We start from the raw sequence: 47,433 nt of genomic DNA on the forward strand, positions 1-47,433 counted from the left end.
CAGCCGCGCACCAAGCTCAATTTCGGGCTCGACTGGGATTCGGGCATCTTCGGCTTCACCGCGCGCACCAACCGCTTTGGCGAGGTCCTGATCCCGGGCGCGGACGAGGCGCGCGACCAGACGCTCGGCAAGCAGTGGGTCACCGATCTGGAACTGCGGGCCAAGGTCATGGAGCGGCTCGAGTTCGCGGTCGGCGCGAACAACGTGTTCGACAGCTATCCCGATCGGGTGCGTTACGGCCTCGTCGACGGGCAGAACTACGGCCAGAACGGGTACTTCATTCCCTTCAGCCAGTTCTCTCCGTCCGGCTTCAACGGCCGATTCGTTTATGGGCGGGTAAGCCTGGACTTCTGATCCCAACCTGAAGCGAACAAGAAACCCCGCCGGTGCGCGCGCCGGCGGGGTTTTTCGTTTGGGCAGGGCCCGCGCAGGCGGACGATCAGAAATCGAGTTGAGCGCGCATCCCCAGCGCATCGACCGAATAGTCGCGGTCGCCGCCCGCCGCAGGAAGCGCGGCGTCGCTGTAGACCATGTGGCCATAGTTGAGCAGGAAACGGGTGTAGTCAGTCGGGGTCCACACCAGCCCCAGCTCGTAGCCGTTCTGGCGGCCGCCGACGATCCCGGCATCGATCAGGTCGAGATAGTCATAGCGCAGGTTGACCTGCAACGCGCCGAAGCCGCCCTTGCCGAGCGGGCTATTCGGCTTCACCCGGTCGAACGCGCCCCCCTTGTACCCCCGCGTGTCGCCGGGGGTGAGGAACATGCCTGCCTCCACGTAGCCCCCGAAGAAGGTCGGGTCCACCAGCGCGCCGGGACGGTTGACCTGCTGCCAGTGTCCCTCCGCCGCGCCGTGGAAGGGCCCGCGGATGTAGGCGGCCTCCAGGCCGTATCCCAGTTCGCTCACCGCGCCGATATTGCCGGTGTCGATGAAACGCACGTCAGAGGTGTGGATGAACGGCCGCACGCGATAGCGCACGCTGGCAGCGGAATCGTTGAGATCGTGGTAGTGCGCAGATGCCCCGAGGTGGAGCTGCCCCGCGCCCAGCTTCGGGGCGAACACCGCCCGCCCATCGACGGACATCGAGTTGTTCTCGTCGTTGTTGAGGTCGGCGACGTTGTCGGTGAACACCCCGCCCTGCAGCAGGACGTCGCCCTTCGAATAGGCGGCGCTGGCGCCCAGACGGCGCTCGAACCCGAACGCGGTGTTCATTGCGGCACGCTCGGTGAAGCTGGGAAACAGGTCGCTGGTCATCTCCTCCAGCCCCCAGAACGGTTTGTGCTGGCCCACCGTGAGGCCGACCTCCTTGGAGGCCTGGTAAGTCAGGAACAGGTCGGTGACTTCCACCGAACTCCCCGCCACGTCGATCTCGGCGCGGTAGCCGAAGCCGCCCGGAATCTTGCCGTCGAAGCCGATATAGGCGCGGCGCAGCTCGCTGCCGAAGCCCAGGCTGGCGTCGTTTATCCCGCGGGGGCTGCTGACCGTCCCCGCGTCGAACTGCATGCGTCCGCGCGGCTTGAAGCTCCAGCCGCTCTCGGAGCTCCACTCGGGCGCCCCCTTCCAGGCGACCTGGGCCGCAGGCGGGGCCGCTGCCGCCGCGGTGGCGCTCGCGGCCGAGGCAGTGGCGGCATTCGCGGCGACCGTCGCTTCCTGGGCCTGGGCCCTCGCTGCGGCGAGCTGTGTTTCCAGCGTGTCGATCCGGCTGCTCATCGCCGCCATCTGCGCGCGCATCGCCGCGAGTTCCTGCGCCACCGACGCATCCTGCGCGCTTACCGGAACGGTCCAGCCGATCGCCATCGCGAGCGCGGCGGCGGAAAGCGAAAGTCGGGTGGTGGTCACGGTCCTTTTTCCCCATCGAGGTTGTGCAATTGCGACGTATCTATAGCTGCTGTGTGACAGGCTTGTGACGACATGGATCAACGGCCGCACCATCGAAGCTTGCCGCCAAATGGTTGCAACTGTAACGGCGCGCTCGAAGGAGATCGGCGATGCGCATCGGCTGCCCCAGGGAAATCAAGAACCACGAGTACCGCGTCGGCCTGACGCCCGAAAGCGTGCGCGAACTGGTCACCCACGGCCACGAGGTATGGGTGGAAAGCGGCGCCGGCCTCGGCATCGGCGCAGACGACAGCCAGTACCGCCAGGCGGGCGCGGTTATCAAGGACGGGCCCGAACCGATCTTCGCCGAGTGCGAAATGATCGTGAAGGTCAAGGAACCGCAGGCGGTCGAGCGCGCGCGCCTGCGGGAAGGCCAGGTCCTTTACACCTACCTGCATCTCGCCCCCGATCCGGAGCAGACCGCCGACCTGGTGAAGTCCGGTGTTACCGCGATCGCGTACGAGACGGTGACCGGCCCGGGCAATTCGCTCCCGCTGCTCAAGCCGATGAGTCAGGTCGCCGGACGCATGAGCATCCAGGCCGGTGCTACCGCGCTTGAAAAGGCGCACGGCGGGCGCGGGGTGCTGCTGGGCGGTGTGCCCGGCGTGCTCCCAGGCCGGGTCATGGTTATCGGCGGCGGCGTAGTCGGTTTCAATGCGGCGCAGATGGCAGTCGGCCTCGGCGCCGACGTGACGATTCTCGACCGCGATCCCGAAGTCCTCGAACGTCTCGGCACCCATTTCGAGAGCCGCGCCAAGACTCGCTTCTCCAACCGCGCCAACATCGAACAGATGCTGTGCGAGGCCGAACTCGTGATCGGTGCGGTGCTGATCCCGGGCGCGGCGGCGCCCAAGCTGGTCACGCGTGACATGCTCAAGTGCATGAAGCCGGGCGCGGTGCTGGTTGACGTAGCGATCGACCAGGGCGGCTGCTTCGAAACCAGCCACCCAACGACCCACGCCGATCCGACTTACGTGGTCGACGGCATCGTCCATTATTGCGTCGCCAACATGCCCGGCGCGGTGGCTCGGACCAGCACGTATGCGCTCAACAACGTGACCCTGCCGCATGCGCTGCGCATCGCCGACCTCGGCTGGCGCGATGCCCTGCGCGAAAATCCGCATCTCGCGGAGGGGCTGAACGTCCACGCCGGGCGGGTCACCTACCGGGCGGTCGCGGACGAACTTGGCTACCCTTACGCGACGGTGGCCGAGGTGCTCGCCGGATCCTGAACCGTCAGTCGGGTTTCCACCCGATCTCGGCGAACTTTGCCGAGCGGGGAACGTCGGTGACCGCCTCGTTGATGGTCACCGTTTCCCCAGGGGCGAGCGTGGGCTTGGGTGGGGCGATTTCCCAGCTGTAGACGATCCGGTCACGCGCATCGCGCAGGACGATCAGGACCGACGGGATCGCGTGCGTCTCGCGGCCCACGTTCTTGATCGTCCCGCTTGCGCCGAAGAACTCCGTCCCGTTGGGCAGCGTGCGCCGTTCCTGCTGGTCCTTGGGGAAATCCAGCACGAGATCAGGTTGCCCCAGCGCGAAAGTCGGCCGGCTGACCGGCACCCAGTCGGGCAGACCCCAGTAGCTGACCGCGCCTACGGTGCCGAGCGCCAGCACCGCGAACGATACAGCCGCGGCAGTCCATACTCGAGCCATGTTGCGCCGCGGGCGAAAAGGCGGCGCGTAGTCGAACTGGGAGACTTCCTCGCCGTAATCGGCCTCTTCGGGCTCAGGTGCCGGAGCGGTTTCGACCATCACGGGGGCGGAGGAAACGGTTTCTTCGCGCACCGGGTCGGGGGCGCGCGGGGGCTCGGCCGCGCTCTCCGGCTCGCCCGGTCCGGTTCTGCGCTGCACGGCAGGGGCCGGAGCCCTAGCGGGCCTCGCTTGGGGCGGCGGAGGCTGGTGCGCCGTGCCAGGCGCTGCGGGGGCAGCCGGCTGTGCCGGTGCAGGTTCGACCGGCGGCCGTCGCTGCGGCTGGCTGGCTTGTGGCGCGTCCGCGGTTTCCAGCGGCGGCCCTTCCTGGAACCAGCTGTGGCGGCATTTGGCGCAACGCACCGTCCGCCCCTCCGCGCCAACGGCGCTGTCCGGCACGACATAGCGGGTCGCACACGCGGGGCAGGATATTATCATCGTTAATGAATCTGGCCCAACCAAAGGTTGCGCACAAGAGTCGCAACCGGTCCGCGATGCCGCAGACGGCTTTTTTCCACATGGAAGCCTCGCTATAGACCCCCTGCTGATGCTGTTCTTGCGCTTTTCCTGCTGCCGACCGGGCGAAACGCGATGAACGCTGACAGCGCGGAAGTCGTCACGTTCGACAATGTCGGGCTGCGTTACGGCACCGACCGCGAAATCCTGAGCGACATTTCCTTCACCTTGCACCCCGGGGGCTTCTATTTTCTCACCGGCGCGAGCGGGGCGGGGAAGACCTCGATGCTCAAGCTGCTCTATCTGGCGCAGCGCCCCTCGCGCGGGGCTATCCGGATGTTCGGGACCGACGTCATCACTTTGCCGCGCGACAGGCTCCCGCCTTTCCGGCGCCGGCTGGGGGTCGTGTTCCAGGACTTCCGCCTCGTCCCCCACCTGTCCGCCTACGACAACGTCGCCCTCCCGCTGCGGGTGTCGGGCGTGCGGGAGAGCGAGCTGCGCAAACCGGTCGCCGACATGCTCGAATGGGTGGGGCTTTCCCACCGGGCGGAGGCGCGGCCGGCGACGTTGTCTGGCGGCGAGCAGCAGCGCGTCGCCATCGCGCGGGCGGTGATTGGCCGGCCGGACATGCTGGTGGCGGACGAGCCGACCGGCAACGTCGATCCCGACATGGCGCTGAAACTGTTGCGGCTGTTCGAGGCGCTCAACCGGCTGGGCACGACCGTCGTCGTGGCCACTCACGACGTTCACCTGCTCCGCAAGGTGCCCGATTCACTTATCATGCGGATCGACAAGGGACGCCTGAGCGATCCCACGGGTGCGTTGCGGTTTCCGCCCCGACGCGACCAACGGGCGCAGGTGGAGTTATGAAGCGGCCGCCGGTCCTGGCCCGCGCCGTAGGGCGCAGCCTTGCGCCCTTCGCCGGCGACAGGGCAGCCGCGCTGGTGCCGCACGCGCGCCTGGCCGGGCCCATGCCGTGGGTCATTGCGATCATGGTCGCGCTTACTGTCATCGCGGGGGCGGGCGGGCTGGCGTTGAGCAACCTGGCGGGAACCGCGCGCAGCGAATTGTCCGGTGCCGCGACCGTACAGATCGTCGAGCCACTGGTGAGCGAGCGCGACCGGCAGACCCGCGCCGCTGAGCGCGTGCTGTCAGGTCTTCCGGACGTAGCCGGCCTGCGGGTCGTGCCCAAGGAGGAACTCGACGCCTTGCTCGACCCGTGGCTCGGTGGTGGCGAGGAGCAGGCGGTGCCGGTTCCTGCCCTGATCGACATCGAGCTGCGCGGCCCGGCGACCTCGGCACGGCTGGCTGCGCTTCGGCGCGCCGTTGCGCCCGTCGCCCCGGCGGCGCGGATCGATGCGCAATCTACATGGCTCGGCCCGGTGTTCGCGGCGATCGCCTCGCTCCAGTGGCTGGCAGTCGCGCTGGTGGTGCTGCTGGCGCTGACCAGCGCAGCCGCCGTGTGGCTGGCAGCGCGCAGCGCGTTGGGGACAAATCGCGATACCATCGAGATCGTCCATCTCCTCGGGGGAAGCGACGCGCAGATCGCGCGCATTTTCCAGCGCTCGGTGGGATTCGATGCGACGGCTGGCGGCCTGGTCGGTCTTGCCCTCGGGGCGGCGGCGGTGCTGGTGCTGGGCCGGCAGTTCGCGGCATTGGGATCGGGCATGATCGCGGGCGGCGGGCTTGCTCCAACCGACTGGCTGCTGATCGCGGCCATTCCCCTTGCCGGAGTGGTGATTGCCATCGTGACGGCCCGCTTGACCGTGCTCGGAACGTTGAGGAGGATGTTGTGATTGCGCGGTTGGCCGGGGCCGTCGCCCTGCTCTACGCCCTCGGTTTCCTGTGGTTTGCCGCCGCTCTGCCGCTACCGGCGGGGGGGCAGCCGACCGACGTCATCGTCGTGCTGACAGGGGGAGCCGGGCGGATCGACCGCGGGCTTGCCCTGCTCGCCAAGGGCAAGGCGCGCGCCCTGTTGGTCACCGGGGTCGATCCGGAGGTCAAGCCGCGCGAGTTCGCCGCCGAGTACCGGGTGCCGGGCAAGACGATGGACTGCTGCGTGACGCTCGGGTTCGCCGCGGTGGATACGCGCGGCAACGCCGCGGAGACGGCCAGCTGGATTGCCGCAAATCGCTACCGCTCGTTGCGCCTGGTAACCACCGACTGGCACATGCGGCGTGCGGCCGGCGAGCTTGCCTCCGCCCTGCCGCCCGGCGTGACGATCGTGCGGGATGCCGTCCCGTCGCGTCCGCGGCTCGGAATCCTCTTCCTCGAATACAACAAGCTCTTGGCGAGCACTCTCGCGCGGCTGTGGCCGCAGGGGAAGTGACGGTGGCCGTCCTGCGCAGCCTGCTGTTCTATCCCGTGTTCTATCTCGGCTCGCTGCTTTACACAGCCGCGTCGCTGCTGGCGCTGCCGTTCAGCGTGCCCCTGTTCCGCCGCATCGTGCGCGGTTGGGCCCGGTACCAGCGCTTCTGCCTGCGCTGGATCGTCGGCATCCGCATCCGGGTAGAAGGAGGTGGTCCGGTAGCGGGCCCGGTGCTCTACGCGGTCAAGCACGAAAGCTTTTTCGAGGCGATCGACATGCCGGCGATGTTCGACTTGCCGGTGGTTTTCGCCAAGGAGGAGCTGTTCCGGATACCGCTGTGGGGCGCGGCGGCGCGGGCCTACGGCATCGTGCCGGTGGAGCGGGACCAGGGCGCGCGCGCGCTGCGTTCGATGATCGCATCGGCGAGGGCCTATTCGGAAACCGGGCGACCGCTGGTGATCTTTCCCGAAGGCACCCGCGTCCCGCACCGTCACAGTCCGCCCCTGCAGGCCGGGTTCGCCGGTCTTTACAAGCTGCTGGGCTTGCCCGTGGTTCCGGTGGCGGTGAACAGCGGGCCGCTCTACCACCGCCGCTGGAAGCGCAGCGGCGTGGTTACTTACCGGTTTGGCGAGCCGGTCCCGCCGGGACTGCCGCGCGAGGAGGCCGAAGCGCGCGTCCTCGCGGCGATGAACGCGCTGAACCGGTAGCGATCGCGCGCTAGCTTTCGTGATCGCCGCGGCCGAAATCAGGCCGCGCATCGTCCTGCCCCTGCTCGACGATCGAGCGCCTGATGTCGCGCGTACGGGTGAACAGGTCGAACAGCATTTTTCCGTCGCCGTTGCGGATCGCGCGCTGGAGCGCGGTCAGGTCTTCAGTGAAGCGACCAAGCATCTCGAGAACCGCCTCGCGATTGGTAAGGAACACGTCGCGCCACATCGTCGGGTCGCTCGCCGCGATGCGGGTGAAGTCGCGGAAGCCACCCGCCGAATACTTGATCACCTCGCCGCGGGTGACGTCCTCGAGGTCGGACGCGGTACCGACGATGGTGTAGGCGATGAGGTGCGGGATGTGGCTGGTGACCGCGAGGACAAGGTCGTGATGCGCGGCATCCATGATCTCGATATTCGCGCCCAGCGCGCGCCAGAACCGAGAGAGCCGCTCGACAGCCTGCGGGTCCGTGCCCGCGGCCGGCGTGAGGATGCACCAGCGGTGCCGGAACAGGTGCGCGAAGCCCGCGTCCGGGCCGCTGCGCTCGGTTCCCGCGACGGGATGGGCGGGGATGACCGTCGCCTGCGGCAGCGCGCGGCGCAGCGCCTCGCCGACCGCGGCCTTGGACGAGCCGACGTCGCTGACGATCGTGCCAGCGCGCAGAGCGCCCGAAATCTGGGCGCCTGCTTGCTCCATCGCGCCCACGGGGACGCAGAAGATGACCAGTTCGGCGTCGGCGACCGCTTTGGCGGGTGAATCGAATACTTCGTCCACGAGGCCGCGCTCGCGCGCACGCTGGCGCACATCGGGGTCGGCGTCGTAGCCGCTGGTCCGGCAATCGGGCAGGTTCTCCGCCACCGCGAGTCCCACGGATCCGCCGAGCAGGCCGAGCCCGATGATCGTGACGCGCGAGAAACTCATGCGGCAGACTGCGCGGCCTGGGCGGCCCGGGCAATCGCCGCGGCCACCGCGTCCATGTCCTCCGGCAGCCCGATGGTGATCCGCAGAGCGTTCGGCAGGCCCTGGCCCGGCAGGTGGCGCACCGCATATCCGGCTTGCCCGATCGCCGCCATCGCCGCCTCTGCGGTGAGGTCGCCGGTGAAGGTGACCAGCAGGAAGTTGGCCTCGCTCGGCACCGCGCGAATGCCGTGGTTGCCGAGCGCCGCGAGTGCGTCGGCGAAGCGCGCACGCTCGTCCCGGTTGGCGATGCGCGAGCGCTCGATCCATTCGTCATCGCCCAGCGCGGCCAGCGCCGCGACCTGTCCGTGATTGGTGACGTTGAACGGTCCGCGGATGCGGTTCAGCTCGCCTATCAGGTGCGCGGCGCCGGTGGCCCACCCGATTCGCTCTCCCGCGAGGCCGTGGATCTTGGAGAAGGTGCGCGTCACCAGCACATTTTCATGGCTTGCCGCGAGCGCGAGTCCGCCGTCGTCGTCCTCCGGCGCGAGGTACTCGGCATAGGCCTGGTCGAGCACGAACAGCACATCGCCCGGAAGCCCCGCGTGGAGGCGGTCGACCTCGCTGCGCGGCAGGAACGTGCCCGTCGGATTGTTCGGGTTGGCGAGGAATACCACCCGGGTGCGCGGCGTCACCGCGGCCAGAAGCGCATCGACGTCGCACGCATAGTCGCTAACCGCCGCCTCGACGGGCGTAGCCCCGCAGCGGCGCGCGGCGATGTCGTACACGGCGAAACTGAAGCGCGGGAACAGGATCTCGTCCCCCGGCCCGGCATAGGCCTGTGCCGCCAGGTTCAGCAGCTCGTCGGAACCGGTGCCGCAGACGATCCGGCCCGGATCGATGTCATGCTTCTTCCCGAGTGCCGTACGCAGCGCCGTGCTGTCGGGATCGGGATAACGGCTGGGAAGCTGGGCCGACCCCATGGCCTCGAATACCGCGGGCGAAGTGCCGAGCGGATTCTCGTTGGCCGACAGCTTCACGAGCGGCTTGCCGCCCGCGCCGCTCGACTTGCCCGGAGTGTAGGCATGGATGCCCTCGATCCAGGGCTTGGGCACAGGGCGCGTGTTCATCGCCAGCGCGCATAGCGGGCCGCCGCCGCCAAGCGAACAAAATCCTCCTTGCCGTCCCCGCGAGCAGACTTGTTGACAGTGCGCCGCCGTTGCCGCCAAGCGCCGGTCATGGCCACCGCCGCCGCCCGCACCTTCGCGCTTTCCGCGCCGCTGCCGCTGGACAACGGGCAATCGCTCGACGGCGTGATCGTCGCTTACGAAACTTACGGCGAACTCGCGCCCGGAAAGGACAACGCGGTACTCGTCTGCCATGCGCTGACCGGTGACCAGTACGTGGCCAGCACGCAGCCGCTTACCGGAAAGCCCGGTTGGTGGGAGCGGATGATCGGCCCGGACAAACCGATCGACACGAACCGGTTCCATGTCATCTGCGCCAATGTCATCGGCGGTTGCATGGGCTCCACCGGCCCGGCCAGCCCCGCGCCGGACGGCAAGCCCTACGCCATGCGCTTCCCGGTCATCACCATCCGCGACATGGTTCGCGCCGAGGTCGCGCTGCTTGACGGGCTGGGCATCGAGCGGCTCCATGCGGTCGTCGGCGGGTCGATGGGCGGGATGCAGGCGCTCAGCCTCGCTGCCAATTTCCCGGCCCGCGCGGAGCGGGTGCTGGCGATCGCCACCACCGCCCGCCACTCGGCACAGAACATCGCCTTTCACGAAGTCGGCCGCCAGGCGGTAATGGCCGATCCGGACTGGCAGGGCGGCGACTACTACGGGTCGGGCCACTCGCCCGACAAGGGGCTGTCGGTCGCGCGCATGGCCGCGCACATCACCTACCTGTCCGAAACCGGCCTGACCGAAAAGTTCGGACGGAACCTGCAGGACCGCGATGCCAAGAGCTTCGGCTTCGACGCCGACTTCCAGGTCGAAAGCTACCTGCGCTACCAGGGAAGCGGCTTTACCCGGCGGTTCGATGCCAACAGCTATCTCTACATCACCCGGGCGATGGACTATTTCGACATCGCCGAGGAGCATGGGGGCAAGCTGGCCGATGCATTCGCCGGCACGCCCGCCCGGTTCTGCCTCGTCAGCTTCGATTCCGACTGGCTCTATCCCACCGCGGAAAGCCGGCACGTGGTTCACGCGCTCAATGCCGCCGGTGCGCCGGTCAGCTTCGTCGAGCTGTCAGCTCCTTTCGGCCATGACAGCTTCCTGCTCGACGTCCCCGCGCTCGACCGGGTGGTGAAAGGCTTCCTTGCGTGAGCGGATTGCGACCCGACCTCGCGGTGATCGCGGCGAACGTGCGGCCCGGCACGCGGGTGCTCGACATCGGTTGCGGCGACGGGGAGCTGATGGAGGTGCTGCAAAACGAGCGCGAGTGCGACGCGCGAGGGATGGAGATCGATCCGGTGCTCGTCGAACGCGCGGTCGCACGCGGATTGTCGGTGGTGCAGGGCGATGCAGACCGCGATCTCGCCGACTATCCCGACAAGACGTTCGATTATGCGATCCTGAGCCAGACATTGCAGACCGCCGCGCGGCCTGACCGGATGCTCGACGAACTGCTGCGCGTGGGGCGAAAGGCGTTCGTGAGCTTTCCCAACTTCGCCCACTGGCGGATGCGCGCGCAGCTTGCCTTCACGGGCCGGATGCCGGTGACGCGGCATCTCCCGGTTAGCTGGTTCGAGACGCAGAACATCCATCATGTAACGGTAACGGACTTCCGTGACCTGGTGGCCGCGCGCGGGGTGAAGGTCGAGCGGGAATGGTTCTTCTCCGGCGCGCAGCCGGTCGGTCCCGCGCTGGCCAATCTGCGCGCCGAATACGCGGTGTTCGAGTTGAGCCGGTAAGGCCCCGCGGGATTCCCGGGATGCCCTCCCGCTTCACCTCGGCAGGTAATCGTCTATGGCGCCCAGCATGACAGTTACCCGCTTCGCGCCGTCGCCCACCGGCAATCTCCATGTCGGCAATATCCGAATGGCGATCCACAACTGGCTGCTGGCGAGGAAGGATGGCGGGCGCTTCGTGCTGCGCATCGACGATACCGACGCGACGCGCAGCCGCGAGGAATATGTCGAGGGTATCCGGGCCGATCTGGCGTGGCTCGGACTGGAGCCGGATGCCGAGGAGCGCCAGTCGGCGCGGCAGGCGAATTACGAGGCTGCCTTCGACCGGCTTAAGCGGGCGGGGCGGGTGTACCCCTGCTACGAGACGGCGCAGGAACTCGATCTCAAGCGCAAGGTGCTGCTCGGGCGGGGTCTGCCCCCCATTTACGATCGCGCGGCACTGGCGCTGGGCGAAGCCGATCATGCGCGGTTCGCGGACGAAGGGATCGCTCCGCACTGGCGGTTCAAGCTGGACCACGACGAGCCGATCGAGTGGGAGGATGGCATCCGCGGGCGCCAGCATTTCGAGCCCTCGCAGTTGTCGGACCCGGTCGTCCGCCGCGCCGACGGATCGTGGCTCTACATGCTGCCGAGCGCGATCGACGACGGCGAGATGGGCGTGACCGACGTGTTGCGCGGCGAAGACCACGTCAGCAATACCGCCGCGCAAGTGCAGATGTTCACCGCGCTGGGATACGCTCCGCCGCGTTTCGCACACGAGGCTTTGCTGGTGGGCAGCGAGGGCAAGCTCTCAAAGCGACTCGGAGCCCTGGGCTGCGCCGCCCTGCGCGAGCGCGGCATGGAGCCGCAGACACTGGTCGCTTTCCTCGCGCGGCTTGGCACTTCACTGCCGGTTGAAGCTATTGTCGAGCGTGACGAATTGATCGCTTCCTTCGATCTGGCGACCTTCGGACGCGCGCCCGCGCGCTTTGACGAAGCCGAACTTGAACGGCTCAACCATGCGGTAGTGCACCAACTGGAGTACGCCGAAGTGGCAGGCCGCATACCCGAGGGCATGGACGAGCGCGCGTGGCTGGCGATCCGACCCAACCTGCAAACCGTGGCGGATGCGCGCGGCTGGTGGCGGGTGATCACCGGCCCGGTCGCCCTTCCGGCGCTGAGCGAAGAGGACCGCGCATTCGTCGCGCAGGCTGAAGAAACCCTGGTGTGGAGCGAGGATCCCTGGCGCGTCCTGACCAGTGCTCTGAAAGAAGCGACCGGGCGCAAGGGCCGGGCGCTGTTCATGCCGCTGCGGCAGGCGCTGACCGGCCTTGAACACGGACCTGACATGCACGCGCTCCTGCCCCTCATAGGCGAGGACGAGGCTCGGGCGCGGCTGCGGCTGGCCTCGCAACAGCCCATCCGGACCTAGTCAGCGCCCTTCCAGCCCGCCGCAGCCACGGTCTGCCGTAATGAAATAGCGTTTAACGGAAACAATTTAGCGGTCGTCCGTTGCCTCTTCTCAATCAGAGAAAAGGGTCGCCCACGATGCTTCGCAATCTTGCCATGATCACTGCCGCCGCCACCTTGACTGTCGCTCCGGTGGCAGCCCAGGCCGCTTCTCCAGCCCGTGCCTCGGCTCCTGCGGCCGGTGAATCGGATCTCCGCAGCGGAGACGCCTGGCGTGCCCTGATCATCGTCCTGATCGGCGCGATCGGGATGGGCTTCCTGCTGCTGACCGACAACGACGACGCGCCGGTCAGCCCGTAAGTCTTACGCCTGGTGGCGGGACAGTTCGTTGCCTGACAGCGTCACCACGTGCAGCAGGTTGGTGCTGCCGGGGGTTCCGAAAGGAACTCCCGCCAAGGCGATCAGCTTGCTGCCGGCGGTGCCGAAGCCATGACGCAGCGCCATCCGCTTGCCCTTGGCGATCATCTCTTCGAAGCTGCCGATGTCGCGTGTGGTCACCGCATGCGCGCCCCATAGCAGCCCCATCCTGCGGGCAGTCTTCGTCGAGGGAGTCAGCACCAGCATCGGCACGCTCGGCCGCTCGCGCGCCACGCGGCGGGCGGTGCTGCCGGAACCGGTAAACACCACGATGGCGTTGATTGCCACCGTGTCGGCGATCGTCATGCAGGCATGGCTGAGCGCATCGGCAGTCGTGCGGTCGGGCGGAGTATCGAGAAAGCGCACGCGCGAAAGATAGGCCTCGTCGCGCTCCACCTGCGCAGCGATGCGGTCCATGATCGCGACCGCTTCCTCGGGCCATTCGCCCGCCGCCGTTTCCGCGCTGAGCATCACGGCGTCGGCGCCGTCATAGACCGCGTTGGCGACGTCGGACACTTCGGCGCGGGTCGGCGTCGGGCTCTCGATCATCGATTCAAGCATCTGGGTCGCGACGATCACGGGCTTTCCAGCCGTTCGCGCCAGGTTGACGATGCGCTTCTGCAGCGGCGGCACTTCTTCGGGATCGAGCTCGACGCCAAGGTCGCCGCGGGCGACCATGATCCCGTCGGACAGCTCGATGATTTCCTCCAGCCTGCGAATGGCGGACGGCTTCTCGATCTTGGCGCACAGCGCGCCATGGCCGCCCATCAGCTTGCGGGCTTCGGCAAGATCTTCCGGCCGTTGGACGAACGACAGGCCGATCCAGTCGCACCCCTGCTCGATCGCGAAGGCCAGGTCCCGCCGGTCCTTCTCCGTGAGTGCGGGAATCGGCACCTCGGCATCAGGCACATTGACCCCCTTTCGGTCGGAGATCACCCCGCCGACCTCCGCGGAACATAGCACGCTGTCCGCTTCGGCTTTGATCACCTGCAGGCGGATCTTGCCGTCGTTGATCAACAAGCGCTGGCCCTTGTGCAGGATGCCGAACAGTTCGGGATGCGGCAGCTCGACCCGCGTCTCGTCGCCGGGCTCGGGATTGCGGTCGAGGGTGAAGTGCCCCGAATGCCGGATCACCGCCTGGCCGCCTTTGAACGTGCCGACGCGCAGCTTGGGGCCCTGCAGATCCGCAAGGATGGCGATGGGCCGCCCGGCGCTTTTCTCGAGCTCGCGAATCGCCTTGATGGTCGCGGCATGGCCCGCATGATCGCCGTGGCTCATGTTCACACGGAAGGCATCCGCGCCGGCGCGCAGGAGCTTGCCGAGCATTTCTGGCGATTTGCTGGCCGGGCCGACGGTGGCGAGGACCTTGACCTTGCGCTTGCGCGGTTCGAGCTTCTGCATGGCGCGGGCCTATGGCAGGGCTCCTGCTCAACACAAGACAGGTTGCGAACGAAATGGACATGAAATCCGACGATCCGCTCGATGCGCTGCCCGATGCGCAGGCCGCCGCCGCGTTCCGCCGGTTGGTGCGCCACCTGCGGCATCGCAGCGACGCGCAGAACATCGACCTGATGGGCCTGGCGGGCTTCTGCCGTAATTGCCTCGCCGACTGGATCATCGGGGCCGGCTTCGAAGGCGACAAGGCGGCTGCGCGCGAGCTTATCCATGGCTTGCCGGCCGCCGAATGGAAGGCGCGCCACCAAAGCGAGGCGACGCCCGAACAGCTCGCACGGATGGAGGCAAGTCTCGCGCGCAATGCGCCGGACTGAGAAGTTTTCCACCCGCCCGCGCGCGGCTCTTCAAAGCTCCTCCCGCGCTGGCTATCGACCCGCCGACTGATTCTCACATCACTGGAGCTTTGAAGAAAATGGCCGATGCCACCGACGACCGCCTGCGCCTGCTGATCGAGCGCATCGAGCGCCTCGAAGAGGAAAAGAAGGGCATCGCCGACGACATCCGCGACGTCTACGCGGAGGCCAAGGCAGTCGGCTACGACGCCAAGATCATGCGCCAGGTCGTCCGCCTCAGGAAGATGAAGCCAGACGACCGCGCCGAGATGGAAACAATTCTCGAAGTCTACAAGAACGCGCTCGGGCTGGGCTGAACTCCCAGGCGCGGCAGGCGGAGGAACGTCTGCCGCGCTTCGCTCATTGCATCCTCGAACCCCCATTCGAGGAACTTCGTCGCATGAGCAGCCAGACCGCCGAACCCGAAACCGTCGACAAGGCTTTCGTCGAGGAAACGGGCGAGCAGCCCCGCATGCCGGGGCACGAATCGCAGATGGACGACAAGCCGGACTGGGAGCCTCGCTATCCCGGTTCCGGCCGGCTGAAGGGCAAGGTCGCCATCGTGACCGGCGGCGATTCGGGGATCGGGCGGGCGACCGCCATCCTCTTCGCCCGCGAAGGCGCCAAGGTCGCGATTGCCTACCTCGAGGAAGACGACGACGCGCAATTTGTCGCCGACCAGATCGAGAAGGAAGGCAGCGAGGCACTCCTACACCGCGGCGACCTGGGTGATCCCGAGGTCGGCAAGGCGCTGGTCCGGAAGGTCATCGACAAATGGGGCCGGCTCGACGTGCTGGTCAACAACGCGGGCGAGCAGCATCCGGACGAGGATATCCGCGACATTACCGCCGAGCAGCTCCAGCGGACCTTCCAGACCAACATCTTCTCGATGTTCTATCTCGTGCAGGCGGCCCGGCCGCACCTCAAGAAAGGCGCCGCGATCGTCAACTGCACCAGCATCACGATGTACAAGGGCGCGCCGATCCTGCTCGATTACAGCGCGACCAAGGGTGCGATCACCGCGTTCACGCGCTCGCTGAGCGAGAATCTCGTCAAGGAGGGCATCCGCGTTAACGCGGTGGCCCCGGGGCCGATCTGGACCCCGCTCAATCCCTTCGGCGGACAGCCGCCGGAAAAGATGAAGGACTTTGGCAAGGACACCCCGATGGGCCGCCCGGGCCAGCCCAACGAAGTCGCGCCTGCGTTTCTGTTCCTCGCCTGCGAGGATTCAAGCTACATGTCGGGGCAGGTCCTGCACCCGAACGGGGGCTCGGTGGTGAACGGCTAGGACGCCGCCGCCAGCATCAGGCCGACAAAGGCGGCGTTGTGCAGGATGTGCAGCGCCGCACCGGTCGCCAGCCCGCGGTTCACCCGGAGGTAGCCGAGGATCAGCGCGAGCATGAACTGGGGCAGCACGAGCGGCAGCATCGCTGCCGATCCACCGCCGAAATTGGTGAGGTGGACGGCGGCGAACAGCGCGGCCCCGCCGTAGTAGAACCAGCGAAAGCGTCGCTGGAACCATCCCCATGCGTCGCGGTGGCGCAGGACGAACAGCGCGAGAACGGCCAGAGCGATCCCCGCGGTGAATCCGGCGAGCTTGAGCGCCGGAGACGGGACAAGTGCCAGCGCCAGGCCTCCCGCCAACAACGCGAGCACGGCAAGGACATGCCCCGGCCGGCCTGACAGCCAGCCGCGAAACAGCGTCTCTTCGGCGATTGGCGCCCCGACGACGATGAAGCCCACCAGCAGCGGCGTGAGCTTCAGTTCTTCGAGCATGTGTTCGGGCATCTTCATGCCGAGCGATGTCGCCAGGCCGATGCTGCCCAACACCAGCGCCATCAAGGCCATGTCGAGTGCGAACAGCGGCGGTAGCGCACGCGCGGAGGCCCGAAGCGAAAGATCGGCCCGATCGGGCAGCGCGGGATGGCGCAGGAATGCGAAAAACGCCCGCCATTGCCCGGGTATCCGGGCCACAAGCGTGTTGCCGGTCGCTTCCGGCGGAAGGCCGGCTCTTGTCGGTTGCCCGCTCATGCGGCTAATGCGCCCCGTTCCCAAAAATTCACTCGGCAAGAACGGACTTATGGCAGGCCATTCCAAGTTCAAAAATATTATGCACCGCAAGGGCGCGCAGGACAAGAAGCGCTCGGCGCAGTTCTCCAAGCTCAGCCGCGAGATCACCGTCGCGGCCAAGATGGGCGCGCCGGATCCGGACATGAACCCGCGCCTGCGGCTGGCGGTCAACAACGCCAAGGCGCTGTCGATGCCCAAGGACAACATCGCGCGTGCGATCGAGAAGGCGGCAGCGGCCGGCGGCGAAGACTACGAGGAAGTGCGCTACGAGGGCTATGGCCCGGGCGGCGTCGCGCTCATCGTCGAGGCACTAACGGACAACCGCAACCGCACCGCGACCAACGTGCGCACTGCATTCGCCAAGAACGGCGGCAACCTCGGCGCGACCGGGGCGGTCAGCCACGGATTCGAACGCAAGGGGCTGATCGAGTACCCGGCCAGCGCGGGCGACGAGGAGAAGGTCCTCGAAGCGGCGATCGAAGCGGGCGCGGACGATGTCGAGAGCGGTGAGGAAGGCCACACCGTCTGGACCGACATGGAAGCCCTGCACGAAGTGGCCAGCGCGCTCGAGAAAGTCCTGGGCGAGCCGGAATCGGTGAAGCTGGCGTGGAAGCCCAACCTCACCGTCGAAGTGCCCGAAGGCGATGCGGCCACGCTGATGAAGCTGGTCGATGCGCTGGAAGACGACGACGACGTGCAGACGGTGTGGGGCAACTACACAGTCTCCGACGAGGTGATGGAGAAGATCGGCTGATGTGGGCGCTCGTCGCCCGGGCGCTGCTCGCCGGGGCGATGATCGCGGCCATTTCGGAGATCGGGCGACGGCTGCCCGCCACCGCGGCGATCGTCGCCTCCCTGCCGCTCGTCTCGGTGCTCGGGATGATATTCCTTTGGCACCAGAAGCCCGATGCGGAGAACATGGCGATCCATGCGCAGGCGACGTTCTGGTACGTCCTGCCGAGCCTGCCGATGTTCCTCGTTATCCCCTGGATGCTGCGCGCGGGCGTGAACTTCTGGCTGGCGCTCGCCGCCGGATGCGTGCTGACCGTGCTCCTCTACCTCGCGATGATGCAACTGGGGCCGAGGCTGGGACTCAGGCTCTGAGCGCGGCCAGAATCATCCTGGGCCTCGACCCTTCCTTGTCCTGCACCGGGTGGGGCGTTGTCCGAAGCGAAGGCTCGCGCATCACTCACGTCGCCAATGGACAGGTGCCGACCGACGCGAGAGCCCCGATGGCCGAACGGCTCCATCACCTGCACGACGCCATCGCGGCGCTGATCGGGACCTATGCGCCCGACCGGGTGGGCATCGAAGAAGTGTTCGTGAACAAGAATCCGCAGTCGACGCTCAAGCTAGCGCAGGCGCGCGGCGCGGTGCTGGCGGCTTGCGGACGGGCCGGGGTGCCGGTGCGCGAACACGCCGCGCGGCTGGTCAAGAAGGCGGTCGTGGGCACGGGCGCCGCGGAGAAGACGCAGGTTCAGGCCATGCTCAAGGTCCTGCTCCCGGGCGCGCAGATTGCCGGGGCGGATGCCGCCGACGCGCTGGCGGTGGCGATCGCCGACGCCCATCTGCCGGGGTGATTTTCCTACCTCGGAAGCCTCTGCTAGACCGCTGGTGATGACCGTTCGCCCGCCTCTCTTTCGGCCTTTCGCATCAGCCAGCGCGCCGGGTGGATTCCTTGTTCAGGACAGTGGTCCATGTGGTCCACGCGCACTCACGCTGCGGTGAACTGATGTTCCTCGTCGTCTTCCGCAACCGCAAGCGAGCCGACATGGACGCGGCTGCCTATGCCATCGATGCCGACGAGATGGCGACGATGGCAGCGCGGCAACCGGGTTACCGCGCGTTCAAGTCCTATACCGCCGACGATGGCGAAGTTGTTGCCATCAGCGAATGGGACGACGAAGCCTCGGCTCGCGCCTGGGGCAGGCTTGCCGAGCACCGCGCCGTCCAGCACAAGGGGCGGGAGCACTATTACGCCGAATACATGCTGTTCGCCTGCGCCCAGCCGCGGGTGCACCGCTTCACCGGACAGGAACCATGACGATCCATTTCTACGGCATCACCAACTGCGACACGGTCAAGAAGGCGCGCGCCTGGCTCGATGCGCGGGGGCACGGCTACACCTTTCACGATTTCAAGAAGCAGGGCGTGGACCAGGACCGCGTGCGCAGCTGGGTCGAAGCGGTGGGCTGGGAAAAGCTGGTCAACACGCGGGGCACTACTTTCCGCCAGCTCGAGCCGGCGCAGAAGGAGCGGCTGGACGCAGAACGGGCGATCCGGCTGATGGTCGCCAAGCCGACCGTGATCAAACGGCCGGTGGTCGAATGCGGCAAGGGAGTCATCGTGGGCTTCGACGAGGCTGAATGGCTCGACCGGATCGGCTGAGGTTCAGCCGACACTCGCCATTGCCTCGTCCATGCGACTTCTTGCCCTCCTTGCCGCCCTCGTGTTCGCCGTGCCTGCTCACGCGCAGCTGATCATCGCCCATCGCGGCGCCAGCGGCGAGCGGCCCGAGCACACGCTGGCCGCCTACGAACGCGCGATCGACGCGGGCGCGGATTTCATCGAGCCGGACCTCGTGGTGACGAAAGACCTCGTGCTGGTCGCGCGGCACGAGAACGAATTGTCGGATACCACCGATGTCTCCACGCGCTCCGAATTCGCAGACCGTCGCCGGTCGAAGGAAATCGACGGCGAACTGGTGAACGGATGGTTCGCGGAGGACTTTACCCTTGCCGAGTTGCGCACGCTGCGGGCGAAAGAGCGGCTACCCGCCATCCGCCCGGGCAATGCGCGCTACGACGGTCTCTATCAGGTGCCGACCCTGGCCGAGATCCTTGCGCTGGTCCGCGCCAAGCAGGCCGAAAGCGGGCGTACGATCGGACTCTATCCCGAGCTCAAGCATCCGACTTTCCTGCTGGGCGAGGGCATCGACACCGTCGATCTGCTGGTGACCGCGCTGAAGAAGGAAGGGCTCGACAAGGTGGATTCGGCGATCTTCATCCAGTGCTTCGAGGTGACTCCGCTCCAGCGGCTCGGCAAGCTGACCGAAGCGCGGCTGGTCCAGCTCGTCTCGCCCGACGGCGGGCCGGCTGACGAACCGGGCGTGACATATGCCGAGATGCTGACCCCCAGCGGGCTTGCCGGAATCGCCCGCTATGCCGACGCGGTCGGCCCGGATATTCGGCAGGTGGTCGGGGCAGACGGCAAGGCGACCGGCCTTGTCGAGCAGGCGCACGCCGCCGGCCTCAAGGTGCATGGCTGGACCGTGCGCAAGGAGAACGCGTTTCTTCCCGCGGCCTTCAAAAAGGGCAGCGATCCGGCCGCGACCGGCGAATATGCCGCGGCGTGGGGCCTACTCGCGGCGACCGGGATCGACGGCCTGTTCACCGACGACCCGGCGCTTGCCGCCGGCCTCAGGCGCTCGGCACGGCCGTGACGAGGTAGTTGAGCGAAAGGTCGCTCGACAGGTGGACGCCCCTGGTCGGCGTGAAGGCGATGCCAGTCGGTTCGCTCATGGCCAGTCCCGCCTCGGCCAGCAGGAGGCGCAGTTCTTCGGGAGTGATGAAATCGTTCCAGTCGTGCGTTCCGCGCGGTATCAGCCCCGTTGCCTCGGCCGCGCCGACCATCAGCAGGCGCGAGCGGGAGGTGCGATTGGGAGTCGACATGACCAGCAGACCGCCCGGTGCGATCCGCGCTGCGAGCGCGGCGACAAAGGCGCCCTTGTCGGCAACGTGCTCGATCACTTCCATCGAGGTGACGAGGTCGAATTGCCCGACGTCGAGGTGACCGAGTTCACCCGCCATGTAGCGGATGTCGAGCCCGCTGCCCGCCGCATGATCCCGCGCCGCGGCGATGTTCTCGGCCGCGGCATCGACGCCGGTCACCTCGGCACCCAGGCGGGCGAGCGGCTCGCACAGCAGGCCCGCGCCGCAGCCGACGTCGAGGGCGGTCTTTCCGGCGAGCGGGCGCACGCTGTCGTGGTCGCCCGACCAGTGGCGATCGACCGCGCTGCGAAGGAAGGCAAGCCGCACCGGATTGAGCCGGTGGAGCATGGCGGACGAGCCCTTTGGATCCCACCAGTCCGCGGCAAGCTTGCCGAAGTGCGCGGCTTCGCGGGGGCGGATCGTTGGCTCGGCCAAAGATATCGTATCGGCGGCGTGTGTTGCATCGGCCATGCCGCACCCGTAACAGCGCGGCCTTAACGCATCCAGCGGGAGTCGTGCACACTTGGCGCGCATCGTGATGAAATTCGGCGGCACCTCGATGGCGGGGACCGAGCGCATCCGCCGGGTGGCGAACATCGTCCGCAAACAGGCGGCGGGCGGAAACGAGGTGGCGGTAGTGGTTTCCGCGATGGCGGGGGAGACCGACCGGCTGGTCAACTTCTGCCGCGAGGCGAACCCGCTCTACGATCCGGCCGAATACGACGTCGTCGTCGCGAGCGGCGAGCAGGTGACCAGCGGCCTCCTCGCGCTCACTCTCCAGGCATTGGGTTGCAGGGCGCGCTCATGGCTCGGGTGGCAGCTTCCGGTCCGCACGATCGAGGCGCACGCCAAGGCGCGGATCGAGGATATCGAGAGCGATGCTCTCCTCGCCAGCATGGCAGCGGGCGAGATCGCGGTGATCCCCGGCTTCCAGGGAGTGGGGCACGATGGACGCATCACCACGCTGGGGCGCGGCGGATCGGACACTTCGGCAGTCGCGGTGGCGGCGGCGATCGGGGCGGACCGGTGCGACATCTACACCGACGTCGACGGGGTCTATACCACCGATCCGCGGATCGTCGCCAAGGCTCGCAAGCTGAAGGCGGTGACGTACGAGGAGATGCTCGAACTCGCCAGCGTGGGCGCCAAGGTCTTGCAGACCCGTTCCGTCGGGTTGGCGATGAAGGAGGGCGTGAGGGTGCAGGTCCTCTCCAGCTTCATCGGCGACGATGCGGTGCCCGCCGACGACCTGCCCGGCACGATGATCGTGTCGGAGGAGGAAATGAACAGCCTAGTGGAGAAGGGCGAAATGGAACGCCAGCACGTCACCGGCATCGCGCACGACAAGAACGAGGCCAAGATCATTCTCACCCGCGTGCCCGACAAGCCGGGCGCGGTGGCGCACATTTTCGAACCGCTCGCCGCCGCTTCGATCAACGTCGACATGATCATCCAGAACGTCGGCCGCGACAAGGGCGAGACGGACGTGACCTTCACCGTTCCGCAGTCGGACCTGCCGCGTGCGCAGGCGCTTCTCGAGGACCGGCGGGGCGACATCGGCTACAACCGGATCATTACCGACAGCAAGATCGCCAAGATCAGCGTCGTCGGCGTCGGAATGAAGAGCCACGCGGGCGTCGCGGCGACGATGTTCAAGGCGCTGGCCGACCGCGGGATCAACATCCAGGCGATCTCGACGTCGGAGATCAAGGTCAGCGTGATGATCGACGAGGACGAGACCGAGCTCGCCGTGCGTGTGTTGCATACCGCGTACGGCCTGGACTCCGCCGACGAGGGTTGAGCGGCCGGCGATGGGCCACACAGCAAGGATCCTGCTGCTCGGTTCGGGCGAGCTGGGGCGTGAGTTCGTCATCTCGGCAAAGCGTCTCGGCGCCTGCGTCATTGCATGCGACAGCTATGACGGGGCACCGGCCATGCAGATGGCCGACGCGCGCGAGGTGTTCCCGATGCTTGACGGTGCCGCATTGCGTGCGGTGGTGGAAAGGCATCGGCCGGACTTCATCGTGCCCGAGGTCGAGGCGATCCGCACCGAGGTGCTGGTGGAGCTCGAGGGGGAGGGCTTCAACGTCGTGCCCTCGGCTCGCGCGGCGCAGTTGACGATGAACCGCGATGCGATCCGCGACCTTGCCGCCGGCTCGCTGGGGCTGGCGACTTCGCGCTACCGCTATGCCGAAAACCTCGCCGAAGTGCAGGAGGCAGCGGAATTCACGGGATTTCCCTGCGTGATCAAGCCGGTCATGTCTTCGAGCGGGAAGGGCCAGTCCACCGTTCACGATGCCGCGGGGCTCGAGGCGGCGTGGAACTATGCCGTCGCCGGGATGCGCGGAGACCGTGCGCGGGTAATCGTCGAGGCTTTCGTGGCATTCGACTACGAGATCACGCTGCTCACTGTGCGCCACGCGGGCGGGGTGAGCTTCTGTCCGCCGATCGGGCATACGCAGGAGCGCGGCGACTACCGTGAAAGCTGGCAGCCCGCGCCGATGTCGTCCGCCGCGCTTGCCTCGGCGCAGGAAATGGCGCGCGCGGTGGTGGACGATCTCGGCGGCCATGGCATCTTCGGCGTCGAGTTCTTCGTGACGGGGGACGAGGTTATCTTCTCCGAGCTTTCGCCGCGTCCCCACGATACGGGCATGGTCACCTTGGCGAGCCAGAACCTGTCCGAATTCGACCTCCACGCCCGGGCCATCCTTGGCTTGCCGATCCCGGCATCGATCCGCGCCCGCCCGGCCGCTTCCGCGGTGATCCTCGCGGACCGCGACGGCACGAAGCTGTCATACAGCGGTCTTGCCGAAGCGCTGGCGGAGGAGGGCAGCGACCTGCGCATCTTCGCCAAGCCGACGAGCCGCCCTTACCGGCGGATGGGCGTGGCGCTCGCGACCGCGGGAGACATCGACGAAGCGCGCCGCAAGGCGCGCGGCGCCGCTTCGCGCATCGCGGTCCTCTACGGCGAATAACGGATATCCTGACTCCGCGTGCGAAGCGATCTTCGCACCGCAAACGCCTGGGTGTATGAGGTCATCGGGGACCTCATACAGGGCAAGGAGGAATGGGGATGAAATTGCGCTTCCTGGCGGGTGCCGCCGTAATCGCATGCTCGGCCGGTGCGGTCATGATCGCCGCACCGGCGGTGTCGCAGGGCGCTTCGGGGCCGATCGCGCGTTATACCGTCGATGCATCGACCACCTCCGGTCTCGGAGCCATGGGTGCAGGCGGCGGATTCGGCGCGGCGATGGGCATGCTCCGCGGTGGCGGAGGCCAGGTAGCCCACGAACTGCTGCTGCGACTCGGATCGAGCCGAACGGCGACAGGCGCGCCCAAGGCTGACCATTTCGTGCCGCAGGGAACCGGGCTTGCGCCCTCGGTGCCGCTCGTCACGCCAGAGCGCGCGCGGAGCGAGCCGTATACCCCCGGCACGATGCCGCAGGGCCAGATGCCGCGCGGTCGGCTGCTGCTCTACTGGGGTTGCGGCGAGCACGCGCCGAAAGGCCAGCCGGTGGTGATCGATTTCGCCAAGATGGCCAAGGGACAGGTGCCCCCAGGCCTGTTCGCGCAAGGGGTGAACCTGCCCGACGACTGGGAGGTCTTGGCTTCCAACAGCACGACCTACGGCGAGTGGCCGAACGCGCGCGATAGCAGGTCGGTACCCGCGCGGTCGTCTCTGCTCGGACCTCACAAGGTGGTGAGCACGTATGCCCCGCAGATCGATTTCACCCTGGCCGACGATTTCATGCCGGCACTCCAGCCGCGCTCGGCGAACCTGCCGAGCGGAGCGGTGCGGCTCGACTGGAATGCATTGCCCAGGGCGACCGGATATTACGCCTGGCTGATGGGCGCGAAGAGCGGCGGCGGGCAGGATGCCGACATGGTGTGGTGGAGTTCGTCGTCCACCCAGCAGTTCGGCGGCGCGCTGGCAGGCTGGCTGTCGCCGGCGGCGGTGGCCAAGCTCGTGTCCGCGGGCACGGTCATGCCCTCGACGCAGATTTCCTGCACTGTCCCTGCCGAGGTGAAGCAGGCGGCCGGTGAAGTCGCGATGACGCAGCTCTACGGCTACGGCCCGCAAGCGGATTTCGCTTATCCGCCCCGTCCGGCCAACGCCAAGGCGGCATGGAAGCCGGACTGGATCGCGCGCGTGCGCTTCCGCTCGAACAGCACCATCATGCTCGGGATGCCGGGAATGGACGGCATGGGGCAAGCCGACGGGGCTGATTCCTCTTCGGCGCCTCCGCCTTCCGGCAAGCCGAAGTGCAAGAAGGGCCTGGCGGGTATCGCCCAGCGCGCGGCGGGGTTGTGCGAGTAGCGCGGCGCCCGTAAGCGCGGCGCCCGATGAGCCAGTATCCCAAGACGAGCGCGCTGATGGCGCGCGGCACCGAATTCCTCGGCAGCGAGTACGCGATCCTGTGCGGCGCGATGAGCTGGGTGTCCGAGCGCAACCTCGTGTCGGCGATCAGCAACGCCGGCAGCTTCGGCGTGATCGCCTGCGGGGCTATGACGCCCGAACTGCTGGACGCCGAGATCGCCGCGACGAAGGCGCTTACCGACAAACCTTTCGGCGTGAACCTCATCACGATGCACCCGCAGCTGTTCGACCTGATCGAGGTTTGCGGGCGGCACGGCGTCGGCCACGTGGTGCTCGCGGGCGGCATCCCGCCAAAGGGCAGCGTCGAGGCGATCAAGGCGTTCGGCGCCAAGGTGATCGTCTTCGCACCCACCCTTGCGCTCGCGAAAAAGTTGCTGCGCAGCGGCGGCGACGCGCTGGTGATCGAAGGGTCGGAGGCTGGCGGCCATATCGGCCCGGTCTCAACCAGCGTGTTGGCTCAGGAAATGCTCCCCGAACTGGCCGAGGACTATCTCGTCTTCGTCGCCGGCGGCATCGGCCGGGGCGAAGCGATCGCCGGCTACCTCGAGATGGGCGCCGTGGGTGTGCAGCTCGGCACCCGTTTCGCCTGTGCGACCGAGAGCATCGCGCACCCCGATTTCAAGAAGGCGTTCTTCCGCGCCGGCGCGCGCGACGCAGTGGCGTCGGTCCAGGTCGATCCGCGCCTGCCGGTTATTCCGGTCCGCGCGCTCAAGAACAAGGGCACCGAGCTGTTCACCGCCAAGCAGCGCGAAGTGGCTGGCCTGCTCGACAGCGAGGCGGTCGAGATGGCCGAAGCGCAGCTCCAGATCGAACATTACTGGGCGGGCGCGCTGCGCCGCGCGGTGATCGACGGCGATATCGAGAACGGCAGCCTGATGGCCGGCCAGTCGGTCGGCATGGTGAAGCGCGAAGAGCCCGTTGCCGATATCATCGCCGAACTGATGGCCGAGTGTGAGAGCGCGCTTTCCCGCCGCTGATGCGGCGCGAGTTGCATATTAGGAAACATGTAGGCGGTTCTGCGTTCATCGGGTGTCCTCCACTCGATTGACAGGTTGCCCATGTCCGCACCGATTGTCCCGAAGGCGACGCTGCACGGCGTCCCCATCCATGCGATGCTCGTTCCGTTTCCGATCGTCTGCTTTGTCGCGGCGCTGCTGACCGACATTGCCTACGCCAACTCGGCGAACATCCAGTGGACCAACTTCTCGCAGTGGCTGCTGGCGTTCGGCACCCTGTTCGCGGGGATCGCGGCGGTGTTCGGGATGATCGATTTCTTCTTTGGCACCCGCGGCCGCGACCGCCCGACGATCGGCTGGATCCACATGATTGCCAACCTCGTGCTGTTCGTAGTCGCCCTGTTCAACAACTTCGTACACGCCCGCGATGGCTGGACCTCGGTCGTGCCAACCGGCCTGACCCTGTCGATAATCACGGTGTTGCTCTTGCTGGTGAGCGGTCATCTTGGTGGGCGGTTGGCTTACCAGCACGTGGCAACGGGAGACCGTCGATGAACCCGCGTCTGCTCTTCGCCGCCGTCGGCCTTGCCGCCCTCGCGCTTGGCGGCTGCTCGAAGGAGATCATCGATCCAGAGCGTCAGATCGGTGCCGATCCGTACTTGCCCGAAGCCGAACAATTCCTTCTGCCGCCTATGGGCATCGCCAACATCGTCGGTTGGAAGGACGGACAGACCCCGACCGTCCCGGCCGGGTTCACCATCACTCCTTTCGCGACGGACCTCGCAGGCCCGCGCAGGGTGTTGGGGCTGCCGAACGGCGACGTGCTGGTGGTGGAATCGGGGGGTCCCGGCCTTGAAGGGATTACCCGCCCCAAGGACATAATCTACGGCATGGTTCTGGGCGCGTCGCACGCCGACAAGCCCCCGGCGAACGACCTCATCCTGCTGCGCGACACCGATGGCGATGGCAAGGCTGACCAGAAGACGGTCCTGGCCGCGAACCTGGATTCACCCTTCGGTATCGTGGTCCACGACGGCTACCTTTATGTCGCGGAGACCGGCGATATCCTTCGGTGGGACTTCACGCCGGGCCAAACGAAGCTCGGCAAGCCGGTCCGGCTGACGAGTCTCCCCAAGGGCACGATCGATCATCACTGGACCAAGGATCTCGCCATCAGCCCGGACGGCAGCCGGCTGTACGCGGGCGTCGGCTCCAATTCGAACATCGTCGAGAACGGCCTCGAGGCAGAGGAGGGGCGCGCCGCGATCTGGGAAATCCACCCGGAAGACGGCGCCAAGCGCCTCTACGCCACGGGCCTGCGCAATCCCAACGGGTTGACCTTCAATCCTGCCAGCGGCGAATTGTGGACCGTCGTCAACGAGCGGGACGAACTCGGCAACGATCTGGTGCCGGATTACATGACCCATGTTCAGGCCGGCGCGCATTACGGCTGGCCATGGAGCTACTACGGCCAGCACGTCGACAAGCGGGTGAAGCCGGAAAATCCCACGATGGTGAAGAAGGCGATACGGCCCGACTATGCCCTGTCATCGCACGTCGCGCCGTTGGGACTGGTGTTCGAGAACGGCTCTTCCTTCCCCGCCCAGTACAAGGGCGGCGCGTTCATCGGCGAGCACGGCAGCTGGGACCGTGAGAAGCCCAACGGCTACCAGGTCGCCTTCGTTCCGTTCTCCGGCGGTCGCCCCAGCGGAAAGGCGCAGGTGTTCGTCGGCGGATTCACCGACAAGGATTTCACCGTGCGCGGCCGTCCGGTGGGCGTCGGCTTCGATGCCAGCGGAGCGCTGCTGATTGCCGATGACGGCGGAAACGTGGTCTGGCGGGTTGCTCCCAAGGCGGCGCCCGGCGCCTCGCGGCCCGCGGGCACGACCGCCAGCGGGGCCTGAGACGCTAGAGCGCGGCGACCAGCAGCCATATTCCCACGGCCACGAACAGGGCCGCGGCGGCGTAGCGTACGGCCTTGAGCGAGACGCGCTGGACCAGCGCATCGCCCAACAGGACGGCCGGGACGTTGGCGACCATCATGCCAAGCGTCGTTCCCGCCGCTACTGCCGCGACATCGTGGTACTGTGCGCCCAATGCCACGGTAGCGAGCTGGGTCTTGTCGCCCATCTCCACGATGAAGAACGCCACCAGCGTGGTGAGGAATGCGCCCCGCGCACTGACCGCGGGCGCTTCGTCCTCGTCGAACTTGTCGGGGATGAGCGTCCACAGCCCCATGGCGATGAAGCTTGCGGCGACGATCAGTCGGAAGATCTGCCCCGCGAAGAATTCGGCTGCGAGACTACCGGCCCAGGCGGCAAGCGCGTGGTTCAGGATCGTCGCGAAGAAGATGCCGGCAATGATCGGTAGCGGACGCCGAAAGCGGGTGGCCAGCACGATCGCCAGCAGCATCGTCTTGTCGCCGATCTCGGCAAACGCGACGAGCGCGGCCGAGGTAAACAAGGCTTCGAACATGGTGTGAATTCCAGGCCGGGCGGGTCGGACGCACAACAGCACCGCAGCCCACCCGCCCGGCTGGCGGGGGCGCGGTGCCATTGGTCTTGCCCGGATGAACGCCGGCCCGACGACCGTGCTCCTTCCCCCTGCCGCCATGACCTCTCGGCCAAGCATGTTGACGGCAGGGACGGGGACCGCGCGCGGCCCCCAGGGCTACTCCCCAGATGACCGCGCGCCACTAGCTCGGGCGGCGCGCGGCGTCCAGTGCGGCCCGTCTCAGGTCAGGCGAAGGCGTCCTTCTTGACCGTGATCACCTGCGGGTAGGTGAATTCCTTCAGTCCTTCGGTGCCGTACTCTGCGCCGAAGCCCGATTGCTTGTGGCCGCCGAAGGGGGCGAAGGGCGACAGGTGGAGGTATTCGTTGACCCACACGGTGCCCGTCTCGAGCTGCTCGGCGACTTCGACGCCCTTGGCCGGGTCGCCGGTCCACACCGCGCCGGCAAGTCCGTAGTCGGAATTGTTGGCCCGCTCGATCACTTCCTCGGTGGTCGAGAACTTCATCAGCGGCATGACCGGGCCGAACTGCTCCTCGGCGACGATACGCGCGTCCTCGGGCGGATTGTCGAGGATCGTGATCGGCACGTAGTAACCGGTGCCCGAGGGATCGACGTCGCCTCCGGTGAGGAACTTGTAGCCCTTGTCCTTGGCGTCCTGGATCAGTTCGCAGACGCGCTCGTACTGCTTCTTGTTCTGGATCGGGCCGACGCCGGTGCCCTGCTGGGCGCCGTCGCCGACGGTGACGTTCTTCGCGTAGTCTGCGATCGCCTGGCTGAGTTCGTCGTAGATGTCCTCGTGGATGTAGATCCGCTTGGCCGCGACGCAGATCTGGCCCGCGTTCGAGAAGCTCGACCAGAACAGCTGTTCTGCGACCTTCGACACGTCGGCATCGGGCAGGACGATCGAGGCGTCGTTGCCGCCCAGTTCCAGGGTGATGCGCTTCAGGTCCTTCGAGGCGCCCTCCATGATCTTCTTGCCGGTCGCGGTCGAGCCGGTGAAGGTGATCTTGTCGATATCCGGATGTTCGGTGATGAGCGGACCAAGGCTGTCCTCACCGGTGATGATGTTCACCGTGCCGGCAGGCACCACGTCCTTGATCAGTTCGGCGATGCGCAGCGTGGTCAGCGGGGTGAACGGCGAGGGCTTCAAAACGATGGTGCAGCCCGACAGCAGCGCGGGGACGATCTTCTGGATCGCCATCATCACGGGGAAGTTCCACGGCACGATGCCCCCGACCACGCCGACCGGCACGCGGCGCGTGCGGCTGAGGCGCTGCTCGCTGTCCTCGTTGATCACCTCGTCGAGGTTCAGCGTCGCCTGCGCGGCGGCCATGCCGGCGGCGCCGTAGATCTCCATCTGTGCCTGCGCATGCGGCTTGCCCTGCTCGGTGGTGAGCAGGCGGTAGAGCTCCTCGGCGTTGTCCTTGATCGCGGCGGCGATGCCGTTGATGACCTTCCGACGTTCCTCGACCGAGGTTTTCTTCCAGGTCTTGAAAGCGCGCCGGGCGGCGGCGACGGCGCGGTCCAGTTCTTCCTTGCCGCACGCGGGGACAGTGGCGATCACCTGTTCGTTGGCGGGGTTGATCACCTCCATCGTGCGGTCTGTGGTGACGAGTTCGCCGTCAATGAGGTTGGGGTAAGTCTCGGGCATCGGGCTCTCCATTGTTCGAATCGAATCGGTCTTTGGCAGCAACCTACCATGCCGCCCGCTCGCGCGAACGCGCTTTGCGCTCGGGCGGGCAAAAGGCGCGCTACTTGCGCTTGGGCGAGTTGCCTTCCAGCTTCGCGTCCTCGTTGGCGCGCTTGATCAGGTACTGGCGGATAGCCTCGGCATCTTCGGGCCGCAGCGCCTTGGCGAAGCTGACCATGCCGTTGTGCGACAGGGCCCCTTCGATCACCACCGACTTGATCGTATCGGGGTAACCGAGCGCCGCCGAGTGCCTCAGGTCCGGCACGAGCGCGCCGGCGATGGCCGCGTCGCCGTGGCACACCGAACAGTAGCGGGCATACAGATCGCTGCCCTTCGCCACTTGCGCCTCGGTTCCGGTGAAGGGTGGCGGATCGAGAACCTGCTCGGCCATCGGCGGTGGCGCAGGCAGCTTGCCGGTTGCCCCCAGCTTGAACACCAGCAGGCGACTGATGTTGCGCACCGGGCCCGACTTGTCCGCGACGATGCCGGTGGCCAGGTCGTACACCCCGCCCCAGCCGGCCAGCACGGCGACGTATTGTTCGCCGTTGATCGAGTAGGTCATCGGCGCGGCGATCACGCCCGTCTGCGTCGGGAACGACCACAGCTTGGCGCCGGTGTCCGCCCGGTAGGCGACGAACTCGCTCGCCGCGTTGCCCTGGAAGACGAGGTTGCCGGCTGTCGCCAGGGTGCCGCCGTTCCACGGACCCTTGTGCTCGACCACCCAGGCCTTGGCCTGCTTGACCGGGTCCCACGCGAGCAGCGCACCCGTGGTCGCCGCCTTGGCCGCGGCGCGCGCCGCCTTGTCCGCGGGCATGGCGGTCTTGCCGCTGTCGAGGCCGATCTGGAAGCCGATGTCGCTTTCCTTCCAGCCCTTCTGGGCAAGATAGGCCGCCGCCACCTGGTTGGTCGGAATGTAGACCAGCCCGGTTTTCGTGCTCATGCTCATCGGCTGCCACGAATGCGCGCCCATCGCGCTCGGCAGGGAAATGAACGGCTTTCCGGTCTTCTCGTAGCGGGCTTCCGGATTGATCGTCGGCTTGCCGGTCACCGGATCGATCCCGGTGGTCCAGTTCTGTGTCGCGAACGGCTTGGCGTTCAGGAACTTGCCCGTCTTGGCATCGAGGACGTAGAAATAGCCGTTCTTGGGTGCATGCATCGCCACGTGGCGCTGCTGACCGTCTATCTCCAGGTCCGCGAGCATGATCTGGGCGTCGCTGTCGAAGTCCCAGCGGTCTTCGGGCGTTTCCTGGAAGTGCCAGCGGTACTGGCCGGTGTCGGCATCGACCGCGACGATCGACGCGGTGTAGAGTGCATCCCCCGTGCCGCGGTCGATCGCGTCGGGGTTCCACGGCTCGGCGTTGCCGGTGCCGAACAGGACGAGGTTGGTCTGCGGATCGTAGACGATCGAATCCCAGACGGTGCCGCCGCCGCCCAGTTTCCACCACTCGCCGCCCCAGGTCTTCGCCGCGGCTTCCATCGCCTTGGCGTTGACGCCGTCCTTGTCGAACCCGTCGGCCGGGTTTCCGGGCACGGTGTTGAAGCGCCACACCTCGTTGCCCGTCTTCCAGTCATACGCCGCGATATAGCCGCGTGCCTTGTATTCCGATCCGCCGCTGCCGAGGAGGATAAGGCCCTTGGCCGCGCGGGGCGCGCCGGTGATGGTGTAGTTTTCCTGGTCGGGCACCGCGAGCTTCGACCAGGCGACCGTGCCGTCCTTCTGATTGAGAGCCACGAGCCGCCCGTCGAGCGTGCCGAGGTAGACCTTGTCGCCGTAAAGCGCGACGCCGCGGTTGACGGCGTCGCAACAGGCACGGACAAGTGTCTCGCGCGGGACCTTGGGGTCATACGACCACTTGAGCTGTCCGGTCGCCGCGTCATACGCATAGAGCTTGCTCCAGGCGCTGGTGACGTAGAGCACCCCGTCGTGCATCAACGGAGTGGCTTCCTGTCCGCGCGCTGTGTCCAGATCTGCGAACCAGGCGAGGCCCAGCTTGCCGACCGACTTGTCATCGACCTGGGTAAGCGGGGAGAAGCGCTGCTCGGCGTAATCGCGGCCGTATGTCAGCCATTCGCCGGCGTCAGCCGCGGCGATCATCGCGTCGGTCACCCCCTCGGTCGGCGGCGCGACATGGGTACGATCCGGCGCGTCCTTGTGCCCGACGTTGCAGCCGGCCAGCGCCAGCGCGGCAGCCGCGATCATTGCAAACCGCATATCCTCTCCTCCCGGGCGCCGGTTTGTCCGGGCGATCCTCGAGAGCCGTTCTTGCCAGCGCCCGCAGCGCTAGACCAGTCCTCTTTTGCGACCCGTCTGAGTGGACGTTGCGCGAACCCGTGGTAGTCTGATGCGAAACGAGAAAACCAGGAGAGCGACGATGTGCGATGAGACCGATGCCGGCGAATTTGCGCGAAGGGGAATGAGCCGGCGGGAGTTTGCCGCCAACGGCACGCTCGCAGGACTCGCGGCATGCACCCCGGTCGACCGGGTCGGCGTGGGCGCATCGACCCTCACCGAGGGGATGGTCCAGGTCCCCACCTCCGACGGGACGATGGACGCCTTCTTCGTCCATCCCGCCAAGCCTGCGCCCGCAGTTATCCTGTGGCCCGACATCGCGGGCCTGCGCGACGTGAAGAAGGCGATGGCCCGGCGGCTGGCGGGCGAGGGCTACGCAGTGCTCGTTGCGAACCCCTATTACCGCGACGTCCCCGCGCCGCAGTTCGCGGACTTTGCGGATTTCATGAAGTCGAACGGGTTCCAGAAGGTCACTCCGTGGCGCAACCGGGCGACCCCGCAGGCGATCATGCGCGACGGCAAGGCGATGGTGACGTGGCTTGACGGACAGCGTGCAGTCGACCGGGGCCGCGGGATCGGCAACCAGGGGTACTGCATGGGCGGCTCGTATACCGTCTACACCGCCGCCTCCGCGCCTGAGCGGGTCAAGGCAGCGGCAAGCTTCCATGGCGGGGGGCTCGTCACCGACAAGGCCGATAGCCCGCACCGGGTGCTGCAGAAGGGCACCAGCTACCTGTTCGCGATCGGTCAGAACGACGACGCCAAGCAGCCGGAGGCGAAGGACGAGCTCCGCAAGGCAGCCGACACCGTCGGCGCGCCGGCCGAGATCGAGGTCTATCCCGCCGACCACGGCTGGTGCGTGCCCGACAGCCCGGTTTACGACGCCGCGCAGGCCGAGCGGGCCTGGGGACGCTTGCTCGAACTGTACGCCGGCGCTATCTAGCTGGCGAAGTCCTCGGTATCGACGGTCGCCTGCGCGGCCGGCGAATAGCGCGGCCCGCTTACGGTCGACTGGTTGATCAACGCCCCCGCGCTTGCGAGCAGGTCCGGCGCGACGTTCAGCGACAGCGTGGCGAAGTTTTCTTCCAGGTGCGCGATGCTGGTGGTGCCGGGGATGACGTGGACGTGGGGACCCTGGGCGAGCAGCCACGCGAGCGCGAGCTGGGCCGGGGCAATGCCCGCCTGCGCCGCCAGCGCATCGAACCGGTCGATCAACGCCAGATTCCTGGGCCAGTTGTCGGCATCGAACCGCGGCATCGTGCGCCGCAGGTCCTTCTCGGCAAGAGTGGCGGGATCGCGCAGCTCGCCGCCCAGTGCTCCGCGCGCGACCGGCGAAAAGGCAACAAAGGCGATGCCCAGCTCGCGCGTGGTCTCGAGCACGGCGATTTCGGGATTGCGGGTCCACAGGGAATATTCGGCCTGCACCGCCGCCATCGGGTGCACGGCGTGCGCCTCGCGAATGTGCGCCGCGCCCCATTCCGACACGCCGTAGGCACCGATCTTGCCTGCCTCGATGGCCCGAGAAAGCGCTCCCACCATGTCGGCTATCGGGACCTTTGGATCGAACCGGTGCATGTAGAACAGGTCGATCCGGTCGGACTTGAGCCGTGCAAGGCTTTCATCGAGCGAGGCGAGCATGGCCTCCGGCCGGCAGTCGATCCCTCGCGCCGGCCCGTGGACAACGATCCCGGTCTTGCTGGCGAGGAGGAAATCGCCGCGGCGATCCATGATCGCCTCGCCCAGCAGCGTCTCGTTGGCGCCCAGGCCATAGACGTTGGCGGTGTCGAAGTGATCGTAGCCCAGCTCCAGCGCTCGTTCGAGGAGCGCCACCTTCTGCTCGTGCGGCGGCGGGTCGCCGTAGGCCCACGACAGGTTCATGCAGCCCAGCCCTATGGGCAAGACCATGCGGCCGGCGAGTTCGCGCTTTTCCATCGGCGCCGCATCTAACCGTTCGCCCGGCGCCGCGCCAGCGCGGGGGATGGGGCGTCCGTTCCGCGAAAGGGCTGTCCTACACGGACCCGGTATGCTCCAGGCGTTTCGATGAACGGCAAGACTCTCCCGAAATCGCCACGAACGGAAGGTGACAACTTCGACGCGCCCAGGGAGCCTCCCACCGAGGGAAGAACGGGTCCGCGAAGAGTTTTGAAAAAGGGGTACTTAGGCGGTCCACAGCGGCCGGTTTCGCTTGCGGGCGGCCCGGCGAACGCTACGATATACGCAGTTTGAGGAGGGAAAATTGGGCCTTGCATTGATCCTGATAGTCGCGGTGCTGGTCATATTTCTGCTGACCGGCGTGCGCGTCGTGCGGCAGGGCTACGTCTATACGATCGAGCGGTTCGGCAAGTTCACCAAGTCGGCCGAACCGGGACTGCACATCATCACCCCCTTCGTCGACCGGGTCGGCCAGAAGGTGAACATGATGGAGCAGGTGCTCGATATTCCGGGGCAGGAGATCATCACCCGCGACAATGCCATGGTCGGGGTCGACGCGGTGGTGTTCTTCCAGGTGCTCGACGCTGGCAAGGCCGCCTACGAAGTGCACAACCTCTACGGCGCGATCATGGCGATCACGACGACCAACCTGCGCACCGTGATGGGTTCGATGGACCTCGACGAGACGCTTTCGAAGCGCGACGAGATCAACGCACGCCTGCTGGGTGTAGTCGATCACGCGACCTCTCCGTGGGGGGTCAAGATCACCCGCGTCGAGATCAAGGACATCCGCCCGCCGATCGATATTTCGGAAGCGATGGCGCGGCAGATGAAGGCCGAGCGATTGAAGCGCGCGGAGATCCTGGAGGCGGAGGGCGAGCGGGCGAGCCGGATCCTGCGCGCGGAGGGCGAGAAGCAGAGCGCGATCCTCTCGGCCGAGGGCAAGAAGGAAGCGGCATTCCGCGATGCCGAGGCCCGCGAGCGTGCGGCGGAGGCCGAGGCGCAGGCGACCCGCGCCGTTTCCGATGCGATCGCGCAGTCTGGCAACCAGGCGATCAACTACTTCATCGCCCAGGAATATACCAAGGCGGTCGGCAAGTTCGCGACCAGCCCCAATGCCAAGACGATCCTGTTCCCGGTCGAGGCGACCCAGCTCATCGGTTCGCTCGGCGGGATCGGCGAGCTCGTCAGGGATATCGCGAAGCCGGGCGAAGCAACGACGCTTTCCTCGCCCGGTGCCTCGGGCGTGCAGTTGCCGCGTGAACGCCAGCGCGCCGCGGTGCCGCGGACGGGCAACGAGGAAGGGTGATGGACTGGCTGACCGATCTCGACGCTGCCTGGGCGTGGGTGGCCCTTGGACTTGCGTTGGCAGCGTTCGAAATGGTCGTGCCCGGCGTGTACCTGATCTGGCTGGCGGTCGCCGCTTTGATTACGGGAGCCTTGGCCTTCGTGTTCGACGTGGGCCTGCCGTTGCAGGTTGTCGAATTCGTCTTCCTCTCACTGATCGCGGTATACACCGCGCGCCGGATGGTGACCGACAAGCCGATCGAGAGCAGCGATCCCATGCTCAACAACCGGATGGCGCGCCTCGTCGGGCAGACGGGCACGGTGGCCGTCCCGATCGAGCATGGCGAGGGGCGCGTAAACCAGGGCGACAGCCAGTGGCCCGCGCGCGGGCCCGAGCTTCCAGCGGGCGCACGGGTGCGGATCATCGGGTTCGATGGCGGCACCCTCGTCGTGGAGCCGCTGACCTTGCTTGCGGACGAGGGAACCGTGCCGCCGGCGCAAGCCTAGCCGGCGACCGTTTCGTTGAAACGGCCATACCGCCGGTAGCGGGTCATCCAGCGGTCGAGAAACAGGCTCAGCGGACGGGGCGCGATCCCAAGTTCCGCCATTCCGGGGTACTCGCCGGAGGGCTTGTTGCCGGCCTTGAGCAGCGTCCACTGGTCACCGTTCATCGGCGTGCCAGGCAGCGCGGCGAACAGCGCCGACAGCGCATCGGGCACAGGCAGGAACACCCGCTTGCGGTTCTGGCTCGCCGCAATCTGGCGGTTCAACTGCAGCATCGTGACCGTCTCGGGGCCGGCGATCTCGTAAATCTTTCCTGCGTGCGAAGCGGGGTCCGCCAGGGAGTTCGCTACTGCCTCTGCCGCGTCATCGACGAACAGCGGTTGAAGCTGAGCCCGGGGCGCGAAGACGGGGAGAACCGGCAGCGCGGAGATCAGGCCCGCGAACATCTGCACGAACCGGTCGTCCTCGCCAAAAAGAACACCGGGCCGCAAGATGGTCGCCCGGGGAAAGGCCGACCTGACAACTTCCTCGCTCTCCGCTTTCGCGCGCGCGTAGGCAGCCGGTGAATCACGGTCTGCCCCGATGGCGCTGACGTGAACCATCGCGGTGCAGCCGCTTGCCGCCGCCTCGGCGATGTTCTGCGCGCTCCCGCAGATCGTGTGCATGACGTCGCCCGCGAAAGTCCCCACAAGGTTGACGACCGCGTCGGCTCCGGCAAGCGCGGCATCGACGCTCTCGCGCCGGGTGGCGTCGCAGGGAATGAACTGGATTTGCCCCAGCTGCGCGAGCGGCTTGAGGCGGTACGCACGCTTCGGATGCCGGCTGGCGATCCGCACCCTCGCGCCCCGCGTCAGCAGCGCCTGCGCGACGTGATCGCCCAGGAAGCCGCTGCCGCCGACGATCGTCACCAGAGTGCCGTGAAGAGGATCGTGTCGTGCCATGCTGCAATCATCCAGGGTTGTTCTTGAGGCGCCCTGCCGCAATCGCAAATGCGCCGCAACCCGGTTGGCATAACAACCAGCGTTGACAACCGCAGGCACGCCCAGCTATCGGCCCGCCCCTACCCGGGAGCCAGCCACGCAGGCCGGCAAACCCACCGTGTGCCCAGATGGCGGAATTGGTAGACGCACCAGCTTCAGGTGCTGGCGCTCGCAAGGGCGTGGAGGTTCGAGTCCTCTTCTGGGCACCATTTGTTCTTCTGGCTGAGTCCAGGAACGTCCAGCAAGCAGCTGGTTTTTCAGCAAAATTTCGATGAGACTCGCCGAATGGAATCCGGGACAATCCGGGAACATCCGGCACGAGACCAACACATTTGTTGGTGCTTTTGTTGGTGCTGACCGGCCCGGGAAAGCTGGGACCAACACTATGCTGACTCACATCCAGATCACTTCCGCTAAACCAACGGGGAAGGCCTTCAACCTTGCAGATTCGCAAGGCCTCTACCTCACCATCAAGCCCAACGGGTCGAAGCTGTGGCGCTTCAACTACCGCTACCTGGACAAGCAGAAGACGCTTCATCTCGGGCCTTGGCCCGATGTGGGCCTGGCCGACGCTCGCTCGCGGCGCGACGAGGCACGCAAGCAACTCGCGGCCGGGCTCGACCCGGCATACGAAAAGAAGCGTGCCCGCATCACCGCCAAGATTGCGGCGGCAAACACCTTCAAGGAGGTGGCCGAGGAATGGGTTGCGAAGTGTAAGCGCGAAGGCCGCGCGCCGGTCACGCTGGAGAAGATCCGCTGGCTGCTCGGCATGGCCTATCCGATGATCGGCAGCCTGCCGATCGCGAAGATCACGCCGCAGGAGGCGCTGGCGGTGCTGCGCAAGGTCGAAGCGACCGGACGCTACGAAAGCGCGAGGCGGATGCGCAGCGTGCTCAGCCGGGTGTTTCGCTACGGCATCGCGACGGCGCGCGCCGATCGAGACGTCGCCTCGGACCTGCGCGGAGCGCTCACCACGCCGAAAGTGACGCACCTTGCAGCGATCACCACTCCGAAAGAAGCCGGGGCGTTGCTGCGGGCCATCGACGATTATACCGGCCACGAGATCACGGCGATTGCGCTGCGCCTTTCGCCGCACCTGTTCGTCCGCCCCGGCGAACTGCGCCAAGCGGAGTGGAGCGAGATCGACGCGCGCGCCGCCATCTGGTCGCTGTCGGCGGAAAAGATGAAGATGCGCCGGCCGCACCGGGTGCCGCTCTCCCGACAGGTGCTGGCGATGCTCGAGGAGCTGCACGCGCTGACGGGACATGGGCGGTTCCTCTTCCCGTCGTTCCGCTCGTCGCGCCAGTGCATGTCCGAGAACACCGTCAACGCGGCGCTCCGCCGGCTCGGCTACAGCCAGGAGGAGATGACCGCGCACGGCTTCCGGGCGATGGCCGCGACGTTGCTCAACGAGATGGGCATCTGGAATCCCGATGCGATCGAAAAGCAGCTCGCTCACCTCGATACGTCCATGGTTCGTCGGACCTATACGCGTGGAGAATATTGGGACGAGCGGGTGCGCATGATGCAGCACTGGTCCGACTATCTCGACCAGCTGCGGGCTGGTGCGAAGATCCTCCGGCCGGACTTCGGGAAGAATAGGGACAAGGGCGCATAGGCGCTGCCATTACCCGGATGTCGGATAGCTTCCCATGGCCGTGCTAGCACCTTTGGCATTTAGCGAAAGATGTGATAAAACCTCTGCTATTATGAAATCTAGCAAAGGAAATATCACGCCTCTTCCGGACGCTTCCCAGCGAACGCGCGCGCTCGAACTGCTCGAAGCGCGAGGCCTCATGCGCTTCAAGGATTTCACCGCGGAAGGCATTGCTCCGGAGACGCTTGCGCGGCTCGTGCGGGCGCAAGACGTCGAGCGACCGGCTCGGGGCCTCTACCAGCTCCCCGACGTTGCCGCCGGCGCGGCACATGTGCTGGCGGAGGCTTCGGCGCTCGTTCCGAAGGGAATCGTCTGTCTGACGTCCGCTCTGCAATATCACGGTATCACGCTCCAGATGCCGTCAGCCGTCTGGATGGCGATCGACCGGACGGCCTGGCGGCCAAGGACCGACTATCCGCCGATCCGGTTCGTTCGATTCAGCGGACACGCCCTCACGGATTCGATCGAGCAGCACCGGATTGAAGGCATCGACGTGCGGATTACGGCGCCGGCGCGGACAATTGTCGACTGTTTCCGCTATCGCAACAAGGTTGGAATCGACGTGGCGATGGAAGGGCTGCGAGAGGGACTGCGCAGCCGAAAGGCAACGCCCGACCAGCTTTGGGACTACGCGAGGACGACTCGGAGTTGGTCGGTCATCAGGCCCTATCTCGAAGCAACGGTGGCGAGCCATGACGCGTGAGGCGGGGAAAAACGCTGGTCAATCTCTAGCGTGCATCCCGTTCAGCCTCGATTGTAGCGCGGCAATACTCTCGATCACGGCGTCGAAATCTGGCGGCGCGCCGAAGATCATGGTGCTCATTGCCGAGTAATCGCGTCGCAGGTCGTCAAACATGGCTCCTTCGGGGCAGAGCGCAAAATTGGGTGCGACCGCAGATGCGAGATCGAAATCGGGCCTGTTGAAGAACATGCGGGCATGCGCGACGCAGTCGGCGCCCATTTCGGGATTGGCGAGCGCCTTCTCGCCGACCTCGGAGGTCATGAGCATGTGGATGTCGTAATAGTGGCGGGATACACGGTGGCCGCCGCCGCGCAGTTCGCCGCGAATGTCGAACCAGCTGCGCAAGCCGTGCAGGATCACCACCTTGTCCCAGAAGGTCCGCTCGGCATCGACGATCGTCACGTTCGGCACGGCAAGGTCGAGGTCGGGGGCATCCTCGTCGACGTAGGGCCGGATGGAATGGGCTGAGTTGGGGTCGAGCGCAGATTTGGCGCCGGATTCGATCTTCACCGCCTTGTCTATGTAGCCATCGGCGGGCGTGGCCGTCGGATAGTAGACCAGCAGCGTCTGGCTATCCCCGTCATGCGGCACGATACGGAGCCGGTCGGCGGGCAGGCCGGTGCGCTCGGCCGTCGCGGCCGCGATCGCTGACAGCTGCTCCAGCAGCGGGCCATTGATGTAGACTTCGCATGCTGCCTTGATGGCATCGAGTGCCGCCTCGCGCTTTTTGCGGCTGAGCGCCTGGAGCTCCCCGATGCTCGCGGCTTCGCCGAGATCGTCGCGAAATACCGTGACGTCGATGTCCTCGGAGAAGCGTCGGATCAGACCGAAGCCCTTAGACAGCGAAGTACCGCCTTTGAACAGCAGCCTCGGGCCTTCGGGAAGGCCATTGAATAGTGCGTCTAGCGTCCAGCAGACCCAGAAGTCCTTCTCGACGTTTTGCGGTGTCGTACCGAGGCGCAGCGCGGTCGCTGTGAAGAGACCCGACCGCGTGTCCTCATTCGCGGACAGGATCGCATCGTAATTGGAATTCATGCAGCTTCGGACTCGGCGGCCAGGAGAGCTCTCAGATAATCCTGCATCCACGCCGGCAACGCCGACATGCCGTCGCGCAGGTCTTCGCGCAAGCACTTACCTTCGGGCTCCCGCGAGAGCATCTGGCGGAGCTTGCGACGGATCGCCTGGCCCTCTTCCGGGTCGGCCGTGGTATCGCGCAGCCAGTGGAGCGCCTGGACGATCCGCATCGCCGGGCGGCCTGCCCAAAAGAGCTTGCTGGCGGCTGTGGGTCGGAAACTGATGTCGAGATTGCCGAGACGGACCGGCTTCAATCGAGAGTCGGTGTGGACGATGATCTTGGCGGGCACGGCATTGGTCAGTCCGAGATCGTTGGCGGCGGTCATGCCGTCAACCAAGACCCGGATCTGGTCTCGGCGGGCGATCGCTTCGACCACTTGGCGGGGATCCGGGGGATTGGGCGCCTTGGTGAGGCTGTTGAAGTCGGGCTTGTCGTAGAGACCCCGGTCGATCCGGCGCAGCGTGTCGGCGGCGACAAGACGTTGGAGAACCTTGTCGATCGCATCGCGCGTGCCGAGGTCGAGGAAGTCTGCCGGCGTCCAAACAGTGCGTGGTGCGGCACCGCCGATCCGCTCAAGGACACAGTTCTTCAGGTCTACCGAGTCGGTCATGTCCGAAATTTGTATATGTTTTTCGGACAAAAAGCAAGTTGCACTGTCCGAAATTTGTAGCCATTTTTCGGACCACGACAGCGTGAGGTCGTTACGCCGCACGATTTCGAAACAGTTCCAGGCCTTCCGCCAGATCCTGGCCCGACACCGGCTTGGCGATCGTGGCAAGCGTCAGAGACGGGTATTCGGCGGCAAGCGTGGCCTGGCCGGTCACGAAGATACTCGGGACGCCGCGCTCCTTCAGCCATGCGGCCGCCGCCGGCCCCGTGCGTCCATCGGTGAGGTCGATGTCCACCAGCGCTCCGTCGATCTCGAACGAATCGAACTCCTCCTTCAACTCGGTGAAGCTGCACAGAGAGCCGACAAAGACATGGCCGAGCTCTTCGATCAACGCTTCGACATGAAACGCGATCAATTGGTTGTCTTCGAGATAAAGGATGCGAAGCGGCGGCGAGTGCGAATTCATTGCTCGAAAATCGTCTTGAGGCGTCCAAGTTTCAGCGGATTCGAAAAAATGGTCCGGTGATAGTGCAGCGCAGCCCCTGCGGGTCGAACACGATCTCGGGTGGAGCGCCGAACAGGCCGCGTATGGCGGAACGAATATAGCGTGTGCCGTAGCCGGGCGCCGACGGCTCGACGACCGGCGGACCGCCGCTCTCTACCCATCTGATCGTCAGCATGGGTTCGCTGTCCGACGATAGCTCCCACTCAACCCGCACCCGTCCTTCGGGGCAGGACAGTGCGCCGTACTTGAGGGCGTTGGTGGCGAGCTCGTGCAGGCACAGTGCGAGCGTGGTTCCGGCGTTGTGGCGTATCTCGATGGCCGGCCCGTGGGCGGTCACGCGGTCCTTGCCGGCAATCCGATAGGGCCTGAAGGTGCGCTCGACGACCTTGGCGAAATCGATGGTTTCGCTGCCGGCTTCGAAGACGGCGGAGTGGACGTTCGACAGCGCCATGAGCCGTCCGGAGAAATCTTCGACGAATTGGTCGAGCGAGGTGGTGTTCCGGCGCGTCATGTCGAACATCGCCCGGACGCTGGCGAGGATATTCTTCACCCGGTGGTTGAGCTCGTGGCGGAGTTCGACCTCGCGCTCGATATGGTCCCTCACGTCTCTCTGGCGGAAGCGGGACAGGAGCGCCGATTGCACGCCGCTGAGCAGCTCCAGCGTTGCTACGGGCCGCTGGTAGAAGATCTGGCGCGACCTCGGCCACGCGGCGCTCAACTCCGAACGGATGCGAGCGTGCGGCGCGGCGCGGTCGAGAAGGACGATGATCGGCATCTCGGCCCAAGCCGGTTGGTCCGCAAGATGCCGGGCAATAACCTCCAGTGCGGCCGGATCGAGCGCCTCGTGCGTGACGACCAGCATGCCCGGCCCTTCGGCAAGCCGGGTCGCCAATTCCTTGGAATCGGCAGCCTGCCTGACGGTGACGTCGTGCTCGACGAGCAGCGTTCTCAGATAGTCGGCGTCTCGGCGATACGGCGCAAGGACCAGCACCCAGTCGAGCGTGCGGTCGCTTCCCGGCATCGCCTCACGCTTCGGGGAGCGGATTGTAGGGGATCACGCTGACGCCGGAGCTTTCGATGAAGAGCTCGCGCACGTCGAGGTCGTGCGGCCCATGCCGCTTTTTCACCACCGTGATGTTGCGGCGCAGCCGGCCTTCGTGCTCGACGATGCGCAGCAGCAGCACCGTATCGCCGAGGAAGCTCACGTCGACGTCGATGCCGACGTCCTGGCCGAGCAGGCCGTGCTGCGCGACGATCAGGATCGTGAGCACGCCGGCGCGGGCCAGATACTTGAGCAGCGACTGGATGTCGCGCACCGCCTTTTCGCGATGGGGCAGCGAATTGATGTAGCCGGTGAAGCTGTCGATCACCACCACGCGGACCTTCTCGCCGGTTACCGCCTGCTCGACGATCTGGCCGAACTCGCCGGGCGATATCTCGTTCGGGTTGAAGTCGCGAATGATCAGCTGGCCGTCCTCGTAGAACTGGCGCAGCTGCATGCCGAGGCCCTCGGAACGCCGGAAGAAGGTCTCGAGCCGCTCTTCAAACAGGAACAGGGCGACGCTCTCGCCGCGCTGGAGCGCCGCGGTTGCGTAGAGCGAGGCCATGGTGGACTTGCCGGTGCCCGACTGGCCGATGACCAGCGTCGTCGTCCCGGATTCCTGGCCGCCGCCGAACATCTCGTCGAGGGCATCGACGCCGGACTTGATAAGCTGCGGCTTGACCGTCTCGGCAGCGGTGCCCGGAACGACCCGGGGGAACACGACGACGCCCTCGCCTTCGCGGATGGCCATGTCGTGATAGCCGTCCACCACGGGCACGCCGCGCATCTTGCTCACCTCGATGCGGCGGCGGACCGGGCCATATTCGTCGATCGACTTGTTGAGGCAGATGACGCCGTGCGCCACGCCTTCAACTTCCTCGCCGGCATGCTGGGCGTCGCGGACCTGCGTATCGAGCAGGAGCGCGACGACATTGCGCTTGGCGAGGAAGGCCTTGAACGCGATCAGTTCGCGGCGGAAGCGCGGCGTGTCGCCGGTGATCAGGCGGATTTCGAGAAGCGAGTCGTAGACCAGGCGGCTCGGCTTGTGCTCCTTAATCGCGTCTTCGATCGCCTTGCGCGTCTCGTCGAGACGCAGCTCGGCGGTCTGGAAAATGGTCTGGTCGGCGGCGCTGTTGACCGCGTCCGACGCGGACAATTCCTCGACGCGGATTCCGTCCAGTGTCCAGCCGTGGGAGACGGCGATCGCTTCGAGCTCGGCCCTGGTTTGCGAGAGACTGACATAGATGCAGCGCTCGCCGGCGGCCACGCCGGCACGCAGGAACTGGAGTGCCGCGGTCGTCTTGCCCGACCCCGGCGCGCCTTGAATGATGTAGAGGTTGGAGGCCGGCAATCCGCCGCGCAGGATTTCATCGAGTCCTTCGATGCCCGAGTTCACTATCGCCTGCTTCTTGCGACCAGCCACATCCACCTCTCGATTTATGACGATCCCGCCCGCCGTGTGCCGCCGGGGCGAACCGTGTCGAATTCGGTCGTCGTTGCGCGATGAGGGCTGGCTGCGGCATCGCCCGACCTGCCTTGCTCATCGCGCATGGCGATACACAGGTACGATGGCGGTCAGTGTTCGATAGCCGACACAACGCAGCGGCGGCCAATTAAACACCGGTCAGGGCCCTAAGGCTCCTGAACGGAATGAGGGTGCACCGGCCCACTTTCACCGTCTCGAGGTCGCCCGACTGGATCAGCTCGTACAATCTCGACCGGCTGATCCCGGTGAGCTGGACAGCCGTCGAAATCCGCACCGTCAGCGGTTCGATCGCGGGCTGCTCGGCGCCTGCCTCGCTGCGGCCGGCCATGGTCATGGCCTTCCGCGACCGCGGGAAAAGGCGCGGTCGTTTTCGAGGAAGCAGGCGAGTATCGCCGGAATGAGCTCGGCGACCGGCTCCTCCTTTCCATAGGCCTCCCGATACGCGGCCGCGTAGGCGCCGAGGGCAGAAGCGAGATCGGGCGTGATCGTGATGCTGAGCTTGATCGGCGTTCGATCGGGCAGCTGCGGAAGCTTCAGCTCGGGCATTTTCATCCTCCTATTCGTTCCAGGGTTCCAGGATGAGGTCGCGGTGCACGATCAGGCGGATCGGCGTGCCGGGGCGGATCGTGATCGTCGGCTGGATGTTGAGGTTGCGCGTGGTGAGCTGGTCGCCGGCGCGCGCACCGTTCTGCTGCGTCGACTCCCGGATCGCCTGCACGAGGTCGCTTTCGCCGGTGAATGTCAGGTTCGAGCCGACCCCGAGCAGGGTCGAGAGCGCCACGCCCTTGAGAAGCGACCAGGTGTGGAAGTCGACCTTATCGGCGACGCCGGCATAGCCTGCCGCATCGCTTGCCGGCACGTTATCGATCCGCAGCGACCGGCCGTCGGGAAAGACGATCCGTTGCCAGACGAGGAGCGCGCGCGTCTGACCGAAGGCCACCACGCTGTCATAGCTTCCGATCAGGCGCGTCCCCTGCGGGATCAGCAAGACGCGTCCGGTCTGGCTGTCGAAGACGCGCTCGGTGACCTGCGCGATGACCAGTCCGGGCAGATCCGACCTCAGGCCGGTGATGAGGCTCGCGGGGATGACGTGGCCCGCGGACAGCAGGTGGGGCGAAGCAGCCGCCTGCACGCCGTGCGGATTGACGTCGCCGCCCCGATCGAGCCCGGCCATGAAATCGGCCTTCCGGGCCTGCGCATTCGGATCGCGCTGGGGATCGAGCGCCAGTCGCGAACTCGCCGTCGGCGCTTCGGGAGCGTCGGCAACGGGCGCGGCAGCAGGAGCAGAATTTGGTGCGCTCGTCTGGACCAGTACGCCGGACTCGCGCGCGCTTCGCGCTTGCGCCGCGATCCGTTCGCGCTCCGCCTGCGCGGCTTGCTCTCGCTGGCTCAACACGTCTGACGGTGGGGCGCCCGGGCCCTGCTCGGCCATCGCGCGTTGGTGCTCGAGGATTGGGCGCCCGAGGTCGCCGGGAAGCGGCGGGCCGAGTTTTGGCGCCTCGGCATAGCTGGAGGGCAGCGCGCCAAGCGTATCAGCCGGCGGCCGCGCCGGCTCGCTGGCGTTGTCGTCGTTGGCGACGAGCTGGAAGGTTCGCGGCTTCAATGCCACCCAGGCCGCCGCCACGATGCCGACGACGGCGATCGCCGTCAGGGCCACGATCACGCTTCGCTTGAAGCGCACGACACGGCCCGGCCGCGCGCGAAGGACGAGCGTTTCAGGATCGACCTTGGCGCTCTGCGCGGGCTCGCCCGTCACGCCACCGGATACGGGCGCCTCTGTCATGACCGCCTCCGCCCATCGGTTCCGCGGACGATCCGAACGACATCCTGGCGCTTGGCGCCAAGCCGCAACTCGGCCCGGTCGAACAGTCGGTCGACGATGTAGAAGCGGCCCTGCACGCGGTAATTGACCAGGCTCGCCTTTCCTTCGCGGTCGACCAGGAAGAGCGGCGGCGCTTCTCCGACGGCGAGCGAGGCCGGAAATTCGATGTAGGTTTGCCGGCCGTCGTCGAAGGCGCGCAGCGGCTTCCAGCTTGGGTCGTCGCCGGTGATGCGATAGGCGAAATTGAGCTTCTCGATCTCGAGGCCGGCAGCCAGCGGGGTCGCGGTCTGTGTCGGCGTGCCCGTCCGGTCGAGGGCGAGCAGCGCGTCCTGCGGATAGGTCCAGGAGAGCGCCGCCATGGCCGGTCCGGCCGAGCTGCTTAAGCTGAGATGATAGGTTCGCCGGTCGGTGGTGACGACGAGATTGGTCGAGAGGCCGGCAGAGAAGGGTTTGACGAGGACGTGAACCCGTCGCCCGGCACCGGAGCCGCTGGTGGTGTCGCCGATGACCCAGCGGACTGTGTCTCCGCTGGCAACGGAAACGAGCGCCTCCCCGGCCTGCAAGGCGATGTCGGTGACGCGCCCCGGCGCGGTGTAGACGCGGTAGAGGGCGCCCTCGGCATAGGCGAACACGGCTGCGCCATTGACGAAGTCGCCTTGCGACGGCTCGATGGTCGCCGCGCGGTTGGCCGCGTGCACGGCATCTGCCCGCTGCGCTGCGCTGCGCGTCGCATCCGCGGCCGAGCCCGGCGAGGCGGCGATCATTGCAGTGACGGCAGCCAGGGAGGCGAGCTGCCTTGGGAAGGACAAGAACGTCATGGCCGATACTCCGGAACAGGCGCTGAAGGGAGAGCTTCGCCGGTGGGCGGCGGGGCTGGAGGCGGAAGCGGTGCGGGTTGCGGCGATGGGGCGGGTTCGAGCTCGCGGCTCCAGTCGACCGCGTCGACGTAGATTCCCAAGGGATTGCGCCGCAGCGTGTCGGCCGACGGCGGTGGCCGGCGGACGACCGCCAGGATCGCCGTCCAGCGCGAGGTGCCGGCCTGCGCGCCCCGCTCGAACGCCGTCTCGGTCCACTTGACCTGGAAGGACCGGTCCGATGCCCGCACCACGCTGGTGACCTGCACGGAGACAGTCCTCTCGCCCACGACGTCGAACGGCCGCGCCGAGTTCGCATAGTCGCTGAGGAACTGGCCGCCGCGCCGGGTCACGAAGTCGTAGGCGGACAGCCAATCCCGGCGCATCAGCACCGGGTCGAGCGAGATCGTGCGGACATGCTCGATGAAGCGGGCGAGGTGCCAGGCAACCTGGGCATCGCCCGGCTGATAATCGCGGTCGGCCGGGGCCACGGCGCGAGCCTCGCCCAGGCTGTCGACTTCCACCACATAGGGGACGACGCGGCTCTGCAGGGACTGCCAGATGAGCGCACTCGACATGGCAACCGTGAGGCCGAGACCGCCGAATGCCATCCACCGCCAGTTGCGCGCCTGGACACGCGCCGCGCCGATGCGCTCGTCCCACAGCTTGCCGGCGCGCTGGTAGGGCGTTTCGGGCTCGGGGGTGCGGCCGTAGCGCTGGACGCTGCGCTTGAAGAGCATGGCTAGTCCTCCTTTTCCTTGATGTCGGGCGTCGCGCCCGCGCCGCCGCGGTCGCCCTCGCGCAGCGCCTGGAGTGCGACATGGCGGTGCTGGGCGGCGCCTTGCTGCCGGCGGAGCTGCTGCGCCCAGGCCGGCGCGGCGTCG

At 66.6% G+C, this 47,433-nt stretch carries 52 protein-coding genes, 1 tRNA gene and 1 pseudogene (1 of these 54 only partly in view); 31 read left to right on the forward strand and 23 right to left on the reverse strand.

Features of this window, described 5'->3' with window-relative positions; genetic code table 11:
- On the forward strand, positions 1-354 hold the end of the coding sequence (locus IEW58_RS13235) for a TonB-dependent receptor plug domain-containing protein (protein ID WP_188645539.1). Its footprint begins 2,241 nt before the window's first position; only the last 354 of its 2,595 coding nucleotides appear in the window; its start codon lies beyond the left edge, outside the window; it ends in the stop codon at positions 352-354.
- 85 nt (positions 355-439) lie between these two features.
- Here IEW58_RS13235 and IEW58_RS13240 read toward each other — a convergent pair whose 3' ends face one another.
- Positions 440-1,837, reverse strand: a complete 1,398-nt coding sequence (locus IEW58_RS13240; RefSeq protein ID WP_229658595.1) for an OprO/OprP family phosphate-selective porin — start codon at positions 1,835-1,837, stop codon at positions 440-442.
- Between the two features lie 149 nt (positions 1,838-1,986).
- Between IEW58_RS13240 and ald the strand changes: the two genes are divergently transcribed.
- Positions 1,987-3,108: an alanine dehydrogenase gene (ald, locus tag IEW58_RS13245; RefSeq protein WP_188645541.1), complete on the forward strand. Its 1,122-nt coding sequence runs from the start codon at positions 1,987-1,989 to the stop codon at positions 3,106-3,108.
- Positions 3,109-3,112: 4 nt separating this feature from the next.
- Here ald and IEW58_RS13250 read toward each other — a convergent pair whose 3' ends face one another.
- The gene (locus IEW58_RS13250) at positions 3,113-3,730 is read right to left on the reverse strand and encodes a thioredoxin (RefSeq protein WP_308419278.1); all 618 of its coding nucleotides are present in this window, start codon (positions 3,728-3,730) and stop codon (positions 3,113-3,115) included.
- Positions 3,731-3,910: 180 nt separating this feature from the next.
- Positions 3,911-4,006: pseudogene (locus tag IEW58_RS14050) on the reverse strand (zinc-ribbon domain-containing protein); the annotation flags it as partial.
- Positions 4,007-4,159: 153 nt separating this feature from the next.
- Here IEW58_RS14050 and ftsE point away from each other — a divergent pair.
- The 4 genes from ftsE to IEW58_RS13270 are packed head-to-tail and all read left to right on the forward strand — an operon-like array spanning position 4,160 to position 7,039.
- Entirely contained in the window at positions 4,160-4,894 is a 735-nt protein-coding gene (gene ftsE / locus IEW58_RS13255) for a cell division ATP-binding protein FtsE (RefSeq protein ID WP_188645543.1), read from the forward strand.
- On the forward strand, positions 4,891-5,820 hold the full coding sequence (locus tag IEW58_RS13260; protein WP_188645544.1) for a cell division protein FtsX: 930 nt from the start codon (positions 4,891-4,893) through the stop codon (positions 5,818-5,820). The genes ftsE and IEW58_RS13260 overlap by 4 nt, the downstream gene beginning before the upstream one ends.
- Positions 5,817-6,353, forward strand: a complete 537-nt coding sequence (locus IEW58_RS13265; protein WP_188645545.1) for a YdcF family protein — start codon at positions 5,817-5,819, stop codon at positions 6,351-6,353. The genes IEW58_RS13260 and IEW58_RS13265 overlap by 4 nt, the downstream gene beginning before the upstream one ends.
- Positions 6,335-7,039: a lysophospholipid acyltransferase family protein gene (locus tag IEW58_RS13270; protein WP_229658596.1), complete on the forward strand. Its 705-nt coding sequence runs from the start codon at positions 6,335-6,337 to the stop codon at positions 7,037-7,039. Before IEW58_RS13265 ends, IEW58_RS13270 begins: the two co-directional genes overlap by 19 nt.
- A 10-nt stretch (positions 7,040-7,049) precedes the next feature.
- Here the strand turns inward: IEW58_RS13270 and IEW58_RS13275 are convergent, their stop codons facing one another.
- Together IEW58_RS13275 and hisC are read right to left on the reverse strand one after the other, a co-directional pair.
- A complete protein-coding gene (locus IEW58_RS13275; RefSeq protein ID WP_188645547.1) occupies positions 7,050-7,961 on the reverse strand; it encodes a prephenate/arogenate dehydrogenase family protein in 912 nt (303 codons plus the stop codon).
- Complete coding sequence (hisC, locus tag IEW58_RS13280; protein WP_188645548.1) at positions 7,958-9,067, reverse strand: histidinol-phosphate transaminase; 1,110 nt, start codon at positions 9,065-9,067, stop codon at positions 7,958-7,960. Before hisC ends, IEW58_RS13275 begins: the two co-directional genes overlap by 4 nt.
- A 108-nt stretch (positions 9,068-9,175) precedes the next feature.
- On the opposite strand from hisC, the gene metX reads away from it, so the two are divergent.
- The 4 genes from metX (at position 9,176) to IEW58_RS13300 (ending at position 12,603) form a co-directional block, all read left to right on the forward strand.
- Positions 9,176-10,270: a homoserine O-acetyltransferase MetX gene (gene metX, locus IEW58_RS13285; protein ID WP_188645549.1), complete on the forward strand. Its 1,095-nt coding sequence runs from the start codon at positions 9,176-9,178 to the stop codon at positions 10,268-10,270.
- Positions 10,267-10,857 carry a methionine biosynthesis protein MetW gene (metW, locus tag IEW58_RS13290; RefSeq protein ID WP_229658597.1) on the forward strand — a complete coding sequence of 197 codons (591 nt, stop codon included), beginning with the start codon at positions 10,267-10,269 and terminating at the stop codon, positions 10,855-10,857. Before metX ends, metW begins: the two co-directional genes overlap by 4 nt.
- Positions 10,858-10,924: 67 nt before the next feature.
- Positions 10,925-12,265 (forward strand): glutamate--tRNA ligase, encoded by a 1,341-nt coding sequence (gltX, locus tag IEW58_RS13295; RefSeq protein WP_188645550.1) that lies wholly within the window; start codon positions 10,925-10,927, stop codon positions 12,263-12,265.
- Positions 12,266-12,381: 116 nt separating this feature from the next.
- Entirely contained in the window at positions 12,382-12,603 is a 222-nt protein-coding gene (locus tag IEW58_RS13300; RefSeq protein WP_188645551.1) for a hypothetical protein, read from the forward strand.
- Positions 12,604-12,606: 3 nt separating this feature from the next.
- On the opposite strand, the gene pyk is transcribed toward IEW58_RS13300, so the two are convergent.
- Positions 12,607-14,061 carry a pyruvate kinase gene (gene pyk, locus IEW58_RS13305; RefSeq protein WP_188645552.1) on the reverse strand — a complete coding sequence of 485 codons (1,455 nt, stop codon included), beginning with the start codon at positions 14,059-14,061 and terminating at the stop codon, positions 12,607-12,609.
- A gap of 53 nt (positions 14,062-14,114) precedes the next feature.
- Here pyk and IEW58_RS13310 point away from each other — a divergent pair, with 53 nt between their 5' ends.
- From IEW58_RS13310 to IEW58_RS13320, 3 genes are all read left to right on the forward strand, one after another.
- A complete protein-coding gene (locus IEW58_RS13310; protein ID WP_188645838.1) occupies positions 14,115-14,429 on the forward strand; it encodes a DUF1244 domain-containing protein in 315 nt (104 codons plus the stop codon).
- Positions 14,430-14,527: 98 nt separating this feature from the next.
- On the forward strand, positions 14,528-14,764 hold the full coding sequence (locus IEW58_RS13315) for a DUF2312 domain-containing protein (RefSeq protein WP_126176864.1): 237 nt from the start codon (positions 14,528-14,530) through the stop codon (positions 14,762-14,764).
- 155 nt (positions 14,765-14,919) lie between these two features.
- On the forward strand, positions 14,920-15,735 hold the full coding sequence (locus tag IEW58_RS13320; protein ID WP_229658656.1) for an SDR family oxidoreductase: 816 nt from the start codon (positions 14,920-14,922) through the stop codon (positions 15,733-15,735).
- Here IEW58_RS13320 and IEW58_RS13325 read toward each other — a convergent pair.
- Positions 15,732-16,478 carry a CPBP family glutamic-type intramembrane protease gene (locus IEW58_RS13325; RefSeq protein WP_188645554.1) on the reverse strand — a complete coding sequence of 249 codons (747 nt, stop codon included), beginning with the start codon at positions 16,476-16,478 and terminating at the stop codon, positions 15,732-15,734. The two genes, IEW58_RS13320 and IEW58_RS13325, sit on opposite strands and share 4 nt — an antisense overlap.
- A 49-nt stretch (positions 16,479-16,527) precedes the next feature.
- Here IEW58_RS13325 and IEW58_RS13330 point away from each other — a divergent pair, with 49 nt between their 5' ends.
- The 6 genes from IEW58_RS13330 (at position 16,528) to IEW58_RS13355 (ending at position 19,959) form a co-directional block, all read left to right on the forward strand.
- Positions 16,528-17,271: a YebC/PmpR family DNA-binding transcriptional regulator gene (locus tag IEW58_RS13330; RefSeq protein WP_188645555.1), complete on the forward strand. Its 744-nt coding sequence runs from the start codon at positions 16,528-16,530 to the stop codon at positions 17,269-17,271.
- Positions 17,271-17,621 (forward strand): DUF3147 family protein, encoded by a 351-nt coding sequence (locus IEW58_RS13335; RefSeq protein ID WP_188645556.1) that lies wholly within the window; start codon positions 17,271-17,273, stop codon positions 17,619-17,621. Before IEW58_RS13330 ends, IEW58_RS13335 begins: the two co-directional genes overlap by 1 nt.
- A gap of 11 nt (positions 17,622-17,632) precedes the next feature.
- Complete coding sequence (ruvC, locus tag IEW58_RS13340) at positions 17,633-18,097, forward strand: crossover junction endodeoxyribonuclease RuvC (protein WP_229658657.1); 465 nt, start codon at positions 17,633-17,635, stop codon at positions 18,095-18,097.
- 152 nt (positions 18,098-18,249) lie between these two features.
- A complete protein-coding gene (locus IEW58_RS13345) occupies positions 18,250-18,561 on the forward strand; it encodes an antibiotic biosynthesis monooxygenase family protein (protein WP_188645839.1) in 312 nt (103 codons plus the stop codon).
- Positions 18,558-18,905: an ArsC family reductase gene (locus IEW58_RS13350; RefSeq protein ID WP_188645558.1), complete on the forward strand. Its 348-nt coding sequence runs from the start codon at positions 18,558-18,560 to the stop codon at positions 18,903-18,905. The genes IEW58_RS13345 and IEW58_RS13350 overlap by 4 nt, the downstream gene beginning before the upstream one ends.
- Before the next feature lie 31 nt (positions 18,906-18,936).
- A complete protein-coding gene (locus tag IEW58_RS13355; RefSeq protein WP_188645559.1) occupies positions 18,937-19,959 on the forward strand; it encodes a glycerophosphodiester phosphodiesterase in 1,023 nt (340 codons plus the stop codon).
- Here IEW58_RS13355 and ubiG read toward each other — a convergent pair.
- Entirely contained in the window at positions 19,937-20,698 is a 762-nt protein-coding gene (gene ubiG / locus IEW58_RS13360) for a bifunctional 2-polyprenyl-6-hydroxyphenol methylase/3-demethylubiquinol 3-O-methyltransferase UbiG (protein ID WP_188645560.1), read from the reverse strand. The genes IEW58_RS13355 and ubiG overlap by 23 nt on opposite strands.
- A gap of 52 nt (positions 20,699-20,750) precedes the next feature.
- Between ubiG and IEW58_RS13365 the strand changes: the two genes are divergently transcribed.
- The 6 genes from IEW58_RS13365 (at position 20,751) to IEW58_RS13390 (ending at position 27,465) form a co-directional block, all read left to right on the forward strand.
- Positions 20,751-22,028, forward strand: coding sequence for an aspartate kinase (locus tag IEW58_RS13365; RefSeq protein WP_229658599.1), 1,278 nt, complete (start codon positions 20,751-20,753; stop codon positions 22,026-22,028).
- Between the two features lie 10 nt (positions 22,029-22,038).
- The gene (purT, locus tag IEW58_RS13370; RefSeq protein ID WP_188645561.1) at positions 22,039-23,202 is read left to right on the forward strand and encodes a formate-dependent phosphoribosylglycinamide formyltransferase; all 1,164 of its coding nucleotides are present in this window, start codon (positions 22,039-22,041) and stop codon (positions 23,200-23,202) included.
- 98 nt (positions 23,203-23,300) lie between these two features.
- Complete coding sequence (locus tag IEW58_RS13375; RefSeq protein WP_188645562.1) at positions 23,301-24,545, forward strand: hypothetical protein; 1,245 nt, start codon at positions 23,301-23,303, stop codon at positions 24,543-24,545.
- A 26-nt stretch (positions 24,546-24,571) separates the two neighbouring features.
- Positions 24,572-25,582 (forward strand): NAD(P)H-dependent flavin oxidoreductase, encoded by a 1,011-nt coding sequence (locus IEW58_RS13380; RefSeq protein WP_188645563.1) that lies wholly within the window; start codon positions 24,572-24,574, stop codon positions 25,580-25,582.
- Between the two features lie 81 nt (positions 25,583-25,663).
- Positions 25,664-26,116: a DUF2231 domain-containing protein gene (locus IEW58_RS13385; RefSeq protein ID WP_188645564.1), complete on the forward strand. Its 453-nt coding sequence runs from the start codon at positions 25,664-25,666 to the stop codon at positions 26,114-26,116.
- A complete protein-coding gene (locus IEW58_RS13390; RefSeq protein ID WP_188645565.1) occupies positions 26,113-27,465 on the forward strand; it encodes a PQQ-dependent sugar dehydrogenase in 1,353 nt (450 codons plus the stop codon). Before IEW58_RS13385 ends, IEW58_RS13390 begins: the two co-directional genes overlap by 4 nt.
- Positions 27,466-27,469: 4 nt before the next feature.
- Here IEW58_RS13390 and IEW58_RS13395 read toward each other — a convergent pair whose 3' ends face one another.
- The 3 genes from IEW58_RS13395 to IEW58_RS13405 all read right to left on the reverse strand — a co-directional run bounded on the left by IEW58_RS13395 (position 27,470) and on the right by IEW58_RS13405 (position 31,963).
- Complete coding sequence (locus IEW58_RS13395; protein ID WP_188645566.1) at positions 27,470-28,036, reverse strand: TMEM165/GDT1 family protein; 567 nt, start codon at positions 28,034-28,036, stop codon at positions 27,470-27,472.
- A gap of 263 nt (positions 28,037-28,299) precedes the next feature.
- A complete protein-coding gene (locus IEW58_RS13400) occupies positions 28,300-29,724 on the reverse strand; it encodes an aldehyde dehydrogenase family protein (protein WP_188645567.1) in 1,425 nt (474 codons plus the stop codon).
- A gap of 100 nt (positions 29,725-29,824) precedes the next feature.
- Positions 29,825-31,963, reverse strand: a complete 2,139-nt coding sequence (locus tag IEW58_RS13405; RefSeq protein WP_229658600.1) for a PQQ-dependent dehydrogenase, methanol/ethanol family — start codon at positions 31,961-31,963, stop codon at positions 29,825-29,827.
- Between the two features lie 172 nt (positions 31,964-32,135).
- Between IEW58_RS13405 and IEW58_RS13410 the strand changes: the two genes are divergently transcribed.
- The gene (locus IEW58_RS13410) at positions 32,136-32,996 is read left to right on the forward strand and encodes a dienelactone hydrolase family protein (protein WP_188645841.1); all 861 of its coding nucleotides are present in this window, start codon (positions 32,136-32,138) and stop codon (positions 32,994-32,996) included.
- Here IEW58_RS13410 and IEW58_RS13415 read toward each other — a convergent pair.
- On the reverse strand, positions 32,993-33,985 hold the full coding sequence (locus tag IEW58_RS13415; RefSeq protein ID WP_188645569.1) for an aldo/keto reductase: 993 nt from the start codon (positions 33,983-33,985) through the stop codon (positions 32,993-32,995). The two genes, IEW58_RS13410 and IEW58_RS13415, sit on opposite strands and share 4 nt — an antisense overlap.
- A gap of 304 nt (positions 33,986-34,289) precedes the next feature.
- On the opposite strand from IEW58_RS13415, the gene IEW58_RS13420 reads away from it, so the two are divergent.
- Complete coding sequence (locus IEW58_RS13420; protein WP_188645570.1) at positions 34,290-35,294, forward strand: SPFH domain-containing protein; 1,005 nt, start codon at positions 34,290-34,292, stop codon at positions 35,292-35,294.
- Positions 35,294-35,779 carry an NfeD family protein gene (locus IEW58_RS13425; RefSeq protein WP_188645571.1) on the forward strand — a complete coding sequence of 162 codons (486 nt, stop codon included), beginning with the start codon at positions 35,294-35,296 and terminating at the stop codon, positions 35,777-35,779. The genes IEW58_RS13420 and IEW58_RS13425 overlap by 1 nt, the downstream gene beginning before the upstream one ends.
- On the opposite strand, the gene IEW58_RS13430 is transcribed toward IEW58_RS13425, so the two are convergent.
- Complete coding sequence (locus IEW58_RS13430) at positions 35,776-36,717, reverse strand: complex I NDUFA9 subunit family protein (protein ID WP_188645572.1); 942 nt, start codon at positions 36,715-36,717, stop codon at positions 35,776-35,778. The genes IEW58_RS13425 and IEW58_RS13430 overlap by 4 nt on opposite strands.
- 161 nt (positions 36,718-36,878) lie before the next feature.
- Between IEW58_RS13430 and IEW58_RS13435 the strand changes: the two genes are divergently transcribed.
- From IEW58_RS13435 to IEW58_RS13445, 3 genes are all read left to right on the forward strand, one after another.
- Positions 36,879-36,965, forward strand: a tRNA-Leu gene (locus IEW58_RS13435).
- 176 nt (positions 36,966-37,141) lie between these two features.
- Positions 37,142-38,374 carry a tyrosine-type recombinase/integrase gene (locus IEW58_RS13440; RefSeq protein WP_188645573.1) on the forward strand — a complete coding sequence of 411 codons (1,233 nt, stop codon included), beginning with the start codon at positions 37,142-37,144 and terminating at the stop codon, positions 38,372-38,374.
- 91 nt (positions 38,375-38,465) lie between these two features.
- Positions 38,466-39,116, forward strand: a complete 651-nt coding sequence (locus tag IEW58_RS13445) for a type IV toxin-antitoxin system AbiEi family antitoxin domain-containing protein (RefSeq protein ID WP_188645574.1) — start codon at positions 38,466-38,468, stop codon at positions 39,114-39,116.
- Between the two features lie 18 nt (positions 39,117-39,134).
- Here the strand turns inward: IEW58_RS13445 and IEW58_RS13450 are convergent, their stop codons facing one another.
- The 10 genes from IEW58_RS13450 to trbF form a co-directional block, all read right to left on the reverse strand.
- The gene (locus tag IEW58_RS13450) at positions 39,135-40,190 is read right to left on the reverse strand and encodes a nucleotidyl transferase AbiEii/AbiGii toxin family protein (RefSeq protein WP_188645575.1); all 1,056 of its coding nucleotides are present in this window, start codon (positions 40,188-40,190) and stop codon (positions 39,135-39,137) included.
- On the reverse strand, positions 40,187-40,840 hold the full coding sequence (locus tag IEW58_RS13455; protein WP_188645576.1) for a DUF6088 family protein: 654 nt from the start codon (positions 40,838-40,840) through the stop codon (positions 40,187-40,189). The genes IEW58_RS13450 and IEW58_RS13455 overlap by 4 nt, the downstream gene beginning before the upstream one ends.
- Positions 40,841-40,931: 91 nt before the next feature.
- On the reverse strand, positions 40,932-41,306 hold the full coding sequence (locus IEW58_RS13460) for a response regulator (protein WP_188645577.1): 375 nt from the start codon (positions 41,304-41,306) through the stop codon (positions 40,932-40,934).
- A 31-nt stretch (positions 41,307-41,337) separates the two neighbouring features.
- Positions 41,338-42,366, reverse strand: coding sequence for a sensor histidine kinase (locus tag IEW58_RS13465; RefSeq protein WP_188645578.1), 1,029 nt, complete (start codon positions 42,364-42,366; stop codon positions 41,338-41,340).
- 4 nt (positions 42,367-42,370) lie between these two features.
- The gene (locus IEW58_RS13470; protein ID WP_188645579.1) at positions 42,371-43,810 is read right to left on the reverse strand and encodes a DUF7125 family protein; all 1,440 of its coding nucleotides are present in this window, start codon (positions 43,808-43,810) and stop codon (positions 42,371-42,373) included.
- Positions 43,811-44,000: 190 nt separating this feature from the next.
- A complete protein-coding gene (locus tag IEW58_RS13475) occupies positions 44,001-44,201 on the reverse strand; it encodes a helix-turn-helix domain-containing protein (RefSeq protein ID WP_188645580.1) in 201 nt (66 codons plus the stop codon).
- A gap of 2 nt (positions 44,202-44,203) precedes the next feature.
- Positions 44,204-44,419: a DUF2274 domain-containing protein gene (locus IEW58_RS13480; protein ID WP_188645581.1), complete on the reverse strand. Its 216-nt coding sequence runs from the start codon at positions 44,417-44,419 to the stop codon at positions 44,204-44,206.
- A gap of 10 nt (positions 44,420-44,429) precedes the next feature.
- Positions 44,430-45,656, reverse strand: a complete 1,227-nt coding sequence (locus IEW58_RS13485) for a TraB/TrbI/VirB10 family type IV secretion system protein (RefSeq protein ID WP_188645582.1) — start codon at positions 45,654-45,656, stop codon at positions 44,430-44,432.
- The gene (gene trbG / locus IEW58_RS13490) at positions 45,653-46,513 is read right to left on the reverse strand and encodes a P-type conjugative transfer protein TrbG (RefSeq protein WP_188645583.1); all 861 of its coding nucleotides are present in this window, start codon (positions 46,511-46,513) and stop codon (positions 45,653-45,655) included. The genes IEW58_RS13485 and trbG overlap by 4 nt, the downstream gene beginning before the upstream one ends.
- Entirely contained in the window at positions 46,510-47,289 is a 780-nt protein-coding gene (gene trbF / locus IEW58_RS13495; RefSeq protein WP_188645584.1) for a conjugal transfer protein TrbF, read from the reverse strand. The genes trbG and trbF overlap by 4 nt, the downstream gene beginning before the upstream one ends.
- Positions 47,290-47,433: the final 144 nt, after the last annotated feature.

The organism is Tsuneonella deserti (assembly GCF_014644315.1).
GTDB classification, from domain to species: domain Bacteria; phylum Pseudomonadota; class Alphaproteobacteria; order Sphingomonadales; family Sphingomonadaceae; genus Tsuneonella; species Tsuneonella deserti.

What these genes read in the sequence shown, in the direction of transcription:
- ald (WP_188645541.1), top strand. Translation starts at nt 1,987, where the DNA reads ATGCGCATCGGCTGCCCCAGGGAAATCAAGAACCACGAGTACCGCGTC.
- ftsE (WP_188645543.1), top strand. Translation starts at nt 4,160, where the DNA reads ATGAACGCTGACAGCGCGGAAGTCGTCACGTTCGACAATGTCGGGCTG.
- IEW58_RS13260 (WP_188645544.1), top strand. Translation starts at nt 4,891, where the DNA reads ATGAAGCGGCCGCCGGTCCTGGCCCGCGCCGTAGGGCGCAGCCTTGCG.
- IEW58_RS13275 (WP_188645547.1), bottom strand. Translation starts at nt 7,961, where the DNA reads ATGAGTTTCTCGCGCGTCACGATCATCGGGCTCGGCCTGCTCGGCGGA.
- hisC (WP_188645548.1), bottom strand. Translation starts at nt 9,067, where the DNA reads ATGAACACGCGCCCTGTGCCCAAGCCCTGGATCGAGGGCATCCATGCC.
- metX (WP_188645549.1), top strand. Translation starts at nt 9,176, where the DNA reads ATGGCCACCGCCGCCGCCCGCACCTTCGCGCTTTCCGCGCCGCTGCCG.
- gltX (WP_188645550.1), top strand. Translation starts at nt 10,925, where the DNA reads ATGACAGTTACCCGCTTCGCGCCGTCGCCCACCGGCAATCTCCATGTC.
- IEW58_RS13300 (WP_188645551.1), top strand. Translation starts at nt 12,382, where the DNA reads ATGCTTCGCAATCTTGCCATGATCACTGCCGCCGCCACCTTGACTGTC.
- pyk (WP_188645552.1), bottom strand. Translation starts at nt 14,061, where the DNA reads ATGCAGAAGCTCGAACCGCGCAAGCGCAAGGTCAAGGTCCTCGCCACC.
- IEW58_RS13310 (WP_188645838.1), top strand. Translation starts at nt 14,115, where the DNA reads ATGGACATGAAATCCGACGATCCGCTCGATGCGCTGCCCGATGCGCAG.
- IEW58_RS13315 (WP_126176864.1), top strand. Translation starts at nt 14,528, where the DNA reads ATGGCCGATGCCACCGACGACCGCCTGCGCCTGCTGATCGAGCGCATC.
- IEW58_RS13320 (WP_229658656.1), top strand. Translation starts at nt 14,920, where the DNA reads ATGCCGGGGCACGAATCGCAGATGGACGACAAGCCGGACTGGGAGCCT.
- IEW58_RS13325 (WP_188645554.1), bottom strand. Translation starts at nt 16,478, where the DNA reads ATGAGCGGGCAACCGACAAGAGCCGGCCTTCCGCCGGAAGCGACCGGC.
- IEW58_RS13330 (WP_188645555.1), top strand. Translation starts at nt 16,528, where the DNA reads ATGGCAGGCCATTCCAAGTTCAAAAATATTATGCACCGCAAGGGCGCG.
- IEW58_RS13335 (WP_188645556.1), top strand. Translation starts at nt 17,271, where the DNA reads ATGTGGGCGCTCGTCGCCCGGGCGCTGCTCGCCGGGGCGATGATCGCG.
- IEW58_RS13345 (WP_188645839.1), top strand. Translation starts at nt 18,250, where the DNA reads ATGTTCCTCGTCGTCTTCCGCAACCGCAAGCGAGCCGACATGGACGCG.
- IEW58_RS13350 (WP_188645558.1), top strand. Translation starts at nt 18,558, where the DNA reads ATGACGATCCATTTCTACGGCATCACCAACTGCGACACGGTCAAGAAG.
- IEW58_RS13355 (WP_188645559.1), top strand. Translation starts at nt 18,937, where the DNA reads ATGCGACTTCTTGCCCTCCTTGCCGCCCTCGTGTTCGCCGTGCCTGCT.
- ubiG (WP_188645560.1), bottom strand. Translation starts at nt 20,698, where the DNA reads ATGGCCGATGCAACACACGCCGCCGATACGATATCTTTGGCCGAGCCA.
- purT (WP_188645561.1), top strand. Translation starts at nt 22,039, where the DNA reads ATGGGCCACACAGCAAGGATCCTGCTGCTCGGTTCGGGCGAGCTGGGG.
- IEW58_RS13375 (WP_188645562.1), top strand. Translation starts at nt 23,301, where the DNA reads ATGAAATTGCGCTTCCTGGCGGGTGCCGCCGTAATCGCATGCTCGGCC.
- IEW58_RS13380 (WP_188645563.1), top strand. Translation starts at nt 24,572, where the DNA reads ATGAGCCAGTATCCCAAGACGAGCGCGCTGATGGCGCGCGGCACCGAA.
- IEW58_RS13385 (WP_188645564.1), top strand. Translation starts at nt 25,664, where the DNA reads ATGTCCGCACCGATTGTCCCGAAGGCGACGCTGCACGGCGTCCCCATC.
- IEW58_RS13390 (WP_188645565.1), top strand. Translation starts at nt 26,113, where the DNA reads ATGAACCCGCGTCTGCTCTTCGCCGCCGTCGGCCTTGCCGCCCTCGCG.
- IEW58_RS13395 (WP_188645566.1), bottom strand. Translation starts at nt 28,036, where the DNA reads ATGTTCGAAGCCTTGTTTACCTCGGCCGCGCTCGTCGCGTTTGCCGAG.
- IEW58_RS13400 (WP_188645567.1), bottom strand. Translation starts at nt 29,724, where the DNA reads ATGCCCGAGACTTACCCCAACCTCATTGACGGCGAACTCGTCACCACA.
- IEW58_RS13405 (WP_229658600.1), bottom strand. Translation starts at nt 31,963, where the DNA reads ATGATCGCGGCTGCCGCGCTGGCGCTGGCCGGCTGCAACGTCGGGCAC.
- IEW58_RS13410 (WP_188645841.1), top strand. Translation starts at nt 32,136, where the DNA reads ATGTGCGATGAGACCGATGCCGGCGAATTTGCGCGAAGGGGAATGAGC.
- IEW58_RS13415 (WP_188645569.1), bottom strand. Translation starts at nt 33,985, where the DNA reads ATGGAAAAGCGCGAACTCGCCGGCCGCATGGTCTTGCCCATAGGGCTG.
- IEW58_RS13425 (WP_188645571.1), top strand. Translation starts at nt 35,294, where the DNA reads ATGGACTGGCTGACCGATCTCGACGCTGCCTGGGCGTGGGTGGCCCTT.
- IEW58_RS13430 (WP_188645572.1), bottom strand. Translation starts at nt 36,717, where the DNA reads ATGGCACGACACGATCCTCTTCACGGCACTCTGGTGACGATCGTCGGC.
- IEW58_RS13440 (WP_188645573.1), top strand. Translation starts at nt 37,142, where the DNA reads ATGCTGACTCACATCCAGATCACTTCCGCTAAACCAACGGGGAAGGCC.
- IEW58_RS13445 (WP_188645574.1), top strand. Translation starts at nt 38,466, where the DNA reads ATGAAATCTAGCAAAGGAAATATCACGCCTCTTCCGGACGCTTCCCAG.
- IEW58_RS13450 (WP_188645575.1), bottom strand. Translation starts at nt 40,190, where the DNA reads ATGAATTCCAATTACGATGCGATCCTGTCCGCGAATGAGGACACGCGG.
- IEW58_RS13455 (WP_188645576.1), bottom strand. Translation starts at nt 40,840, where the DNA reads ATGACCGACTCGGTAGACCTGAAGAACTGTGTCCTTGAGCGGATCGGC.
- IEW58_RS13460 (WP_188645577.1), bottom strand. Translation starts at nt 41,306, where the DNA reads ATGAATTCGCACTCGCCGCCGCTTCGCATCCTTTATCTCGAAGACAAC.
- IEW58_RS13465 (WP_188645578.1), bottom strand. Translation starts at nt 42,366, where the DNA reads ATGCCGGGAAGCGACCGCACGCTCGACTGGGTGCTGGTCCTTGCGCCG.
- IEW58_RS13475 (WP_188645580.1), bottom strand. Translation starts at nt 44,201, where the DNA reads ATGGCCGGCCGCAGCGAGGCAGGCGCCGAGCAGCCCGCGATCGAACCG.
- IEW58_RS13480 (WP_188645581.1), bottom strand. Translation starts at nt 44,419, where the DNA reads ATGCCCGAGCTGAAGCTTCCGCAGCTGCCCGATCGAACGCCGATCAAG.
- IEW58_RS13485 (WP_188645582.1), bottom strand. Translation starts at nt 45,656, where the DNA reads ATGACAGAGGCGCCCGTATCCGGTGGCGTGACGGGCGAGCCCGCGCAG.
- trbG (WP_188645583.1), bottom strand. Translation starts at nt 46,513, where the DNA reads ATGACGTTCTTGTCCTTCCCAAGGCAGCTCGCCTCCCTGGCTGCCGTC.
- trbF (WP_188645584.1), bottom strand. Translation starts at nt 47,289, where the DNA reads ATGCTCTTCAAGCGCAGCGTCCAGCGCTACGGCCGCACCCCCGAGCCC.